This window comes from Neoroseomonas alkaliterrae (assembly GCF_014199195.1).
Lineage (GTDB): Bacteria > Pseudomonadota > Alphaproteobacteria > Acetobacterales > Acetobacteraceae > Neoroseomonas > Neoroseomonas alkaliterrae.
This window is the reverse complement of sequence record NZ_JACIJE010000009.1, coordinates 1-56216: the sequence shown is the minus strand read 5'-3', so window position 1 is coordinate 56216 and position 56216 is coordinate 1. Positions and strand designations below refer to the sequence as shown.

Genomic DNA, 56216 nt, shown 5'->3' with positions numbered 1-56216 from the left:
CGGTGGGATGCGCGACCTGCCAGCCCATGGCCGAAGCCACGCCGCGGGTGCGCGAGGCCTTCCTCGCCCGCGGCATGGATCCCGCGCGCTGGTGCTATTTCGGCGAGAGCGTGCTGCTGCGCGCCTATCGCGGGCGCGGGGCCGGCGTCCGCTTCTTCGAACTGCGCGAGGCGCATGCGCGCGCGCTCGGGCTCCAGGCCGCGGCCTTCTGCGCGGTGACGCGCAACGACAACGACCCGCGCCGGCCGGCGGACTATGTGCCGCTCGACGCCTTCTGGCGGCGGCGGGGCTATGTCCGGCGCGCCGACATCTCCGTCGTCTTCGACTGGAAGGAGGTCGGCGACGACCGCGAAACGCCGCACGCGCTCGCCTTCTGGGTGAAGGACCCGCTGTGAGCGCGCCCGAGGCGCGGCCGCTCAGGCTCGGCCTGCTGCAATACGGCGTCGGGCGGCCGGCTGGGGTCGCCGACTTCGCGCGCAGGCTCGAAGCGCGGCTGGAGGAAGGGCGCGCGCAGGCCGATCTGCTCGTGCTGCCGGAATATGCCTGCGTCGAGCTCGGCGCGGCGCTGGCCGGCGGCGAGGCGACGGACGAGGCGACGGAACTCGCCGCGATGGTGGCGGCGGCGCCCGAGATCCTCGAGGCCATGCGCGCCGCCGCGCGGCGCCTCGGCATCTGGCTTCTCCCCGGCACGCTGCCGATGCGCCGGGCGGATGGCGCGGTGGTGAACCGCGCGCCGCTCATTGCGCCCGATGGCAGGATGGCGGTGCAGGAGAAGCGCGCCATGACGCGCTTCGAGGCAGAGCGCTGGGGCGTGACGCGCGGCGCCGATCCGAAGGTCTTCGACACGCCCTGGGGGCGCATCGGCATCTCGGTCTGCTACGACGTGGAGTTCCCGAAGCATGTGCGCGTGCAGGTGCAGGCGGGCGCGTGGCTGGTGCTCGCGCCCTCCTGCACGGACACGATGCACGGGTTCAACCGCGTCCGCATCGGTGCGGCGGCGCGGGCGATGGAGAACCAGTGCTACGTCGCGATCACGCCGACGGTGGGCGAGGCGCCGTGGTCCGCAGCACTCGACGTGAACCGCGGCTGCGCGGCGGTGTTCGGGCCGGTGGACCGGGGCTTCCCGGAGGATGGCGTGCTGGCGCGCGGCGCGCTCGATGCCGAGCAGTGGGTGTTCGCGACGCTCGACCCGGCGCGGATCGAGACGGTGCGCGAGCATGGCCAGGTCCGCAACCACCGCGACTGGCCGGCCGCGCCTTTCGCACCGGCCGCACCGGCGGCGTTCGCATGACGCTGGTCTATGTGGTGGCCGGGGAGGCCTCGGGCGATGTGCTCGGCGCGCGGCTGGTCGCAGCCCTGCGTCGCCGCAGGCCGGATCTCGAGTTCCGCGGCATCGGCGGGCCGCGCATGGCCGAGCAGGGTGTGACGAGCCTGTTCGACTATCGCGAACTCGCGCTGATGGGGCTGCTCGAGGTTCTGCCGCGCATCTTCCGGCTGAAGCGGCTGCTCGCGGATGCGGCGGCGGATGTGGCGCGGCAGCGTCCCGCGGTGCTGGTGACGATCGACAGCCCGGGCTTCACGCTGCGCCTCGCTGAACTCGTGCGCCCCTTCGGGCAACGCATCGTGCATTACGTCGCGCCCCAGGTCTGGGCGTGGCGGCCCGGGCGCGTGGTCAAGCTGCGGCGCAAGGTGGACCGCATCCTGTGCCTGCTGCCCTTCGAGCCGGTGTTCTTCGAGCAGGCCGGCATTCCCGTGACCTTCGTCGGCCATCCCGTGCTGGAAAGCGGCGCGGACCGGGGCGATGCGGCGCGCTTCCGCGCCGGCCACGGGCTTGGCGAGGCGGAACGGCCGGTGATCGTGATGCCCGGCAGCCGGCGGATGGAGGCCTCGCGCCTGCTGCCGGTGTTCGGCGAGGCGCTGCGCATCGCGGGCGAGCGCCTGCCGGGGCTGCGGCCGGTGGTGCCGGTCGCCCCCATCGTGGCCGAGGCGGTGCGCGGCGCAGCGCCCGGATGGCCCGCCGCGCCCATCCTGGTCGAGGGCAACGACGCCAAGCACGATGCCTTCGCAGCGGTGGCGCAATCGGGTGGGGCGGGGCTGATCAAGTCCGGCACCTCGTCGCTGGAGATGGCGGTCGCCGGCATCCCCCATGTCGTCGCCTACAAGGTGAATGCGCTGACGGCGGCGATCGTGCGGCGGCTGGTCAAGGTGCCGCACGCCTCGCTGGTCAACCTGCTGGCCGAGCGCGAGGTGGTGCCCGAGCGCCTGCAGGAAAACTGCACGCCCGAGGCGCTGGCCGAGGCGCTGCTCCGGCCGATGCTCGACCCCGCCGTGGCTGCGGCGCAGCGCGCGGGTATGGCGGAATCGCTGGCGAAGCTGCGTGCCCCCGAAGGGCTGCCGAGCGAGGCCGCCGCCGAGGCCGTGTTGCGGGAGATGCGGTAGCCCGCCCCGCGCCTCGCTCGGCGCAGCGATGCCTTGCGCGGCAGGCGCCCCGCCTCGCGCGTCTCCATGGGTTGCGATCTGCCTGCCCTGGGAAAGGCGCGAGGCGGGGCGCTCAGGGCTGCATGTGGCTGCCGCCGTCCTCGAGCCAGTTCTGCCCGGTGATGAAGGACGCGGCCTCCGAGAGCAGGAAGCAGATCAGCGGCGCGACCTCCGCCGGCTGCGCGATGCGCCCGAGCGGGATGCGCGCCAGCGTCCGTTCGCGGAAGCGGTCGGAGCGGATGGTCTCGGTCATCGGCGTCTCGACCGTGCCGAAGCCGACGCTGTTAACGCGGATCCCGTAGCGCGCCCATTCCAGCGCCGCCGTCATGGTCATGCCGAAGAGGCCGGACTTCGCCGCCGAATAGTTCACCTGCCCGATCGAGCCGCGCTTGCCGGCTGTGGAGGAGATGTTGACGATCGCCCCCGGCCGCTGCTCGCCGGCCTTGGCGCGGGCGATCATGTGCCGCCCGACCGCCTGCTGCATCAGGTGGCAGGCGGTGAGGTTCACGTCGATCACCGCCTGCCATTGCGGCAGGGTCATCTTCTCGATCATCGCGGGCCGCGTGATGCCGGCATTGTTCACGAGGCCATGGACGGCGCCGAAGCGGTGCGCGGCTTCCTCGACGATGCGGGCGCAGAAGGCCTCGTCCGTCACGTCGCCCATCAGCGCCAGGGTGCGCTCGCCCGCGAGCGCCGCGGAGACGGCGGCGAAGGTCTCCGGATTGCGCTCGACCATGACCAGGTTGCCGCCGAGGTCGAGCACGAGTTCCGAGATGGCACGGCCTATGCCCTGGCCGGTGCCGGTGACGATGACGGTGCGGCCGGTCAGTTCCATCGGGTTGCGCATGGCGTTTCCTTCCCCTTGCCCGGCCGCCATGGAAGCGCAGGCAGGGGGGCGGTGCCAGCCCCCGGCGGGGTTCAGGGGCCGAAGGGCTCGATGCGCGGATTGGAGAAGACGCCCTCGGCCGGGTCGCCACCGTGCAGGCGCGCGGCCGCCTGGCTGGCGAACTCGCTGCGCACCATCACGGTGAAGAGGCGGTCCGCCGGATCGGTCGGCACGACGCCATAGGCGGCATCGAGGGCAGAAACGGGAAGTCCGAGACGCTCGGCCGCGGCGGCGAGCGTCTCGGGGCCGGGAGGCAGGCGGAACTGCACCATGACGGTATCGGACACGCCGGCCTCCTCGTTCCGCGGCGCGGTTCAGTCGCCGCCGCCGCAGGCGCAGCCGCCGGCCCTGCGTTGCGGGGCGGGCGCAGCCGCGGCGTCGCGCCGGGCATCCTCATAGCCCATCTGCCACATCGCCGCGAGAATCTGCTCGAGGCTCGCCTCGCCCGCTTCCGCATCGCCGAGGCCCGGCAAGGGACGCGGACCGGGGATCGGACCGGGGATCGGAGCGGGAACGGGCCCCGGGATGGGGCCGGGGATCGGACCGGGAACCGGACCCGGCACCGGATTGCAGAGCTGCGGGTAGCGCCGGCAGAAGTCGATCGGCACCGGCCTGCGGCACAGATCGGGGAAGCGACGGCAGATGTCGATCGGCGGAACGATGATCTGCGGCACCACACGATCCGCCACCGCGCAGCCATTCACGACGCCGTAGCCGGTGTCGTGGTCGAAGCCGGCCGCGCCGAGATCCTCGGCGGTCGAACGGATCAGTTCCCGCATCGCATGGGGCGAGGCCGAGGGGTTGCCCGGCAGGAAGGGCTTTTTCGTGCGCGCCGCGGCGACCACGCCGGCGACCACCGGGCAGGCGGCGGAGGTGCCGCCATCCGCCGCATAGACGCCGGATCCGGCGAAATGCGTGTAGCCGGCGATGTCGGGCTTGTTCACGGACAGCCGACCCGGGCCCTTGCTCGAATACCCGACGCGCTTCTTCGTCGTGTCCACGCCCGCGACCGTCAGCACCGAGGGATGGCCGTTCGCCCCGTAGATGGTACGGTTGGTCACGCCCTGGCACCGGCCATCCGGGCAGTCGGAGCCGCAATTCCCCGCGGCGAAGAGGATGTCGGCCCCGGCCGCCTCGAGCGCTGCCACCGCGCGGTTGAACGGATGGTTCGGGTTGTCGGAGTAGTTGCGCGGGTCACCGGGCGGGAAGTCCCAGCTCGGATGGAACATGCCCCAGGAATTGTTCACGACGAGCGAGCGCGTCTCGCCCGGGCGCCGCGGGGCCTCCATGATGCGGCGCAGGTGGTCGAAGGCGCGCACCGCGTCGGACAGGAAGGCGGTGAAGGCACCAGCCCCCGAACGCAGGAGCTGGATGTCAAGCAAAGTCGCCCGCGGCGCTCCGATCAGCGCGTCGAAGGCGCACATGGTGCCGTGGCCGACCGGTGCATCGAAGGGCGTCATGCCCGCCGCGGGAGTCCAGCTCCGCCCGACATCCATCGCCGGCGTGATCCCGAGCGACGCCAGATGGTTCTTGTTGATGCCGGTATCCACGATGGCCAGCAGCACGCCGAGGCCGTTCAGCCCGCGCTCCTGCATCACGCGGGTGCAGAGGAGGTTCGCGACGTCCGCGGCATTGCCGAGCGGGGGGCTGCCCGGACAGATCAGGCAGGGCTCGATGGGCAGGTCGGCGAAGACCTGGACGACCTCGGGGCGCTTCGCCAGCGCCTCGGCGGCGGCGGCATCGCCGTCGGCCACGAGCAGCATCGTCGCATCGCCCGGCGCGGCCGAGACATCGAAGCGCGTGCTGGTGTCGAAGCCGGGCTCCATCGGATCCTGGCCCGCCACCGCCGGGAGCAGGACCGGGGCGAAGCCCGTGTCGAGCGTCGCGCCGGCCTCCTTGACGATGGCGGCCAAGTCGCGCGGCACGGCCGCCGCGGGCGCCATGGCCATGGCCGCGACCTGGGCAGGCTTGCATTCGATGATCAGCCGGCGGGGAGCATGGTCGCCCAGGTCGGCAGCCACGCGCTTCGGTGTCCGTGCCATGTCGGGCCTCCGTTTCCTCATGTGGCCTCACGGGAGTGAGGGCGGCTTGCGGCCGCGAGGCCGGGCCACGGAGACAACCTTTGCGCGAAGGCGCACAGCTCACCGTGATTGCGGTTACACGGGATTATTCACGCATTTCGCGGAATGCGTGTGCGACCGCCGGTCAGTTCAGCCGCAGCGCTCGGATCAGGTCGGGCGATGGCTGCGCCTCGCCCCGCTCGACGCGCTTCACGATCTCCGTCAGCGCGGCATTGGCCGGCGCGGCGATCCCGACCTCCCGGCCCTTGGCGACGACGAAGCCGTTGAGGAACTCGATCTCGGTGCGGCGGCCCTTCACCATGTCCTGGCCCATGGAGGCGCGATGCGCGCCGCCGCCGGGCTTCTGCGTGTCGGCAAGCCGCTGCGCGTCATAGGCGGCGCGGGCCTCGGCATCGCCCTCCCCCGCGCGGGCGATGATCTCGGGGTCGAGGTGCAGGATCTCCTCGAGCTCGTAGCCGAGGGCCTGCCCGACGCGGATCGCCTCGCTGCCCAGGCGCGCGGCGAAGGCGCGGATGGCATCGTCGGCCGTCGCGTCCTTCGCCACCATCCCGGTTGCGGCGGCGATGCCGTTGCCCATGACGTTGGCCACGAGCTTGGACCATCGCTCGCCCCAGAGATTGGTCGTGGTCAGAGCCGAATCGGAAAGTGCGAGAAGCGATGTCACCATCTCCGCCCGCGGCGTGATGCGGCCATGCGGCTCGCCGACGCGATAGACGGTGTGCGCGGCCCCCGACTTCCCGGCGGCGCGCTTCACCAGCCCCGGCGCGGCGAGTTCCACCGTGATGAGCGAGGCGATGGCGCCGAGCACGCGGCCCCAGCCGACGACGCCGGCGATCACTTCCTCGTTGATGCAGTTCTGAAGCGAGACGACATAGCCCCCGGGCGCGAGATACTGCGCGACCATCGCCGTCGCCCAGGCGGTGTCGTAGGACTTCATGCAGATGAAGGCGATGTCCACCAGGCGCTGCTTCGCGAAGGACTGCAGTTCGGTGATGTGGATGGCCTTCACCGGCACGGTGAACTCGGGCACGTCCTTCAGGTGCTGGATGGTGAGGCCGCGCGCGCGCATCGCCTCGACGTGTTCGGGCCAGGGGTCCACGAAGGTCACGTCGTGGCCGGCCTGCGCCATGTAGGCGCCGGCATAGCCGCCGACCGCCCCGGCGCCGACGATCGCGATGCGTGGTGTGCTCATGCGCTTCCTCCGGCGATCGCCGCTTCCACCGCCAGCGCGACCTTGAGCGCGCGCCGGCCGGCCGCACCGTCCACCACAACCGGCGCCCCGTCCAGGCAGGCGGCGACGAAGGCGGCCTGCTCCGCCTCCAGGCTGTCGTGGTCGGTCCAGGTGGCGCGGTCCACGCCGGAGCCTGGCATCGTCGCGACCGGCTCGGCGCCGCCCTTCCGCAGCACGGCGAGGGACCGGTCGAGGAAGTTGACGCTCATCTCCCCCTCCGTGCCGAGAACCCGGAGCCGGCGTTCCATGGCGATCGAGACGCGCGAGGCGGTCAGCACCGCCGCGCGCCCGCCCGGGAAACGGAGCCGGGCCACCGCGAAATCCGGGCGCTCGGAGGCCACCGCGGCGCCGACCGCCTCCACCGCCTCGGGATCCGCACCGGCCAGGGTCAGGACGAGGTCGATGTCGTGGATCATCAGGTCCAGCACGACGGAGACATCAAGGCTGCGCGGCCGGAACGGCGCGGCGCGCACCGCATCCCAGGACAGTGCCCGGCCGCCCGCAGGCGCGCCGACCACGGCGCGGAAGGCCGCCGAGAAGCGCTCGATATGGCCGACCTGGAGCACACGGCCCCGCGCCGCGGCGGCGGCGACCAGCGCATCGGCCTCGGCCAGCGTCGCGGCGATCGGCTTCTCGACGAAGACATGCCGCCCGGCCTGAAGGGCCGCGAGGGCGAGGTCATGGTGGAAGCGGGTCGGCGCGGCGACGATGACGGCCTCGGCCTGCGCGATGGCCTCCTCCGCCGTCAGCACGGCGGTGCCGGCCTCGGCGGCCACGGCCGCAGCACGGGCGGGGTCCGCATCCGCAAGCCCCACCAGCCGCACACGCGGATTGGCCGCCGCCTTGAGGACATGGAAGCGGCCGAAATGGCCCGCGCCGATGACGGCAAGGGCGAGTCGATGGGTGCTGGCGCTCATGCGCGGCCTTTAGCAGAGGCGTCAGGCCTTTGGAGTCGCCTGAGGCTTGAGCATGAGGCGGCCGGCTCGCCTTCCCGCGCGGCGGGCCGCCCTCTGCCCCCACCGGGCGGGCGGCGCTGACGGTTCCGGGGTATGACCGCCACGGCGAAGATTTCATTCCCTGGCATCGTGGCTGCGGCGCGCGCTGCAGGAACCGCGGCGGCGGCGGGGCGGACATGCACCGGATCGTTCCGCCGCTGCCGCGCCTTTTCCCGCCCGCCGCGCGGCCACGCGCTTGCCGGGGTTGCATCCCCCCTCCCCCCTCGCCATTGTCCGCCCGCCTGAAACCCTGGGGTTCCCTTCGCCCATGCTTCATTTCGCGCGCTGGAAGATTGCCGCGATCCTCGCGGTGCTGATCCTCGGCACGCTGGTCAGCATCCCGAACCTGATCCCGCGCGCGGCCTTCCCGGACTGGTTCCCCGTCCGGCAGGTCAATCTCGGCCTCGATCTGCGCGGCGGGTCCTACCTGCTGCTCGAGGTGGACATGAACACCGTCGTGCGGGAGCGGCTCGACGGCCTTGTGGACGGGGCACGCACGCGGCTGCGCGCGGCGAACATCCGCTACGTCAACCTCGCGACGGACGCACCGAACCGCCGCATGGGCGTGCGCGTGACCGAGCCCGGGCAGGTCCAGGCCGCCATCGCGGCGCTGCGCGAACTGTCCAATCCGGTGCAGCTCGCGACCGGGCAGAGCGTGCCCGACATCGAGGTGACGGCCGGCCCCGACGGCCAGATCTGGGCGACGCTGACCGAGGTCGGGCTGCGCGCCAAGGCCACCTCGGCGGTGGAGCAGTCCATCGAGATCGTCCGCCGCCGCGTGGACGAGACGGGCGTGGCCGAGGCGCTGATCGCGCGCCAGGGTTCGCAGCGCATCCTGGTGACGCTGCCCGGCGTCGAGGACCCGAACCGCATCAAGGAACTGCTCGGCCGCACGGCGCGCATGACCTTCCACCTTGTGGACGAGGCCGCCTCCATGGCGGCGACCCCGCCGCCGGGCGTGATGTTCCTGCCCGGCGAACGCGGCCAGGAGCGTTACGCCGTGCGCCGGCGCGTCGAGGTGGACGGCGCGAACCTTACGAATGCCCGCGCCGGGCAGGACAGCCGAACCGGCGAATGGGTGGTGAACTTCACCTTCGATTCCGTCGGCACGCGCCGCTTCGCGCAGATCACGCGCGAGAATGTCGGCCGGCCCTTCGCCGTGGTGCTGGACGAGAAGGTAATCACCGCCCCGGTGATCCGCGAACCGATCCTCGGCGGCCAAGGCCAGATCAGCGGCAACTTCACCGCGCGCAGCGCGAATGACCTCGCGGTGCTGCTGCGCGCCGGCGCCCTGCCAGCGCCGCTGACGGTGGTCGAGGAACGCACGGTCGGACCCGAACTCGGGGCGGATGCGATCCGGGCGGGCATGATCTCGCTCGCGGTCGGGACGGTCTTCGTCTTCCTTTACATGGGCCTCGCCTACGGCCTGTTCGGCTGGTTCGCCAACATCGCGCTGGTGTTCAACATCGTGCTGATGGTCGCGGTGTTGTCGCTGATGGAGGGCACGCTGACCCTGCCCGGCATCGCCGGCATCGTGCTCACGCTCGGCACCGCGCTCGACGCCAACATCCTGATCAATGAGCGCATCCGCGAGGAGGTGAAGAACGGGCGAAGTCCGATCAACGCGCTCGAGGCCGGCTACACCAAGGCCTCCGGCACGATCATGGACTCCAACCTGACCAACCTGATCGCCATGGCCTGCCTCTACGGCTTCGGGTCCGGGCCGGTGAAGGGCTTCGCCGTGACGGTGGCGATCGGCACCGTGGTCCAGATGTGGACCGCGACCGTGCTGACCCGCCTGATGGTCTCCTGGTGGTACAAGCGCACCCGGCCGAAGGAACTGCCGGTTGTGGAGCGCCCGGGGCTCACCTTCCTCCAGCGCCTTGGCCGCCCCCTGTTCCGCATCGTCCCCGACGTGACGAGGATCCCGTTCATGCGCGGCGCGCGCGCGGGGCTGATCGTCTCGGCGATCCTCTCGACGACCTCCGTCGTCATCGCCTTCCATCCGGGGCTCGAGAAGGGCATCGACTTCAAGGGCGGGATCGAGATGGAGATCCGCACGCCGGGGCCAGGAGACATCTCGGTGCTGCGCGCGGCGGCCGGCGGGCTCGGCCTCGGCGACGTGACCATCCTGCAGTTCGGCGATCCCTCGACCTTCGCCGTGCGCCTGCCGGCCCAGGGCGACGAGGGCGCGGTGCAGGTCGCGGTGAACCGCGTGCGCGGCGCGCTGGAACAGGCCGCCCCAGGCACCAGGATCCTGCGCGTGGAGGCGGTGGGCAACCGCGTTTCGGACGAGCTCTTCATGGGCGGGATGATCGCCCTCGGACTCTCCTTCGCAGCGATGCTGCTCTACATCTGGTTCCGCTTCGAATGGCAGTTCGGCATCGCCGGCGTAGCCACGCTGCTGCTCGACACCACCAAGGTCGTCGGCGTGATGGTGGTGACGGGGATCGAGTTCAACCTCACCACCGTGGCGGCCATCCTGACCATCATCGGCTTCAACGCCAACGACAAGGTCGTGGTGTTCGACCGGATGCGGGAGAACCTGCGCAAGTTCAAGACCATGCCGCTCGAGCAGCTCGTGGATCTCTCGATCAACGAGACGCTGAACCGCACCCTCGGCACCTCGATGACGCTGCTGCTCTCGGCCGTGCCGCTGGCGCTGTTCGGCGGCGATACGCTGTCCGGGTTCGCCTGGCTGATGATCGCGGGCATCATTATCGGCACCTCCTCCTCGACCTTCATCGCGGCGCCGATCGTGCTCTTCACCGGCCGAAACAGGCTGCGCCGCGGAGAGGCTGAGGCGGACGCGCCGAAAGGCGGCAAGACCGCGTAGCCGGAAAGCCCCGCGCGCATCGCATTGCGCGCGGGGCGACGCGTGCGCTGATGCCTGTCAGCCCGTCCAGGCGCGGCGATAGAGCGCGACGATCTCCTCCGCCGTGGGCACGGCCGGATTGTTGGCCGGCGAGCCGCTGGCCAATGCCTGCTCGGCCATGGTGGGCAGCAGTGCCTCCCACTTCGCCGGGTCGATGCCATAGGCCGCGGGGGTCGGCACCGCGAGGTCGCGATTGAGGTCCCGCAGTTCCTGCAGCAGCTTCGCGCCGGCGGCCTGGTCACCCTCGGCCGGGGTCGCCACACCCATTGCGCGTGCGGCCTCGGCATAGCGCGGAAGCGCGGCGTTCAGGCTGAACTCGGTCACCGCCGGCAGCAGCATGGCGTTGGAAAGCCCGTGCGGGACGTGGAAATGCGCGCCGATCGGGCGCGACATGCCATGGACCAGGGCGACGCTGCTGTTCGAGAAGGCGAGCCCCGCGAGCGTCGCCCCCTTCATCATCGCCGCGCGGGCGATGGCGTTGGCGGGCTCCCGATAGACGGTGCGCAGATTGGGCGCGATCAGGCGCATCGCGCGCAGGGCGTATTCGTCGGCCTCGTCGTTCGCGCGCTTCGACACGAAGGCCTCGAGCGCATGGGTCAGGCTGTCGATCCCGGTATCGGCGGTTGTGCGCGGCGGCACGCTGAACGTCAGTTCGAAATCCACGACGGCGGCGAGCGGCAACGCGCCGAGGCCCGCGATGAGCATCTTCTCGTCGCGCTCGGTATCGGTGATGACGGTGAAGCGCGTCGCCTCGCTGCCCGTGCCAGCGGTGGTCGGCACGCAGATGACAGGCAGGGCCGCGCGGTTGGCCTGCGCGGGCACCTTGAAGTCGCGCATCCTCGCACCCGGCGGCGCGGCGGCCAGGATCGCCATGGCCTTGGCGGTGTCCATCGGGCTGCCGCCGCCGAAACCGACCAGGCAGTCGAAGTCGCCCGCCTTCATGGCCGCCACCCCCGCCTCGACCACGGTATCGGTCGGGTCGGGCACGGTGTCGCTGAATACCGCGGGCGAGAGTCCCGCCGCACGGAGCGGCGCGAGCGCCTTCTCGACCGTGCCGGAGGAGACCATCCAGGGGTCCGTCACCACCAGCGGCTTCGACAGGCCGAACTGGCCGAGCACCTCCGCCAGCTTGCCGACGGCGCCGCCGCCGATCATCAGCAGGCGCGGCGAGACGAAACTCGTGGTCATCAGGCTTTCCCTTCGCGGATCATGGCGATGATGCCGGAGAAATCGGTGCCGCCGCCGCCCTCCTTCTCCACGAAACGCCGGTAGAGGTCGAGCGCATGGGCGCCGAAGGGCGTCACCGCGCCGGCTTCCTTCGCCGATTGCTGCGCAAGGCCGAGATCCTTCACCATCAGGGCCGCGGAGAAGCCGGGCCGGTAGCCGCGATTGGCAGGGCTTGCGGGCACCGGGCCGGGCACCGGGCAATAGGTGGTCAGCGCCCAGGACTGGGCGGAGGATTTCGAGGCCACGTCGAACAGCGCCTGGTGGCTCAGGCCGAGCTTCTCGGCGAGCACGAAGGCCTCGCAGGTCACCGCCATGGTGACCGCCAGCATCATGTTGTTGCACAGCTTCGCCGCCTGCCCGGCCCCGGCCGCGCCGCAATGGACGACGCTGCGCCCCATCGCCTCCAGCACCGGCCGCGCGCGGGCGAAGCCGGCCTCGCTGCCGCCGACCATGAAGGTCAGTGTGCCCGCCTCGGCACCCATCACGCCGCCGGAGACCGGTGCGTCCAGGAAGTCGCGCTCCCCGGCGGCCGCGGCGACCTCGCGCGCCGTGCCGACGTCGATGGTCGAGCAGTCCATCAGCAGCGCATCCGGGCGGGCGGCGGCCATCAATCCGCCCGTGCCGAGCCAGGCATCGCGGACATGGGCGCTTGCAGGCAGCATGGTCAGGACGACATCCGCATCCGCCGCGGCCTCGGCAGCGCTGGCGGCGCGGCGGGCGCCGGGCACGGCATCGAGCGCGGCCGCCATGACGTCGAACCCCGCGACCTCATGCCCGGCCTTGAGAAGATTGCGCGCCATCGGCGCGCCCATGTTGCCGAGCCCGATGAAGCCGATGCGCGCCATGCCGGTCCCTCCCCTGCGCTTGCCGTCAGCCTAGAACAGCGAGGGGCGGGGCGGAACCGCGGCCGGTGCCTATGCCGCGCGCCGGCGCGCCCCGGCATAGAGCGCGAGGCGCTTCGCCGCAGCCTCCGAGAGGCCGCCGCTGAAGTCGAGGCCGGCGGGCGGCAGCGTCTCGGCGAAATGGCAGGCGGCCTGGTGGCCATCCGCGAGCGTCCGCAGTTCGGGCGCCTCCTGCCGGCAACGCTCCTGCGCGAAGGGACAGCGGGTATGGAACCGGCAGCCGGGCGGCGGGTTCATCGGCGAGGGCACGTCGCCCCCGAGCGGCTTCACCCTTCCCCTGCGCTGCGGATCGGGGTGCGGGATCGCCGCCAGCAGCGCCCGCGTATAGGGATGGCGCGGCGCGGCGAAGAGGTCGCGCTTGCTCGCCGTCTCGACGATCTGGCCGAGATACATCACCGCGATCCGGTCGGCGACGTGCTTCACCACCGCGAGGTCGTGCGCGATGAAGAGGTAGGCGAGACCAAGCCGGCGCTGCAGATCCTTGAGCAGGTTCACGACCTGCGCCTGGATGGAGACGTCGAGCGCCGAGACCGGCTCGTCGCAGACCACGAGGTCCGGCTCCACCGCCAGGGCGCGCGCGATGCCGATGCGCTGGCGCTGGCCGCCGCTGAACTCGTGCGGGAAGCGTTCGGCGTGGAAGGCGCGCAGCCCGACCAGGGAAAGCAGCTCCTCGACGCGCCGGCGGCGGGAGGCGGCATCGCCGATGCCATGCACCAGCATCGGCTCGGCGATGGTCTCGGCCACGTTCAGCCGCGGGTTGAGGCTCGCATACGGATCCTGGAAGACGATCTGCATGCGCCGGCGCATCGCGCGCATGGCCGCGCCCGAGAGGCCGGTCACGTCCTGGCCGTCGAAGCGGATGGTGCCAGCCGATGGCTCGATCAGGCGCAGCACGAGGCGCGCCGTGGTGGATTTGCCGCAGCCGGATTCGCCGACCAGCGCGAGGGTCTCGCCGCGGGCCAGCGCGAAGGAGACGCCATCCACGGCACGCACCGTGCCGACCTGCTTCGCGAGAATCAGACCTTTGCGCACCGGGTAGTGCTTGGCGAGGCCCGTCACCTCGAGCAGCGGCGCGCTCATGCGGCGAGCCTCTCGACGGGCGCGCGCAGGCAGGCGGCCTCGTGCCCAGGCGCGATGGCGCGCAGCGGCGGTGGTTCGGCCTTGCAGTCCTCGACGGCGAAGGGGCAGCGCGGATGGAAACGGCAGCCGCGCGGCAGCGCGAAGGGCGGCGGGACGCTGCCCTCGATGGCGAGCAGCGTCTCGCGCTCCTCATCGAGGCGCGGGACGGAGCCGAGCAGGCCGAGCGTGTAGGGATGCATCGGGTCGTCGAAGACGGCGCCGGCGGCGGCACGCTCGACGACGCGGCCCGCATACATGACGGCCACCTCGTCCGCCATCTCCGCCACGACGCCGAGGTCGTGGGTGATGAGGATGATGGACATCCCCGTCTCCTGCTGGAGGTCGCGCAGCAGGTCGAGGATCTGCGCCTGGACCGTCACGTCGAGCGCGGTGGTCGGCTCGTCCGCGATCAGAAGTTTCGGCCGGCAGGCCAGCGCCATGGCGATCATGACCCGCTGGCGCATGCCGCCGGAGAGGAGGTGTGGATACTCCTCGAAGCGCCGCTCGGGAGCGGGGATGCGGACACGCTTCAGCGCCTCGATGGCGCGGTCGCGCAATTCGGCGCGGGAGGCGCGGGGGTCGTGTGCGCGCATCGCCTCGGTGATCTGGAAGCCGACCGTATGCACCGGGTTGAGGCTCGTCATCGGCTCCTGGAAGATCATCGCGACCTGGCTGCCGCGCACGTCGCGCATCTCGGCGGCGGAGAGCTGCAGCAGATCCCGCCCCTCGAGCAGCACCCGCCCCGCCGCGACGCGGCCGGGATGCGCGACGAGGCGCATCACCGAAAGCGACAGCACCGACTTGCCGCAGCCCGACTCGCCTACGATGCCGAGGGTCCGGCCGCGCGGGACGGAGAGGTCAACCCCATCCACGGCGGCGATCTCCCCACCATGGGTGCGGAAGACGGTGCGCAGGCCCTCGATGCGCAGCAGGGGCTCGGCGGTGCCGGTCATCACGACCAGTGGAAGGTCGGCGGGGCGATCTTCTCCGCGCTGCGATGCGCCCAGTCCTGCTGCGGCACGCGGGAGACGATGCGCTTCTGCGCCTCGTGCAGGTGTTCGGCGGCCTGGCGGTAGTCCATGGTCAGCACCTCGCCGTCCTCGACCACCTTGTTGCCGTCCACGTAGAGCGCCTTCAGCGCCCGGTCCCCGGCCGAGTAGATCAGGCTGCGGATCGGGTCATAGGCCGGGCGGATCATCGGATGGGTGATGTCCACCAGGGAGAAGTCCGCCTTGCAGCCCACCGCGAGGCGACCGATGTCGTCGCGCCCAAGCGCCTTCGCGCCGCCTATCGTCGCCGCGTTGAAGAGGTCCGTCGTGCGCAGCGTGCGCGGATGGCCGGCCTGGGTGCGGGCGATATGCGCGGCGAGGCGCATCTCGTCCAGCATGTTGTGCGGGTAGGTGTCGGTACCGATGCCCATGTTCACGCCGGCACGCATGTAGCGGCCGAGATCCTTCATCGCGATGCCGCGGCGCGCGAAGACGGTCGGGCAATGCGCGACGGTGGTGCCGGTCTCGGCGAGGCGCTTGAGGTCCGTCTCGGTGTGCCAGCGCGTCGAGGGATGGTCGTCGAGGAAGATGCCGTGGCCGATGATGGTGCGCTCGTCGAGCAGGCCCATCGCATCGAGCCAGCCGATCGGCGTCATGCCGTGCCGGCGCGTGATCTCGTGGAACTCGACCACCGACTGGGCGGCGTGGATCTGCCAGGAGAGGCCGCGCGCCTTCGCCTCGGCGAAACTGTCCTTGAGCAGCCCGGCCGAGCAGGTGTCGATCTGCGCCGGCACCACCATGCCGAAGAGGCGCCCGCATTCGTGCTGCTCGGCGCGCTCGATCAGGCGCAGGGCTTCCTCCATCGCCTTCTCGCCGGCCTTCTCGTCCCATTCGTACTCGACGACATGGCCGTTCTTCGTGAACCAGCGCGCCGAGCGGAACATCGGCGCGACGCAGACGCGCATGCCCGCCTCGGCAAGCAGGTCGAGCCAGCCGGGATGCGCCATCGAGAGATCGGCGAGCGTCGTCACGCCCGACAGCAGCAGTTCCGAAAGCGCGACGCGCACGCAATGCGGCACGGCTTCCGCATCGGCACGGAAGATGGGCATGAACTCGTAGAGCGAGGAGTTGTAGAGCCCCGGCGAGCCGATCTCGTCGAGGAAGCCCTTGTTGAGCGGCTCGCTCGACGGGTGCGAATGGATGTTCACGAGGCCCGGCATGACCATCAGCCCGCGCCCGTCGATCACCGTGTCCGCCTGGCCTTCATAGCCGCGGCCAAGGAAGGTGATGGTGCCGCCCTGGAAGGCCAGATCGGTGTCGGGCATGTAGCTGTGCGACTTCGCCGCGGCATCCCAGCCGACGACGAGTTCGGCGTTCCTGATCAGCGTGATGGTCATGCGGTGCTTCCTTGGGGGTCCGGGCCGGCCGGCGGGTTCGCCCCCGCCGGCCGCGAGGTGAGTCAGCGGATGCGCAGATCGAGCCCCTTGTAGATCGAGATCCCGTAGAGGCCGTGCGCGCGCGCACCCTCGACACGCCGATTGGCGAAGAGGTTCAGGTTGTTGTGCGCGATGTTCATCCAGGCCGAGGCCTCGTTCAGCTGGCGCTGGAGGTTGGCCATGGCCTGCGCCCGAACCGCGGGGTCGGTCGCCGCCCGGCCGTCTTCCAGCCAGCGATCGGTCTGCGGGTTGTTCCAGTTCATGCGGTTCGGCGTGGGCCTGCTGCGGCTGTGCCAGTAGAGATTCAGGGCGTCGCTGGCCGAGATGTAGGGATAGCTCAGGAAGAGGACGTCGAAGTCCTGGCTGGCGAGCCGCCCCCAGGCCACGGTGGCGTCGAAGAGCTGCACGCGCAGCTCGATCCCCACCTGGCGGACCGCCTGCTGGATGATCTCGCCGAGCCGCTGGTTCACGAGGTTGTTGATGGCGAAGAGCGTGAGCGTGGCGCGCTGCCCGTCCTTGACGCGGATGCCGTCGGGGCCCACGCGCCAGCCGGCCTCGTCGAGCATCCGGCGCGCGGCGGCGGGGTCGTAGGCGGGCACCAGCTCGTCGGCCGGCGCGTAGTAGTCGAGCGCGGTCGGGTTGATGATGCCGCGCGCGGGCGTCGCGTTGCCCGACCAGACTGCGCGCACCATCGCCGGCCGGTCCACGGCCATGTGGAAGGCGCGGCGGATGGCGATGTCGTTCGCCACAGGCCGATCCACCTTGAAGCCCAGATAGGTGTCCCAGAGATAGTTCGGCTGGTTGGAGATGACGATGTTCGGCGAGCGGCGCAGCGTCTCGATGAAGGCGTCCGGGATGAACTGGGTCAGGTCGGCCTGCCCGGCCTGAAGCGCCGCGACGCGCGAGGCCGCTTCGGGGATCACGCGCCAGACGATGCGCTCCACATGCGCCGGGCCCTGGTTCTGCAGCACGGGCGGCCCCCAGCGGTAGTTGGGGTGGCGCGTCAGCACCAGCTCATTGCGTGGGGTCCAGCTCTGCCAGCAGAAGGGGCCGGTCCCGTTGAAGCCCTGCACGCCGAAATTGTCGCCCAGCCTTTCGACCGTCGCGGGATCCACGGCGGAGCCGAAGAACAGGGCGAGATTGGGCAGAAGCTCGGAGAAGGGCCGGTTCAGCTCATAGACCAGGGTGTGCGGCCCGCTCGCGCGGATCTCCTTCACGTCCCCCGCGCGCCAGGCCACCGGCGAGGTCACGCGCGGCGTGGTCCGGCCGATCCAGCGATTGAGGCTGAAGGCCATGTCCTCGGCGGTGAAGGGCTTGCCGTCGCAGAAGGTCACGCCTTGGCGCAGATGGAAGGTGTAGGTCAGCCCGTCCGGGGATACCTCCCAGCGTTCCGCGAGGCCGGGGCGGATGGTCCGCATGTCGTAGTCCATGCTGACCAGCGTGTCGGAAAGCATGGTGATGACCTCGCCCGCCGCAAGCGCGGTGGAGCGGTGCGGATCGTAGCGATCGGCGTCGATCTCGCGCATGATCGTGATCTGGTTGCGCGGCTGCGCCTGCGCCTGCCCGGCCACGAGGGCGAGGCCCATCGCGGCCAGCCCCCCCAGCGTCGCGCGGTGCCAGAAGCGTGTCATTGTTGCTCTCCCTGTTTGCGGATCAGAGACGCAGCCGGGGGTCGAGCGCGTCGCGCAGCGCATCCCCCAGCAGATTGAAGGCCAGCACGATCACGAAGATGCCGAGCGAAGGGATCACGCTGATATGCGGCGCGATGAAGAGGAAATTGCGCCCCTGTGCGGCCATGGCCCCGAGTTCGGCCGTGGGCGGCTGCGCGCCGAGGCCGAGGAAGGACAGCGCCGAACCCAGCAGGATCACCTGCCCAAGCCGCAACGTCGAAAAGACGAAGACGGAGGAGAGGCAGTTCGGCGCGAGGTGCCGGAAGATCAGGCGCCGGTCGTTCATGCCGATGGCCCGGGCCGCCTCGATGTAGTCGAGCCCCATCACGACAAGCGCGGCGCTGCGCACGATGCGCGCCATCAGCGGGACGGTCGCGATGGACAGCGCGATGATGACCGAGGTGAGGCCGGGCCCGAAGATCGCCGCGAGCGCGAGGCCGAACAGGATCGCCGGGAAGCTCAGCAGCATGTCCATCAGGCGCATCAGGAGGCCGTCGAGCCGCCGGTAATAGGCCGCGCAGAACCCCACCACCGCGCCGATCAGCCCGCCTGCCACCAGCGAGGCGAGCCCCATCCCCAGCGTCACCCGCAGCCCGAACAGCATGCGCGAGAAGATGTCCCGACCCTGCCCGTCGGTGCCGAACCAGTAGCGCGCCGAGGGCGGCTCCATCACGGCCATGAGGTCGGTGGCGAAGGGATCATGCGGCGCCAGCCAGGGGGCGAGCACCGCCAGCAGCACGATCAGGATGACGAGGATGAGGCTGAACGCGCCGCCGATATCCCGCAGCAGCATCCGCAGCGCCGAAGGTCTGGCCGGCGCGGCGGGGGCGCTTGCGTCGTCGAGTGTCGTCCCGCTCATGGCCCGCCCTCAGCCTTGCCGCACACGCGGGTCGAGCACCGCGTAGAGCAGATCCACGATCAGGTTCACCAGGATGAAGCCGGCCGAAAGCACGATGATCGTGCCCTGCGCCAAGGGGAAATCCGCGGACAGGATCGCCCCGACGGCGAGGCGGCCGACGCCGGGCCAGGAGAAGATCGTCTCGGTCACCACGGCTCCGCCGAGCAGGAAGCCGATCTGCAGGCCGATCAGCGTCACCACCGGGATCAGCGCGTTGCGCAGCGCGTGCCGCAGCACGACGAGCCGCTCGTTCAGCCCCTTCGCACGGGCGGTGCGGACGTGATCGGCGGACAGCGTATCCACCACCGCCGTGCGGGTCATGCGCGCCACCGGGCCGACCAGGACACCGCCCAGCGTCAGCGCCGGCAGGATGATGGCGCGGATGCCCTCCCAGGTCCAAAGCGGCCCCTCGCGCCCCGTGAAGGGCAGCAACTGCCACTGGAAGCCGACGAACCAGATCAGGACGAGGCCGAGGAAGAAGACGGGAACGGACACGCCCGCCACGCTCACCGCCATGATCGCGCGGTCGAGCAGCGAGCCGCGCCAATAGGCCGCCACGGTGCCGAGGAAGATGCCGAGCGGGATGGACCACAGCAGCGAGGCGAACATCAGCTCGACCGTCGGCCCGATGGTGGTCGCGAGTTCCTGCGTCACCGGCATGTTGTTGATGATCGAGACGCCGAGATCCCCCTGCGCGAGCCGCCCGAGATACAGGCCGAACTGCACCCATATGGGCTTGTCGAGGCCGAGCTCGGCGCGGATCGCGGCCACCACCTCCTGCGTGGCGGTCGGGCCGGCGCGCACCGTGGCGGGGTCGGTCGGGACGATCTGCATCAGCATGAAGCCGATGAGCAGGACGCCGAACATCACCGGAACGGCGAGCGCGACGCGATGGAGGGCGTGGCGCAGCATCGGCTATTGCGCGGCGAGCGCGGCGAGCGCGCCGTGGCGGTCGAAGATCGGGCGGCCGTCGCGCAGCGTGAGGTCTGCCTCGGTGCCGCGCAGCGCCTCCGGCTCGATGGTGAACACATCGCGCGACAGCACGGCGATGTCGGCCTGCATGCCGGGTTTGAGCGTGCCGCGGCGATCCTCTGCGAACTGGGTGTAGGCGCCGCACCAGGTGTAGCAATGCACGGCTTCCTCGGCGGTCAGCCGCTCCTCGGGGCCCATCACCGTGCCGCGGTTGGTCTGCCGGGTCAGCATGGTGAAGAGGTTGATGAAGGGATCCACGGTCGAGACCGGGCAGTCCGAGGAGGCTGCGGGATGCGCGCCCTCGTCGAGCCAGGTCTTCATCGGATAGGCGCGCTCCGAACGCTCGCGCCCAAGGTTGCGGATGTAGAGGTCGCCGAACTCGTACATGAACACAGGCTGCGGCACGGGCAGGATGCCGCGCGCCTTCATCCGCCGGCGCTGGTCGCGGGTGACGAAGCCGCAATGCTCGATGCGGTGGCGGCGGCCTGCGAAGGGATGCGCCTCGCTGTCCGCGGCCTCCATGCCCAGCAGCACCTGCTCGATCGCCGCATCGCCGATGGCGTGGATGTCGAGCTGCCAGCCCTGCTCGTGATACAGTTTCAGCAGCGCGTGGATGGTCTCGTCGGGGAAGGTGAAGACGCCGGTGCCGCCGCCCGCGGAGGCGAGGTAGGGCTCGAAGAAGGCCGCGGTCAGCCCGCCGGCGCTGCCGTCGGCGAAGACCTTCACCGCGCCCCAGCGCAGACCGTCGTCGCCATCCATCGGGCGCATCCCGCGCGCCCAGGCCTCCTGCGCGATGCCTTCCGGGTTGCCGGCCAGCACCTGCCACATCCGCAGCGGCAACCGCCCCTGCGCCTGCGCCGCGCGATAGGCGTCCACCTCCGCGATGCCGGCCGTCATGCCGACATTCATGTCGGTGGCCGAGGCGAAGCCGAGCGAGGCGAGATGCTCGCAGGCCGCCTCGATCGCATCCACCATCGCCGCCTCATCCGGCGGTGGGATCACGTCGCGCACGAGCCGCATGGCGCGTTCCTGGAACAGGCCGGTGAGCTGCCCACCCTTGCGCTCGATGATGCCGCCCTCGGGATCGGGCGTGTTGTGCCCGACACCGGCGAGTTTCATGGCCATGCTGTTCGCCACCGCCATGTGCCCGCAGGTCCGCACGATCGCCACGGGATTGTCCGGTGCGGCGCGGTCGAGCTCGGTCGCGAGCGGGTGGCGGCCGACATCGAGCTCGCCATGATCGTAGCCGCGACCGAGGATCCAGGCCCCTTTCGGCGCCGCCTGCGCCGCCGCGCCGATGCGGCGCAGCAGCTCGTCCAGCGTCCGCACCTCCTCTGCCCGCAGGTTCACCTGCGCAAGCCCGAGGCCATAGGGCAGCAGGTGCATATGCGCTTCGTTGAAGGCGGGGATGGCCACACGGCCGCCGAGATCAAGGCGGCGCGTCTCCGGCCCTGCGGCATCGCGCGCATCCTCGCCGAGCGCGAGGACGCACCCGTCCTTCACCGCGAGCGCATCGGTGAAACCCTGGGCCAGCCCACGGAAGATCCGGCCGCCCGAAAGGAGAAGATCGGCAGACATGGCGAAACTGTCATGGGGCGCGTTCCGTGCGTCAACCCGGCTTCTGGCGAAAGATCGTTCTCCGCGGCCGTTAGTGCCGAGCAATGCGGCATCACGGCGCCGTCAGGCAGGCACCGGGCCTTCGGCTTCCTCGAGGTCCACACCCACCCAGAGACCGTGCTCGCCGCCGCCGAGGATCACGCCGCGCAGCGGGCTGACATCGGCGAAGTCCCGCCCCCAGGCGAGCACAACATGTTCGTCCTTCACGACGATGTCGTTGGTCGGGTCGAGCCCCACCCAGCCATGCTCCGGGCCCAGCCACGCCTCGACCCAGGCATGGGACTGGTCCGAGCCGCGCCGCGCGATGCCGCCCGGCGGCGGGCGCGTGCGGACATAGCCCGAGACGTAGCGCGCCGGGATGCCGAGGCCGCGCAAGCCGCTGATCATCACATGCGCGTAGTCCTGGCAGACGCCGGTGCGGCTCTCCAGCACGTCCGCGACCTGGGTGTGCGGCCCGGTGACGCCGGGCCGGTAGGTGAAGTCGCGGCGGATGCGCCCCATCAGTTCGAGCAGCCCCGCGAGCACCGGGCGACGCGCCGGAAAGGAGGCGGCGGCATAGCCCGCTGCTGCGGGGACGAGCGGCGCGAGCGCGCTGCCGAAGAGGAACTCCGCGGCCTCGGCAGCGCGGGCGCCGGCGGCGACATCCTCCCAGGCCGGCGTCGCCGCAGGCGCGGGAGGATCGGGGAAGCGCACCTCGACCACCGCCTCGGCCACCACCTCGAAGCGCGCATGCGGCACGTCGAGGAAGACGCGCATCGCCGCATTGCCGAAGTGGTCGGTGGCCAGCGTGGTGTGGGAGGGCGTGGGCGTCACGCGCAGGCTCGCCCGCGCGACGGACTGGTGCGGCAGGCGCCGCGGCGTCAGCAGCAGCAGGTGGGCGGCGAGGTCCACCGGATGCGCGTAGGCATAGGTGGTGACGTGACGCAGCCGGTAGATCACGCGGCACCGCGCATGGCGGGCTCGGCGCCTTCGAGGCCGAGCGTCTGCGCCGCCGGCAGCAGCGCGAAATAGCGCCGGGTCACCGCATCCGACAACGCGGCGATGCGCGCGGCGACCTGCTCGAGGCGCGGCGGCAGCGAGGCCGCGGCGATCGCCTGGTCCGGCGCGGCGATGACGCTCGCGACCATCGCCTCGGCTTCGGCGAGCAGCGCGGCCGCCTCGTCCGGCAGCGCGCGGTCCGCCTCCCCCGCCACCTCGGAGAGGTTGCGGCTGATCGCCTCGAGCTGGAAGGCGAGCGCGCGCGGGTTCGACGGATCCGCGAGCACGAGATCGAGCGCGGGCCCGGGCTGCAGGATGCTCAGATAGCGGCTGCGATAGGTGATGACGCTGTCGCAGAGTTCGAGCACGAGGCGCAGGCCGCCCTCGATCCGCGCCGGCGGCTGGTCCAGCGCGAAGCCGACCTCGGAGGCGATCGCCTGGGCGCGCTCGACCCGCCGGCCGAGATCGAGGAACAGCCAGGCGCCGCCGCGCACCATGCTCTCGGCGGCGACGCCGGCCACCGCGGTCGCGAAGCGCAGCACGGCGATCATGGCGCGGCTGATCGCCTCCAGGCTGTCGCCGGCCGCGCGCATTTCCTCCCGCGCCGTGCGGAGGGTCAGCGTGAAGGTGGCGTGCATGTCGGCGGTCAGGCGATCACGCACCATTGCCGTCAGCGTCGCGATGCGCGCAGCGAGCGCGGGCAGCGTGCCGCCCTCGCGCATCTCGGCGGCGATGATCCCGGGCAGCGCCTGGGCGGCGGCGGAACCCACCACCTCCTCGGCCCCGGCGAAGCCTGCCTGCGCGAGGCAGCGCGCGAGCGCGGCGACCTCCGCCGCCTCGCGCGGCAGCACCACGCCGCGCGAGATGCGCGCATGGGTGGCGCGGACGAGCCGCGCGCCGCGCTCGAGCCGCTCCGTGTAGCGCCCGAGCCAGAACAGGTTGTCCGCCACGCGCGAAGGCAGCGCCCCGGGCTGGCGGCGGATCGGCAGCGGCGGCAGGTGCAGCGCCGCGGGGCCGATGATGTCATCGCCTTCCTCGGCGAGAACCCACACATCCTTGGCCACGCCGCGCGCCGGCAGCGCGCCGCCGAGCGCGCCGCCCTCCGCGACGCGCGCAAGGCCGCCAGGCATCACGCGCCAGCCGCTGCCATCGAAGATCGCGAACATCCTGAGGGCGAGCGAGCGCGGCGCGAGGCCGTCGCCATCCACGCAGGGCACGACGGAGGCGACCGGCAGACGGGTCGCGACATGCGCCCCGCCAGGGGCCTCGGGCGGTTCGGCGCCCGGCTGCGGGGCGGGCATGGTGCCGTCTGTAGCGGAGCGGATGGACCAGCCTGGCTCGGACGCGATGCGCGCACGGGCCGCCGCATCGCCGAGCCAGAGCGTCTCGACCGATGGCAGGGCGAGACTCTCGCCGAGCATCCGTTGCGCGAGACCGGACAGGAAGGCGGCGAAGGCGGGCGCCTCGACCAGCGCCGCACCCGGCGCGTTCAGGATGCGCAGGCCGCCGTGCCGCGCGGCGTCGAGCAGGCCGGGCACGCCGCCGGTGCCGGCCTCCGCGCATTCGAGCGGATCGAGCATCGCCCCGCCGATGCGCGAGAGCAGCACGTCCACCTTCTGCAGCCCCTGCAGCGTCTTCAGGTGGAGCACGCCGCCGCGCACCGTCAGGTCGCCGCATTCGACGAGCGCGCAGGACAATTCGCGCGAGAGCAGCATGTCCTCGAACCAGCGCGGATCGCCGGTGCCGCGCGTGAGCAGCGCCACGGCGGGATCACCGCGATCCGCGGGCGCGAGGCGCTGCAGCGCATCCTGCCAGAGTTCGAAGAAGGGCCGCATCGAGCGCACCTGCGCGCCGCGGAAGGCCTCGGGCATGACGCGCCCGAGCATGCGGCGGTTCTCCCGCGCGAGGCCCGGCCCGGCGGGCGCCGAGGTGCGGTCGGCCAGCACCCGCCAGGCGCCGTCCGGCCCGCGCACCAGGTCCACGGCATAGAGATGGAGTTGCGGCGCTGCCGGCGGCACCCCGGCGCTGCGGCAGGCGCGCAGGAAACCCGGATTGGCGAAGACGATCTCGGGTGGGATCGCACCCTCCGCGATCAGCCGCTGCGGGCCGTAGAGATCCTGCAGGATGGCTTCGAGCAGCCGCGCGCGCTGCGCGATGCCGGCCTCGAGGGCCGCGAACTCCGCCGCGGGCAGCACCAGCGGCAGCGGGTCGCACCTCCAGGAGACCTCGCGCGCCATGCCGGGCAGCACGCCGGCCATGCCCTCATCCTCGAAGGCTCGGTCCAGGCGGCGCGCGCGCTCGGCCAGCGCCCCCTCCCCCATGCCGCCGAGGATGCCGAGCAGACGGCGCCAATGCGACCGGACGCCGCCGCGGCCGTCCACCATCTCGTCGAGCGGTGTCGCCTCCGGCGCGTCAGCCATGTCGCCGCAGGTCGAGGGTGAAGGGCAGTTCGAGACCCGCCGGCGGCTCGGGCGGGGTGATCGCGCCGGGAGTATGGCCGAAGGGGAAGAAGCGGGCGCGGCGGCGCGCCTCGGCCTCGTTCGCGTTGACCGGGTAGCGTTCGTAGTTCCGCCCGCCCGGATGCGCGACATGGTAGGTCAGGCCGCCGAGGCTGCGCCCGGTCCAGCGGTCGAAGACGTCGAGGATGAGCGGCGTCTGCGGCCGGATGGTCGGATGCAGGGAGGAAGGCGGGTTCCACGCCTTGAAGCGGATGCCCGCGATGTATTCGCCCGCGCGCTCGGTCGCGCGCAACGGCACGGCCACGCCGTTCACCGCAAGCAGGTGGCGGTCCTCGACCCAGTTCGTCACGCGCGCCTGCACGCGCTCGGCGCTGCTGTCCACGTAGCGGACAGTGCCGCCCATCGCCGCCTCCTCCCCCAGCACATGCCAGGGTTCGAGGGCGTGGCGCAGTTCCAGATGCACGTCGCGCACCGCGACCTCGCCGATCAGCGGAAAGCGGAAGGCGAGGTGCGGCGCGAACCACCCGGCATCGAGCGGCGCGCCGAGGTTGCGAAGCTCGTCGATCGCGTCGCGGAAATCCTGTTCGCAGAAGTGCGGCAGCATGAACTGGTCGTGCAGGCGCGTGCCCCAGCGCACCAGCCGCCGCTCGTAGGGACGTTCCCAGAAGGCGGCGACGGCGGCGCGCATCAGCAGCATCTGCGCTGCCGACATCTCGGCATGCGGCGGCATCTCGAAGGCGCGGAACTCGACCAGGCCGCGGCGCCCCGACACGCCGGCCGGATCGTACATCTTGTCGATGCAGAACTCGGTGCGGTGCGTGTTGCCCGTCATGTCCGCGAAGATGTTGCGGAACAGCCGGTCGGTCAGCCATGGCGGCACCTCCTGCCCCGCCCGCACCTTGGAGAAGGCGATCTCGAGCTCGTGGATCGCATCCATCCGCGCCTCGTCGATGCGCGGGTGCTGGCTGGTCGGGCCGATGAACAGCCCGCTGAACAGGTACGAAAGCGACGGATGGTTATGCCAGAAGCCGACCAGCGACTTCAGCAGGTCCGGCCGCTTCAGGAACGGGCTTTCCGCGACCGTCTCCCCGCCCATCACCACATGGTTGCCGCCGCCGGTGCCGACATGGCGGCCATCCAGCATGAACTTCTCGGCCGCGAGGCCCACCTGCCGCGCCTCCGCATAGAGCTGCCGCGTCCGTTCCACCACCTCCTGCCAGGTGCGCGCGGGATGGATGTTCACCTCGATCACGCCGGGGTCGGGTGTCACGGAGAAATGCAGCAGCCGCGGATCGGACGGCGGCAGATAGCCCTCCAGCACCACCTTGCGGCCCGTCTCGGCCGCCGTCGCCTCGATCGCGGCGGTGAGGTCGAGCCAGTCCTCGGCGGCGTAGAGCGGCGGGTAGAAGACGTGGATCTTTCCCTCCCGCGCCTCGACCGTCAGCGCGGTGCGCACCACCCCCGGGTCGGACTGCCCGACCACCGGCAGGTCCTGCGGCTGGGGGCGGAAATCCTCGATGCCGCTGCTGGTGCGCTCCCCGGCCCGTGGCGGCGCCATGGCGCGCTGTGGCGGGCTCTCGGGCAGCATCTGCGCGCGCATCGCCCGCTGGGCCATCAGCGCGGCATGGGGCGGCAGGTCGTCGCGCCAGGCGAAGGGGTCGGCCTCGCTCTCCAGGACGCGCCGCGCATCCTCCGGGCTCATCCAGGGCAGGCTCGCCAGCGGCAGGCGGAAGCCGATCGGGCTGTCGCCGGGGATCAGGAACAGGTGCTCGCCGCGGAAGAACCAGCGCCCGGACTGCCAGCGCCGCACGCCATCCTGCATCACGCGGCGCAGCGGCAGCACCGAGCCGACCTCTGCCGCGAGCCCCTGGCCGAAGACCCGCGCAAGCCGCGCCCGCTCCAGCGGATCGGCGAGCCGGCTGTCCTCGGCCACGACATTGGCCGGCAGTCGCTGTTCCTTCCACAGGTAGTAGTGGATGTCCTCGTGCGCGCCCTGCACCAGCGCCGGGTCCACCTGCAGCCGCTCGGCCAGCAGGCGGGCGAAGCGGGCGGCGTCGGCGGCGGTGGCGTCGTCGCGGTCGTCGTCGGAGGCGAGCAGCGCGGCATCGCGCCAGACCGGCTCGCCATCCGCCCGCCAATGGGCGTAGAGCGCCCAGCGCGGGAGCTGCTCGCCCGGGTAGTGCTTGCCCATGGCGTATTGCAGGGCGGCGCCGGGCGACCAGAGCGGGGCGAGGCGGCGCAGCAGCCGGCCGGCGAAGGCGCGCTTGGTCGGGCCCAGCGCGTCGGTGTTCCATTCCGGCGCGTCGCGGTCGGTTTCGGCGACGAAGGTCGGCTCCCCGCCCATGGTCAGGCGCAGGCCGAGCGCGCTGAGCTTCGCGTCCACCGCCTCCCCGGCGGCGCGGATCGCGGCCCATTGCGCCTCGGTGTAGGGCTTCGTGACGCGCGGCGTCTCGCGGATGCGCGAGACCTTCATCTCGAAGGCGAAGTCGGTCTCGACCTTCTCTAGCCCGCCCGAGATCGGCGCGGCCGATTGCGGCTCGGGTGTCGCGGCGAGCGGGATGTGCCCCTCCCCGGTCAGCAGGCCGGAGGTCGCATCGAGGCCGATCCAGCCCGCGCCGGGCAGATACACCTCGGCCCAGGCGTGGAGGTCGGTGAAGTCCGCGCTCGGCCCCTCGGGCCCTTCCAGCGGCTTCTGGTCGGCCACGAGCTGGATCAGGTAGCCCGAGACGAAGCGCGCCGCGTAGCCGAGCCGGCGCAGGAGCTGCACGAGAAGCCAGGCCGAATCGCGGCAGGAGCCCCTGCCTTCCGCCAACGTCCGGTCGGGTGACCAGACACCGGGCTCCATGCGCACGACATAGGCGATCCGCTGCTGGATCAGCCGGTTCAGCCCGACCAGCATGTCCACGGTGCGCTGCTCGCCGCGCGGCACTTCGGCCAGCAGCGCCTCGAGCAGCGGGCCCGAATGGTCGATGCGGCGGAACGGCGCGAGTTCCTGCTCGAGCCCCGGATCATAGGTGAAGGGCCAGGTCTCGGCATCGGGTTCAAGGAAGAAGTCGAAGGGATTGATCGTGGCCATGTCCGCCACGAGGTCCACGGTCACGTCGAAATGCGCGACCCGCTCGGGGAACACCACGCGGGCCAGGAAATTGCCCTGCGGATCCTGCTGCCAGTTCAGGAAATGCGGCTGCGGCTCGACCTTCAGCGCATAGGAGAGCACCGGCGTCCGGCTGTGCGGCGCCGGACGCAGCCGGATCGTCTGCGGGCCAAGGCTCGCGGGGCGCGCATAGCGGTAGGTCGTGCGATGCGTCAGGGCGACGTGGATGGACATGGGCGGGCCTGGCTGCGGTGGATGTTCTTTTCCATGGATGCAAGCGCCGGTCCACTGCCACGCGCCGGCGCCGGGCCTTGACCTGGGTCAAGCCCATGCGCTCAAGCGCCCCTAGGATCGGCGCACCCGGCCCCGCCCGCCGGGATGGATGCCGGGAGGTCCGCCGCATGACGGCACCGCAGCTCATCGCCGCCTATGTCGCCCTGGTCCTGCTGCCGGTCGCGCTGGGCTGGCTGCTGGTCGGGCCCGCGCGGCCCTGGCAGGACGAGCTCGCCACGGTGCTCGCGCTCGCCGGATTCGCGGCGCTGCTGCTGGAGTTCCTGCTCTCGGGGCGGTTCCGGCTGATCAGCGGGCGCATCGGCATAGACCGGACCATGCGCTGGCATCAGGCCTTCGCACGGGTGCTCACCCTCGCCCTGCTGGTCCACCCCTTCCTCTACGACTACCCGGCCTATCGCAGGACCGGCTCGCTGCCGGCGGGCACGCTGTCGCCGGCCGACCCGGCGCGGGCGGCGGTCCTCGGCCTCGACGGCTGGTCGGCGACGACGGGCTGGGTGGCCTGGATGATGCTGCTCTGCCTGACGGGCCTCGCCATGTTCCGCCGGCACACCCCCTACACCTACGAGGGCTGGCGAGTGATGCACGGGCTCACCGCGGTCGCCGTGGCCCTGACCGGGCTGCACCATGCGCTGGCCGCGGGGCGCTACAGCGGCGCTGGCCCGCTTGCCGCCTATTGGGCGGTGCTGGTGGGCCTCGCGCTGTTCACCCTCGTCGAGGTGTACGTCCTGCGGCCGCGCCGGCTCGCCCGGCAGCCGTGGCGCATCGCCGCGGTGACGCCTGCCGCCGAGCGGAGCTGGGAGGTGACGCTGACGCCCGAGGGCCATGCCGGGCTCGGCTTCCAGGCCGGGCAGTTCGCCTGGGTGCGCCTCGACTGCTCGCCGCGCTCGGTGCGGGAGCACCCCTTCTCCATCGCCTCGGCGCCCGGCGAGCCCGGAGGCCGGCTGCGTTTCCTGATCAAGGAGGCCGGCGACTTCACCCGCGGCATCGGCCGGCTTCCCGTGGGCGCGCCGGCCTATGTGGATGGGCCGCATGGCGTGCTGGTCACGGAGGGCTGGCAGGGCCCCGGCATCGCCTTCATCGCCGGCGGGATCGGCATCGCCCCGATCCTGTCCATGCTCCGCACCGCGCGGGCGGCGGGCGAGCGGCGGCCGATGCTGCTCCTCTACGGCAACCGGCATGAAGGCCAGATCATCGCGCGCGAGGAACTCGGCGCCATGGCCGGGGCCATGCCGCTCGAGGTCGTGCATGTGCTGGGCGAGCCGCCCGCCGGCTTCGACGGCGCGACCGGCGTGCTGGACAGGAACCTCGTGCGCGAGCGCTGCGCGGGGGCGGCGCGGGATGGCTGGCTCTTCGTCCTCTGCGGCCCGCCGGGGATGCTGCGCGAGGTGCGGGCCGGACTGGGCGCGCTCGGCGTCCCGGCCGCGCGCATCCGGGAGGAGCGCTTCGTCTACGACTGAACGCCCGGCAGGGGCCCGCCCGGTTCCCCTGCGCCGGCCGCTGCTCTAGGCTGCGCCGCGTCCGGGAAAGGGAAATCAAGACCATGGCCGATCTGGTGATCCGCGGCGGAACGGTGGTGGACGGCACGGGAGCCGCACCCGTCGAGGCCGATGTCGCCATCGAGGGCGGGCGCATCACGGAAATCGGGCGCGTCGCGGCGCGCGGGCGGGAGGAGATCGACGCCCGCGGCCGCATCGTCTCGCCCGGCTTCGTGGACATCCATACCCATTACGACGGGCAGGCGGTGTGGGATTCCCATCTCGCGCCCTCGGCCTGGCATGGCGTGACAACGGCGGTGATGGGCAATTGCGGCGTCGGCTTCGCGCCCTGCCGCGCGGCGGACCGCGAGAAGCTCATCGAACTGATGGAAGGCGTGGAGGACATCCCCGGCCCCATCCTGCACGAAGGCCTCGACTGGCGCTGGGAGACCTTCCCCGAATACCTCGACGCGCTGGATGCGAAGCCGCGCGACATCGACATCTGCACGCTCCTGCCCCATGGCGCGCTGCGCGTGCATGTGATGGGCAGCCGCGGCCTGGCGCTCGAGAACGCGAACCAGGCCGACATCGCGCGGATGCGCGAGATCACGGCGGAGGCGGTGCGCGCCGGCGCCTTCGGCGTCTCGACCTCCCGCACCATCAGCCACCGGACGCTGAAGGGCGACCCGACCCCGACCCTGCGCGCGCAGGAGGAGGAGCTGCGCGGCCTCGCCGAAGGGCTGCGCGATGCGGGCGGCGGCCTGCTCGAACTGGTCAGCGACTGGAACACGCCCGATCCGGCCACCGAGTTCGGCATGGTCCGCCGCGTCGTGGAGGCCACCGGCCAGCGCGTGCTGTTCTCGCTGACCGCCCGGCACGACCGCACCGAGGCATGGAAGGAATTGCTCGCCATGTCGGACGCGGCCGCCGCCGAGGGGCTGCCCATCCGTCCCGTCTTCCCGCCGCGGCCGATCGGCATCCTGCTCGGGCTCAATGGCAGCCAGAACCCGTTCTCGGGCTGCCCGTCCTACAAGGCCATCGCCCATCTGCCCGCCGCGCAGCGGGCGGCGGCGATGCGCGAGCCGGCCCTGCGCGCGCGCATCCTCTCCGAGGACCGCGTGAGCGGCTCGACCTTCCCGCTCATCACGCGCCTGTCCTTCGAGCGCATGTTCCCCTTCGGCGACCCGCCCGACTACGCGCCGCCGCGCGAGGCCTCCATCGCCGCCATCGCCGCGCGCGAGGGGCGCCGCGCCGAGGAGGTCGCCTACGACATCCTCACCGCCCATGACGGCCAGGACTTCATCTTCGCGCCGCTGACCAACTTCCACGACTACACGCTCTCGGCGAGCGCCGAATGCCTGCGGCACCCGAACGCCATCGCCGGGCTGTCGGACGGCGGGGCGCATGTCGGCTTCATCTCCGACGGCTCCTTCCCCACCTTCCTGCTCGCCTACTGGGCGCGCGACGCGAAGGAACAGGTCTTCGCCCTGCCCGAGATCGTCCGGCGGCTGACCTCCGACACCGCCCGCGCGGCGGGGCTTGCCGATCGCGGCGTGCTGAGGCCCGGCATGAAGGCCGATGTGAATGTCTTCGACATGGCGGCGCTCGGCCTCGATGCGCCGCGCATGGTCAACGACCTGCCGGCCGGCGGGCGGCGGCTGCTGCAGCGCGCGCGCGGCTATGTCGCAACCGTGGTCGCGGGCCAGGTCACCTATCGCGACGGCGAGGCGACCGGCGCGCTGCCCGGGCGCCTCGTGCGCAAGGCGGCCTGACGGCGCGACTCAAGGGTGCTGCCGCCGAGCCTCTACGCCGAGACCGCGGCACCGGCCGCACCGACGCCGCCGCTCGAGGGCGAGCATCGCGCCGATGTCTGCATCGTCGGCGGCGGCTTCACCGGCCTGTCCGCGGCGTTGCATCTCGCCGAGGCGGGCGCGTCGGTGCTGCTGCTCGAAGCCCATGAGCCGGGCTGGGGCGCCTCGGGCCGCAATGGCGGCCAGGTGAATCCGGGCCTCAAGCCCGACCCGGACGAGGTGGAGCGCGATTTCGGCCCCGACCTCGGCGGGCGGATGCTCGCGCTGTCCTACGGCGCGCCGGATGCGCTTTTTGCGCTGGTGCGGCGCCACCAGATCGCCTGCGAGGCGCGGCAGGAAGGCACCATCCGCGCCGCCATCGACGCGCGCAGCGCGGCCGCCGCGCGCCGCAGCGCCGAGCAATCCGCGCGCCGCGGCTGGCCGGTGCGCTATGCCTCCGCGGAAGAGGTCGCGGCCATGACCGGCACCGCGCGCTATGCCGGGGCCATGGTGGATGCGCGCGGCGGCGACGTGCATCCGCTCTCCTTCGCGCGCGGCCTCGCCCGCGCCGCGCTGGCGCAGGGCGCGCGCATCCATGGCGGAAGCCCGGCGCAGCGCATCGCGCGCGAGGCCGCGGGATGGCGCGTCACGACCCCGGGCGGTGCGGTGCGCGCGACGCATATCGTCCTCGCCACCAATGGCTATACGGACGACCTCTGGCCCGGGCTGCGGCGCAGCGTGGTGCCGGTGTTCAGCTCCATCGCGGCGAGCGCGCCGCTGGCCGATGAGGTGGCGCGCGCGATCATGCCGCGGCGCGCCTCGCTCTACGAGGCCGGGCGCATCACCGTCTACTACCGGATGGACCGTGCGAACCGGCTGCTGATCGGCGGTCGCGGCCCGCAGCGGCCGATCGGCGACACCGGCCCGATCCGCTATCTCACCGATTATGCGGCACGCCTCTGGCCCGCCCTCGCCGGCGTGCGCTGGACGCATGGCTGGAACGGGCAGCTCGCCATGACGCCCGACCACTATCCGCATCTGCACGAGCCCGCGCCGGGCGTCATCGCCGCGCTGGGCTACAATGGCCGCGGCGTGGCCATGGCGACGGCGATGGGCGGGCAGATCGCGCGGCGTCTGCTCGGCACGCCGGCCGAGGCGCTCGACATGCCCGTCACCTCGATCCGGCCGATCCCCCTCCACGGCTTCTGGCGCCTCGCCGTGACGGCAAAGCTGTGGGAGGGGCGGATCCGCGACCGGCTCGGCCTCTAGCCCCCGCCGCGCGCTTCCAGCAGCCGCACCAGGGCGGCGTCCCGGCGGCGCGCGAGCTCGGCGGTGCTGGCCCCGCCCGTCGCCTCGGCCACGCCCTCGGCCAGCATCGCCTGCACGCGCTCGTCCACGCGCGGGTTGCCGAGGTCGTCCCACCACGACGTCACGGCGGGCATCAGGTGGTGCAGGAAATGCGCGATGCCCCCTTCCCCGCCGGCGAGGTGGAAGGTGGTGTGCGGGCCCATCAGCGCCCAGCGCAGGCCCGGGCCCTCGCTGATCGCGGCGTCCACATCGGCGACGCTGGCGACACCTTCGGCCACGAGATGCACCGCCTCCCGCCACAGCGCCGCCTGGAGCCGGTTCGCGAGATGACCCGGGACCTCCTTGCGGATCTCGATCGGGTGCTTGCCGATGGCGCGGTAGAACGCCATCGCGGCACGGACCGCTTCAGGGCTCGCCTTCGCGCCGCCCACCACCTCCACCAGCGGGATCAGGTGCGGCGGGTTGAAGGGATGGCCGATCACCACGCGCTCGGGATGGCCACATTGCGCCGAGATCTGCGAGGCGAGCAGGCCGGAGGTGGAGGAGGCGATCACCACATCCGGCGGCAGGGCGGCATCGAGTTGCGCGAGCAGGGCCTGCTTGATCGGCAGGCGTTCGGGCGCGCTCTCCTGCACGAAGTCGGCGCCCGCGACGGCGGCGGCCGGATCCTCGGCGAAGGACCACGCCTCGGGATCGGCATCCGGCCTGCCGCCGAGCCGCATCAGGACCGGCCACGCGCCTTCGATCATCCGGCGCATCAGCGCGGGCGCCTCCGGCGACGGATCCCAGGCGCGGACCTTGAGGCCGCGGCTGAGGAAGAAGGCCGCCCAGGACGCCCCGATGGTTCCAGCGCCGATCACCGCGACCTGCCCGATCTCCGTCCGCATGCATTCCCCCTTGGCGTTCCAAAGTCCAGGATACCGCGCGCGGCCCGCCCTGGCCACGCGCGGCAGGCGGGTCTAGCGTGCGGCGCGAGCGGGAAGGAGGAGCGCCATGCAGGATCTCGTCGCGCGGCTGAACGCCATCTGCAACCCGCAGCCCTTCGACACGACCTGGTATGTGAAGGATCTCGCGACGGGCTGGGAGGCGGATCGCGGCGGCGACGTGGTGGTGCCCTCGGCCAGCACGCGCAAGACCTCGATCCTGATGCACGCGCTGTCGAAGGTGCATGAAGGGAAACTGCGCCTCGACGAACCCTGCACCATCGAGAAGCACCTGCAGGAAGGCGTGGACAGCGGCACCTACCAGTTCATGACGCCGGGCTGCGTCATCCCTCTGCGCGACGCCTTGGTGAACATGATCATCACCAGCGACAATGTCTGCACGCAGATCGTGCTGGAACGGCTGGACCGCGATGAGCTCAACGCCTGGTGCCGGCGCATCGGCATGACCGGCACCACGCATCGCGTGAATTTTCCGCCCCCCGGCCTGCCCTGGGACCACCCGATCGAGGCCGTGGCGAGCACCACGGCGCGCGACCAGGGCGTGCTGCTGGACCGCATGGTGAAGGGCGCCGCCGACGCGGCGGAAGCCGCGGCCCTCGGCGCGACACCGGAACTGTGCGGCCTCGCGCTCGACATCCTCTCCTGGCAGCGGCTGCGCAACCTGATCCCGTCCCTGCTGCCGGCCAAGGCCAAGGTCGCCAACAAGACTGGCCGAGGGCCGCGCGGGCGCATGGATGCCGGCATCGTCTACAGGAACGACAGGCCGCGCTTCATCATCAGCGTCTTCACCGACAAGGTGCCCGACACGCTGCCGGACGGGCTGCCCGGCTACACCGCAGCCTATGCCACCGCCGGGCGACTGGCCCGCGCCTGCTGGGACGTGATGGACTGACATGACGACGGATGCCGAATTCGAGGCCGCGATCGCGGCCCTGCAGCACTGGGTGGGCCGCGAGCGCATCGTGGAGGACGAGATCGGCCTCTCCTCCGCCCGCCGTATCGCGGGCATGCTGGATATGGACCCGGCATCGCTGAAGCAGGGCGACGCATTGCCGCCGCACTGGTTCACCATGTTCTTCCCCGACATCGCGAGGCAGTCCGACATCGGGCCGGATGGCCACCCGGAAAAGGGCGTGTTCTTGCCGCCCATCCCGCTGCCGCGGCGCATGGGCGCGGGGCGGCGCGTGACGATCAGCGGTGCGCTGCGCATCGGCGAGCCGGCGATCAAGCGCGCCATCGTCGCGCAGGTGGCGCCGAAGATCGGCCGCACGGGGCGCATGGCCGTGCTGACGATGCGCCATGTGATCGAGACGCGCGGCGAGGTGATCGCCGTGGACGAGTTCGACGCGCTCTACCGCGAGGCCCCGCCGCCCGGGCAGGCGAGCGCCGTCTCGCCGCCGCAGCCTGCTCCGGCCAACGGCATCTATGCCGACCGGGTGCTGCTCTCCTCGGCGCTCGTGTTCCGCTACTCGGCGGTGACCTGGAACGCGCACCGCATCCATTACGACGCGGATTATGCGCGGCAGGAGGAAGGCTATCCGGCCGCGGTCCAGAATGGCGGGCTGACGATGCAGCTCGTCCTCGATGCCGCGCTGAAGCGCGCGCCGGGGCGCCTGACGGGATTCACGGCGCGTCTGACGCGGCCGCTCTGGGTGGGCGACACGGTCACGCTGTGCGGCGCGGCACCCTCCGGTGGCCGCATGGCCTGCTGGGCGGCGGACAAGGACGGGCATCTCTGCGCGGCGATGGAACTGGAGTTCGCGGCATGACCCGCGCATCGCCCGCGAGCTGGCGGTCCCTGATGTTCGTCCCCGTGACGGGCGAGAGGTTCGTCGCCAAGGCGCGTACGCGCGGCGCGGATGTGATCATCCTCGACCTCGAGGATTCCATCGCGCCGGCGGAGAAGCAGGCGGCGCGCGACGCGCTGCCGCGCGCCGCGGCAACCGTCGGCCAGGCGGGGGCGGAGGTGGCGGTGCGCATCAACCGCCCGCTTGACCTCGCCGTGCCCGACATCGCGGCGGCAGTGATGCCCGCTGTGGGCACGCTGATGCTGCCCAAGGTGATGGGGCCCGAGCATGTGCGCCTGCTCTCGGAGGTCGTTGCGGCGCGCGAAGCGGCCCAGGGCATGGCAATCGGGCACACGCGCTTCATAGCCGTGGTCGAGACGCCGGAGGCGCTGCCGCTGCTGCCCGCCATAGCCACCGCCGATCCCCGCGTGGTCGCGCTCGGCATCGGTGCGGAGGATCTCTCGACCGAGATGGAAGCGGTTCCGGGCGCGGACCTCCTCTACCATTTCGGCATGATGGTGGTGGCCGCGGCGCGGGCCGCGCGCATCCAGCCCATGGGTTCGGTCGGGCCCTTCGCGGATTTCTCCGACCTCGAGGCGTATCGTCTGTCGTTGCGGCGTTCGCGGGCGCTGGGCTTCGCATGCCAGGCTTGCATCCATCCCGCGCAGGTGCCGGTGATCAACGAGGAATACGGCCCCTCCCCCGCCGAGGTGGAGCGCGCGCGACGCCTGATCGCGGCCTTCGAGGCGGCGCTCGCCGAAGGACGCGGCGCGGTGGCCTTCGAGGGCCAGATGATCGACCTGCCGGTGGTCGAGCGCGCGCGAAGGCTCCTCGCACGGGCGCGCTGAGACGGCTGCTGGCAGGCCGCCGGCGAGGAAGGCGCCGGGCCTTGCATCCCGTGGCCGTCCCCTGGCTGGTGATCGGGGCGACGCGCTACGGGCCATACCGCGCCGGATCCCCCGGATGGCCGCTTGGGAGGTTCCAGCGCATGCCTCGGGCCGCGTCGGCCGCCGCGATTCTACCGGCTGCTCGTGCTAGAGGGCGCAGGAAAGAGGCTTGGATGCGATACACGCGCCTTCTGCACGCATGCTTGGCAGTTGCGGTCTGCATGGTCGCGGCGTGTTCCGGCCCGCCGCCGCGCGGCGCGCTGCCAGGGCTTCATGGCCTGCCATCGGACGAGCGCCCGCCCTGGCTGCCCGACTTGCCCGAACGGATCGAGCGCTATCCCGCGCCTCAGGGCTGGGGCGGTGACCATATGGCCGCGGCACGGGTTGGCAGTCGCGCGGTGTGAAGTCGCCAGGGGGGGGCGGCAACGGAGACTGAAGGCCGCAACCCGTGAAAACTTGAGGAAAAGCCGACCCAACCACACCAGGGCCTCGGAGGGCATGTCTGGAGGTCTATTGGGAACATGGCGGAGGGGATGGGATTCGAACCCACGAGACGGGTTGACCCCGTCTAACGGTTTAGCAAACCGCCGCCTTCGGCCACTCGGCCACCCCTCCGCAGGAGTGGAAAGTCACACGGCGTTGCAGGGCCGGGGTTCTACCGGCCGGGACGCGCAGCGTCAAACGCCACGCGCCCCGGGACGGCGTCAGGACAGAGCGACCTCCATCCCCCGCTTCGTCGCCGGCCGCGCCAGCATGGCATCGTACCAGCGGGCGACGTTCGGATAGTCGGCGAGCGTCTTGCCCTGCGTGGGCAGATGCCGCTCCGCCCGCCATGCCCAGCCCAGGATGGCGAAGTCGGCGATGGAAGGCTCTCCCTCCGTCGCCACGAACTCCCGCCCGGCAAGACGCTTGTCGAGCACGCCATAGAGCCGCAGCGTCTCCTTGCCGTAGCGCTCCAGCCCGTACTCCTTCGCCGGCCCGTCCGGGCGCATCATGAAGTGGTGCACCTGGCCCGGCATCGGCCCGAAGCCGCCCATCTGCCACATCAGCCATTCATAGACGGGCACGCGCGCGCGAAGATCGCGCGGGAGGAACCTGCCCGTCTTCTCGGCCAGGTAGAGCAGGATCGCCCCGCTCTCGAACACCGTGATCGGCGCCCCGCCGGGCCCGTCCGGATCCTTGATCGCGGGGATCCGGTTGTTGGGGCTGAAGGCGAGGAATTCCGGGTTGAACTGCTCGTCCTTCGAGATGTTCACGGGCACGACCGTGTAGGCCAGCCCCATCTCCTCCAGCGCCACGCTGATCTTGCGCCCGTTGGGCGTGTTCCAGGTCCAGAGCTCGATCGCCATGCGCAACCCTTCCATCACCGAGGTTGCCGCAGGCTTCGCATGGCCGCGCCGGCGCGTCCATTCCGCGGGTCAGGCCGGCCGGGCCTCCTTCCACGCGCGCAGCAGCCCGTGCGCCACCGCGAGCAGCGCCGGCCCGATGAACAGGCCGAGGAACCCGAAGGCGATCAGCCCGCCGAAGACGCCAAGGATGATCAACCCGAGCGGCATCGCGCTCCCGCGCTGGATCAGCAGCGGCCGCACGATGTTGTCGCTGCCCGAGACGGCGATCGCCCCCCAGGCCAGCATGAAGATCGCCCAGCCGGTCTGCCCCTCGCTGTAGAGCCAGGCCGCCGCCCCGCCCCAGGTGACCACCACCAGCGGGCCGAGAACCTGGCTGATCGAGAACACCATCGTCAGGAAGCCGAGCACCGCCGCCCCGGGCACGCCCGCCAGCGCGAGGCCGATGCCCATCAGCACCGCCTGCAGGATGCCCGTGCCGACGACGCCCCAGGCCACGCCGCGCACCGCGCCACCCGCCGCCGCCACCGCCGCGACACCCGTCGCCCCGCCCAGCCGCGCGGCGATGTCGCGCAGCTCGGTCACCATCCGGTCGCCGCTCACCCAGAACATCGAGGCGACGATAAGCGCGAGCAGCACCTGCGCCACGCTGCCCGCAGCCGCCTGCGCAAGGTCCACCACCAGCCGCGCGAGCTGCCCGCCATAGGGCGCGAGCAGCGCGCCGATATCGCCCTGCATGCCGTGGACCCAGCTCCAGAACCGTGCCGCCTGCCCGCCCAGCAGCGGCATCCCGGCCAGCCAGGAAGGCGGCGTCTCGGGCAGGTTCGCGAGCGCGGCGCGCGCGGCGCCGACCACGGCACTCACCTGGCGCACGAGATCCGGCGCCATCAGCAGCACCGGCAGCGCCACCAGCAGCACCAGAAGCAGCAGCAGCACCACCGCCGCCACGCCCCGCCTGAGCCCGGCCCGCACCAGCGCATCGCGCGCGGGCCAGGTGCCGATGGCGATGAAGGCGCCGAAGGCGATCGCCATGCCGAAGGGCGCGAGGACGCTGAGCACGCCGTAGAGCAGCAGCGCGAGCAGCATCAGCACCGCGATCTTCTCGGCAAGGCGCACCGTCTCCGCATGGGACGGGTTACCCCCCGGCCCGGGATCGCGCGATTCGTCCGGCATGACACCCCCCGTGCTGCCGGCGCGCAGCCAAGCACGCCGCCGGCCGCGGGGGGAAGGCGCGGCTCAGCCGAGCTTCTTCTTGAGCACCTCGTTGACCAGGGCCGGGTTCCCCTTGCCCTGCATGGCCTTCATGGCCTGGCCGACGAAGAAGCCGAACAGCTTCTCCTTGCCCGAGCGGTACTCGGCCACCTTGTCGGCGTTCTTCGCGAGCACCTCCTCGATCACCGCCTCGATCGCGCCGGTGTCGGTCACCTGCCTGAGGCCGCGTTCCTCGACGATCACGCCGGGCGCGCGCCCGGTCTCGGCCATCACCTCGAAGACCTCCTTGGCGAGCTTGCCCGAGAGCGTGCCGTCGGCCATGAGGTCCAGCAGCGCGCCGAGGTCGGCCGCCGAGACCGGCGGCTCGGCGATCGAGGTCTTGGTCCGGTTGATGGCGGCGAAGAGGTCGCCCATCACCCAGTTCGCCGCCTGCTTGGCGTCGCGCCCTTTGGCCACCGCCTCGAAATAGGCGGCCGTCTCCTTCTCGAGCGTCAGGACATGCGCGTCATAGGCGGGCAGGCCGTAGTCGCGCATGTAGCGGGCGCGGCGCTGGTCCGGCAGTTCCGGCAGCGCGGCCTTGAGCTGGTCCACCCAGGACTGCTCGATGACCAGCGGCGGCAGGTCCGGGTCGGGGAAGTAGCGGTAGTCGTGCGCGTCCTCCTTGGAGCGCATGGAGCGCGTCACGCCCCGCGCGGTGTCGAACAGGCGCGTCTCCTGCTCGACCGTTCCGCCCGATTCCCAGACCTCGATCTGCCTGCGCGCCTCGGCCTCCACCGCCTGCATCACGAAGCGGATGGAATTGACGTTCTTCACCTCGCAGCGCGTCCGATACCCCTCACCCGGCTTGCGGACCGAGACGTTCACGTCGGCGCGCATGGAGCCTTCCTCCATGTTGCCGTCGCAGGTGCCGAGGTAGCGCAGGATCTGCCTGAGTTTCGCGAGGTAGGCGCCGGCCTCCTCGGGCGAGCGCATGTCGGGCTCGCTCACGATCTCCATCAGCGCGACACCCGAGCGGTTCAGGTCGATGAAGGACTTGGTCGGGTGCTGGTCGTGCAGCGACTTCCCCGCATCCTGCTCAAGGTGCAGGCGCGTGATGCCGATGGTCTTGGTGGTGCCGTCCGAGAGCGCGATCTCGACCTCGCCCTCGCCGATGATCGGATGCGCGTACTGGCTGATCTGATAACCCTGCGGCAGGTCCGCGTAGAAATAGTTCTTGCGGTCGAAGCGCGACCACAGATTGACCTTCGCGTTCAGCCCGAGCCCGGTGCGCACCGCCTGCGCCACGCATTCGCGGTTGATGACGGGCAACATCCCGGGGAAGCCCGCATCCACGAAGGAGACCTGGCTGTTCGGCTCGGCGCCGAAGGCCGTCGCCGCCCCGCTGAACAGCTTGGCGTTGGATACGACCTGGGCATGGACCTCGAGCCCGATCACCAACTCCCAGGGGCCGGTGGAACCTTCGATCGTGTAGGGCATGAATGGGCGTTCCGATGGCAGCGTCAGTCGCGCTGCATATGCCGCGGCTGACCGGGTTGCGCCAGAGCGCCGCTGCCCTGCCTCCGTCCGATCGCGAGTGTCGGAAACTCTTACACCTGACGCTGGCGCGGCGCGGCGCGCGCGCGATTTTCCCGCATTTTCCGATATTTGGAGATGTGGCCCAAAAGTTGCAAAAAGGGAGCCATATCGTCCAATTTTCCTGACGATGCACACAAAAGGGGATCTCGATGCTCTCTCGCGCTCTCACCTCGCTCGCCGGGGCCGCGGCCCTCGCCGTCGCGGCCCTGCTCGCCCAGCCTGCCCAGGCGGCCGTGACCTTCTACAGCAATCTCGGCCAGTTCCAGGCGGCCACGCCGCCGACAACGCTCGAGAACTTCAGCGCGCCCCTCAACCCGGGCCTGACCATCACGGGCAGCCATGTGAACATCTCCGGCGGCGTGATGAACGACCAGATCAACGACAACGCGGCGACTTCGACGACCTTCGCCTTCACCGCCCCGATGATCGCCTTCGGCGGCAATTTCGACCTCGCCGGCCCGGGCGGCCGCGGCACCGGCATCCTGGTGACCCTCGACCTCGTCGGCGGCGGCGTGCAGGTGCTGGCGCAGCAGATCCCGTCCAGCCTCGCGGGCGGCTTCTGGGGCTTCGTCAGCACCGTCGCCTTCACCGCGGTGCGCTTCTCCGAAGGCACGCAGGCGAGCGGCGTCGAGACCTACCGGCTCGACAATCTGCGTTATGCGGCCGCCCCGGTGCCCGCCCCGGCGGCGCTCGGCCTGTTCGGCCTGGGCCTGCTGGCGCTAGGCGCCACCCGCCGCCGCGCGGCCTGACGGCCAAGGGCACCGCCCGGCCAGGGCGGATAACCCAGGGGAGGTCCGCCGGTCAGGGGGACGGCGGCCTCCCTCCCCGCCTCGGCGGCGGGGCGTGTCGGATTTCCTTACACCGCCTGCGGGGTGGTCAGCCCGGCACGCCGGCGCGGATCGCGGGCAGCGCCTTGAACCCGGCGGCACGCTCGATCGCCGCCCCCACCGCGAAGACCGTCTCCTCGTCGAAGGGCCGGCCGATCACCTGCAGCCCGAGCGGCAGCCCCTGCGGGTCCAGCCCCGCCGGCACCGCCAGCCCCGGCAGCCCGGCGAGGTTCGCGGTCACGGTGAAGACGTCGTTCAGATACATCTTGATCGGGTCGTCGGTGTTCTCGCCCTCGGCGAAGGCGGCGGAGGGCGTCGCCGGGGTGAGGATGGCGTCCACCTTCGCCCAGGCCTCGCGGAAATCGCGCGCGATCAGCGCCCGCACCTTCTGCGCCTTCAGGTAGTAGGCATCGTAGTAGCCCGCGCTCAGCACATAGGTGCCGATCATGATGCGCCGGCGCACCTCGGCGCCGAAGCCCGCCGCGCGCGTGCGCTCATAGAGGTCGCGCAGGTCGGAGCCCTTCTCCGCCACCCGCAGGCCGAAGCGCACCCCGTCATAGCGCGCGAGGTTGGACGACGCCTCGGCGGGCGCGACGATGTAGTAGGTCGGCAGCGCGTATTTCGTGTGCGGCAGGGAGATGTCCACGATCTCCGCCCCCGCCTCGCGCAGCCACTCGAGCCCCTGGCGCCACAGCCGCTCGATCTCAGGCGGCGTGCCGTCGAGCCGGTATTCCTTCGGCACGCCGATCCTGAGCCCCTTCACCGACCGTCCGCAGGCCGCCGCGAAGTCGGGCACCGGCCGGTCGGCGCTGGTCGAATCCTTCGGGTCGTGCCCCGCCATGGAGCGCAGCAGGATCGCGCAATCCTCGACCGTGCGCGCGAAGGGCCCCGCCTGGTCGAGCGAGGAGGCGAAGGCCACGATGCCGTAGCGCGAGCATCGCCCGTAGGTCGGCTTGATGCCCGCGATGCCGCAGAAGGCCGCCGGCTGGCGGATCGAGCCGCCGGTGTCCGTCCCCGTCGCGCCGAGCGCCATGCGCGCCGCCACCGCCGCCGCCGAGCCGCCGGAGGAGCCGCCCGGCACCAGCCGCGCCTCGGGGTCGTTGCGCCGGCTCCAGGGGTTCAGCACCCCGCCATAGGCCGAGGTCAGGTTCGACGAGCCCATGGCGAACTCGTCGAGATTCGCCTTGCCCAGGAACACCGCCCCGTCGCGCCTGAGGTTCGCCGTGACCGTGCTCTCATAGGGCGGGATGAAGCCGCCGAGGATCCTCGACCCGGCCGTGGTCTGCACCCCCTCGGTGCAGAAGAGGTCCTTGATGGCGAGCGGGATGCCCTCGAGCGGCCCGGCCTCGCCCCGCCGCCGCCGCGCATCCGAGGCGCGCGCGGCCTCCAGCGCCTGTTCGGGCGTGCGGGTGATGAAGGCGTTGATCCGCCCGTCGAGCGCCTCGATCGCCTCGACATGGGCGCGCGTCAGTTCCTCGGCCGAGATGGCGCCCTCGGCCAGGGCGGCGGCCGCGCCGGCGATGGTGAACTCGGTCGGGTGCATCACTCGACCACCTTCGGCACGCCGAAATACGCGCCCTCGCGGTCGGGGGCATTGGCGAGGATCTTCTCCGCGATGCCGCCATCCGTCACCAAATCCTCCCGCATCGGCATGGCCGCGATCCCCTCGGGCGTGCCGCCCGCCATGGGCTCGACGCCCTCGGTATCCACCGCCTGCAACTGCTCGATCCAGCCGAGGATGCCGTTCAGCTCGGCCTGCACGCGGGCAACCTCCTCCTCGGGCAGGCGGATGCGGGCAAGGGCGGCGACGCGCCGCACGGTGGCGGTATCGAGGGACATCGTCAGGTCTTCCAGGGAAACGGGCGGCGGACCATAAGGCCGGCCATGCCCGTCATCAACCTGAAGGAGTTGCGCGCCGCCCTGCCCCGCCACGCCCGGCTGATCGGCCTCGATCCGGGGGCGAAGGCGATCGGCGTCGCGCTCTCCGACGTCACGCTGATGCTGGCGAGCCCCTATGGCAGCCTGAAGCGCGGGAAACTCGCCGCCAATGCCGCCGAGATCGCGGCCATCGCCCGCAAGGAGGGCGCCGGCGGCCTCGTGGTCGGCCTGCCGCTCTCGATGGACGGCACCATGGGCCCGGCGGCGCAGGCCGCCCGGGACTGGGCGCGGGCGATCTCGGACGCCACCGGCCTGCCCTGCGCGATGTTCGACGAGCGCATGTCCTCGGCCGCGGTGAACCGCATGCTGATCGAGGAGGCGGACCTGACACGGGCCAGGCGCGCCGGCGCGGTGGACCGGGCAGCGGCGGCCTGGATGCTGCAGGCCGCGCTCGATGCCTCGCGCCCGGCGTGACCCTTCCATCCCGTTCCGAACCGAGGAAACCGGACCGATGCGGCAGGGCATGCGCGACCTGACTGGAGGCCGCCCGGCCTCGGCGGGCGACGAGGTGGTGCGATCCCGCTTCGTGCCCGTGCTCTTCTGGGCCGTCGGCCTCGCGGCGGTGGGCTTCGCCGCGCTGGTGAGCATCGGGATCGCCCGGCCCGACCCCGGCGCGCCGGCCATGGCCTGGGGCGACTGGCTCGCCCTTGCGGTGATCTGGGCGGTGGCGGCGTTCTTCGCCTCCGCCTTGGTCCTCAGGCCGATCACGCGGCTGGTGCTCGGCGCCGATGGCAGCGTGCGGCTCGAGACCCGGACGCCCTTCGCGGCAACCGAACGGCGGCTCGAGCCCGGCTCGCTGAGCCGGGTGGAGCTGCGGCGCAACCATTTCGGCCCCCTCTTCGGATGGCAGGTGATCCTGCGATGGGCGGATGGCGGGTCGCTGGTCCTGAACGAGCGCGCGGACGCCGCCGCGCAGGCCGAGCTCGCCGGCGAGATCGCGCGACGCCTCGGGATCGGCGAGCCGCGCTGAGCGCCCCGGCCCCTGCTGGCCGAATCCCGCGGGCGGCGGTAACCTCCGCCCGTGCCCCATCCGTCCAGACACCTGCTCGCCATCGAGGGCCTGGAGCCGCCGCACATCGCGGACCTGCTCGACCTCGCGGAATCCTACGTGCTGCTGAACCGCAGCGGGAAGACGCAGCGCGACCTGCTGAAGGGCCGCACGCTGATCAACCTGTTCTTCGAGGACAGCACGCGCACCCGCACCAGTTTCGAACTCGCCGGCAAGCGGCTGGGCGCGGACGTGATCAACATGTCCGTCAGCACCAGCAGCGTGAACAAGGGCGAGACGCTGCTCGACACCGCCTCGACGCTCAACGCCATGCAATGCGACCTGCTGGTGGTCCGCCACGGGCAGTCAGGCGCCCCCGCCCTGCTGAGCCAGAAGGTGGATGCGGCGGTCATCAATGCCGGCGACGGCACGCATGAGCACCCGACCCAGGCCCTGCTCGACGCGCTGACCATCCGCCGCCACAAGGGACGGCTCGAGGGGCTGGTCGTCGCGATCTGCGGCGACATCGCCCATTCGCGCGTGGCGCGGTCCAACATCCACCTGCTGACCACCATGGGCAGCCGCGTGCGGATCGTCGGCCCGCCCACGCTGATCCCGGCCGATGCCGCTCGGCTCGGCGTCGAGGTGTTCCACGACATGAAGGCGGGGCTGAAGGACGCCGACGTGGTGATGATGCTGCGCCTGCAGCGCGAACGCATGTCCGGCGGCCTCGTTCCCTCCGCGCGGGAGTTCTTCCGCTTCTACGGGCTGGATGCGGAGAAGCTCGCCCATGCGAAGCCGGACAGCATCGTGATGCATCCCGGCCCGATGAACCGCGGCGTGGAGATCGACAGCGCCATCGCCGACCACCCGACGCGCAGCGTGATCGGGGAGCAGGTGGAGATGGGTGTCGCCTGCCGCATGGCGGTGCTCGACGTGCTGGCGCGGCGGCTGCCGCGGAACCGGTGAACGAGCCCCGGCGTGCAAGGCCCGGGGAGGCGGAGGCCCTTCGCGCCCTCGTCCGCGCCGCCTATGCCAAGTACATCCCGCGCCTGGGGCGCGAGCCGGCGCCGATGCTCGACGACTACGCCGCGCGCATCGCGGCCGGCGAGGCCTGGGTGCTGGAGGAGGATGGCGCGCTCCTCGGCGCGCTGATCCTCGAGGACGAGCCCGGGGCGCTGCTGCTCTACAACATCGCCATCGCCCCCGAGGCGCAGGGCAAGGGCATCGGCCGCCGGCTGATCACCTTCACCGAGGCCGAGGCTCGGCGCCGCGGCTATGCGCGGCTGCGCCTCTACACCAACGAGAAGATGGTCGAGAACGTCGCGATGTATCCGCGGCTCGGCTTCACCGAGACGCATCGCGGCAGCGAGGCCGGCCACCGGCGCGTGTATTTCGAGAAGAGGGTGTAGGCTCGACGTCGCCGGCCCTCAGAGGCCGGCGCGCTGCCGGTAGAAGGCGGCGAGGCGGTTGTACAACCGGGCCGGCTTGAGCCCCACGAAATGCGGGAAGGTCGGTGACAGACGGTCGATCCTCATCGGCAGGAAGGGCAGGCCAAAGAGATGGTTCGCCCCCTTCCAGATGATGCAGCGCTTCGTCTCGGGCTCGATGTCGCACCAGACCGCACACCAGGTGGAAACCATCCAGGAGTTCTCCCCGACATTGGGCACGTTCTCGCAGTTCATGCGTTGCAGGCCCATGTAGAGGCCGAGGACGAGCTCGAAGGAATGGCTTCGCGGACCGCGGTAGTTGGTGATGCGAAGCGCGTCCATGCGGTCTAGGTAGTAGCGCTCGAGCCCCGCGAAGAAGGCGCGGCTTCCTTCCGAACGATCGAAATGGAAGACGCCGGCATTCATCTGGATCAGGTAGTCCGCGCCTTCGGCGGCGAGGACCCTGGCGATGTCCACACCCTTCCACTCGCCGCTGCGGCGCGGAAAACCGGTGATCGAGAAGGGCCGCGCTTCGCATGCCCTCCACCAGTGGTCCACGTCGTCCTTGGCGAGCAGGCAGTCGGCGTCCACGAACATCGTGGAATCGTAGGGTGAGCGCGCGAAGACGCGGATCTTCTCCATGACATGCGGGTAGCGGCGGTCCTGCTCCATCCGCACGACATCGTCGAAGACCTGGTCCGCCCCGCGAGGAAGCGCGGCGACCCTGTCGCAGACGAGGCAGGTCTTGCGCCGCGGATCGTTCACACGGATCGAGGCGGCGAGATTCACCGCCATGTCCAGGTACTTCGGATCGCCGGTCGCGAGTACGATGTAGCCCTGTGTCATGCGGCCTATTCCGACGCCGCACCAGCTCGCTGCTCCACGCGCGATAGCGTCATAATGCTTCCTTTCGCCGTTGACCAAGCGAACCTGGCCGCTTCGCTGAAGCGTGTCAGTCGATGGTCCAGACCGGTGCTGAACTCGACCGCCGTCCCCGTGCTTTCCGGCGGGTGCCTGCCGATGCTGTGGACGATCCCGTTCCTGAGGGATCCCTGAAGCTCGGCATGACCTGATAACCTCCCTCTCACAACATTCAGGCCATGCCGACAAGGTGCTACGGCAGCCGCGCCGATCGAGCCGACGCGCTGCATCGGAATCCGCGCTGACAACGAGCACGGCGACGAGAGCACACCGCGGCGGCAGCACGACGTGTGCCGCCTCACAGGTCGGTTTGCAAGCACGCGTAGCCAGCTGCCGATACGTCGCGGCGGACAGGATCCGGTGCGGCTGTCCTGCCTCTCGCCGCGTGCCATGAGGCCTTGCGCGTCAGCTGCGCCGCGATCGCCGTGGCTCATGGATCGAACCGGCGATTCGCAAGCCTCGCGACCCGCGCTGCGCAATCGAGTGCCACCTCGACACGATGATTGGGAAAGGGCCAGCGCTCGGCACCGCGGGTTGAGCGGAAACAGTGGCAAGGGGTAGCGTCCGCGGAGGTGGAAGCCGCGCAGGCGCGCACCACGCAGCCGCTCACCCGCATCGAGGTGAACGGCCACACCGACACCTCCGGCCCGGCCCGCTACAACCAGGGCCTGTCCGAGCGCCGCGCCGCCGCCGTCGCCGCCGAACTGGTCCGCCTCGGCGTGCCGCGCCACGAGATCGTCACCCGCGGCCTCGGCCAGACCCAGCCGATGGTCCCGACACCGGACAACACTCGCGAGCCGCAGAACAGACGCGTGGAGATCGTCCTGCGGTAAGCGGATGGGCGGCGCCGCGGCAGTAGCCGTGCAGCGCCCGCGAATGCCCTTGAGGGTTTCTCACGCCACGGTTTCGTAGCAGGTGTCAGAGTTCCTGACACGCCCGCGTGATCGTTGTCACGCCGCAAGTAACACGCCTGCCTAATCCATTGTTTTCGCGGTTGTTTTTGCTCCTGCCTTCTCCTGGCATGGTTCCTGCTTCGCTTGATCCGCTAACCCCCAGCCGACTGCCTCGCCCCCATCGAGCCAGCGGCCAGTAAAGGAGCCGGACATGACCAACTGGATGAAGGCGGTGTTCCTCTCAGCGCCCTTGGCCCTCGGCAGCGCATTCGCGCCGACCGGGGCGCAGGCTGCGTTCATCGTTCAGACTGGCATCGTCGGCGGCAGCGGCGACGTTGACAACGTCGTCTCCAATCCCTGCAGCGGGACCACCACTGGCCCCGCCTCCACGGTGCAGGGCTGCCTCCAGTCCAGCCAGAGCACGATCGTCAACTTCTCCAGCACGACCGACCAGCTGGTGATCAGTGGTGGCCAGGCGACGCTCGAGGCGGTCGACAAGATCATCAACCAGCTCACCGTCTCGCTCGCCGCCGCGGGCGCCACCTTCTCGAAGATGATCATCGACATCCAGAACACCAACAACGCGACGGCGTCGATCACCTTCAGCGCCGATCCCAACAGCGGGCTGGGGCCCTACACTTTCGCGCTCGGGAACGGTTCGAACTTCTTCACCATTACGGGAGAGGCCTTCAACTCGGTGAGCTTCACCGCCCCGGATCCGACCGATCCGAAGCAAGCCAACGCCGCACTCTTCATCGAAGTGAAGCAGGTGCGCCTGGGCGGCCAGGGCATTCCCGTCCCCGTGCCCGCCTCGCTCGCCCTGTTCGGCGTCGCCCTCGCCGGCCTCGGCCTCGCCCTGCGGCGCCGCGCGGCGTAGCACGCTCAGGGGCGCGCCGGCCGCGCGCCTGACGAGACCGTGCCAGGAATCCTGACGGCGCCTCCGGGCGCCGTCATCGTTTCGGCAGGCCTGCCCCGCGCCGAAGGAACTGGCGCCGCCGCCCGCACCGCGCCACAAACGCTCCATGCCCACCCCGATCCGGGTCGCGCGCGCCCCGGACGGGGCGCTGACCTACGCCATCCCCTGCCCGCCCGAGGCCCTGCCCCCGGTCGCCCCGCGCGACCTCGAAGCCGCCTGGGAGGCCGCGCGCGCCGCCGCCACCGCCGAGCGCTGGGGCCCGCCCCGCCGCCTGCTGTTCCGCCGGGCGGACGGGCAGGCGCAGGAACTCCTGCTCGCCGACGCGGATGCCGCCTGTTGGGCGGAGGCGGTGGATGCCGGGCACGACCTTGGCACCCTCTCGGGCCTCGCCACCTGCCTGCGCCTGCTCGCCCTCATCGAGGTGATGACGCGCGCGCGCTGGCTCGCGGGGCTCTACCGCCTCACGCCCACGGGCATGGATCTCGATCCCGCCCTGCTGCGCGCGGCCGCCGCCATGCCCCTGGACGCGGCCGCGCGGTTCGACGAAACGGCCCTGAGACGCCTATTGTCGCGCCCGATTCCCTCCGGAGTATCCCCATGATCCGCCTGGCGCCCCTTATCGTCCTGCTCGCCGCCTGCGCCGGCGCCGATCCCGCCCCCGCGCCCCGCCCCGCCCCCGGGGCCGGCGCCGAGGCCGCGCTGCGCAGCGCCTGCGAGGCCGAGGCCGAGCGCGCCGTGAACTTCCGCGAGCGCGGCCAGGATGCGCGCCTGGACCGCGAACTCGGCCAGACCGACCAGACCAACACCATCCCCTCCCTGCGCGTGCAGTCCGACGCCTTCCAGCGCCGCCAGTTGCGCGAGGAGCTGATCCGCGACTGCATCCGCGCCAACACGGCGGGCCCGCGCCCGCAGGACCGCCGCGCGCCGGCGCGCCGGAGCGGGGCCTGAGCGCGGCGCAGCCCGCGCGATGGCTGCCTTCTCCACCCTCGGCCGCGCCCTTTCCCACCGCAATGCGAGGATCTTCTTCGGCGCCTCCCTGACCGCCTGGACCGGGCTCTGGATGCACCGCATCGCGGTCTCCTGGCTCGCCTGGGAACTGACGGGCAGCGCCTTCTGGGTCGGCGTCGTGGCCTTCTGCGACCTCGCCCCGGCCGTCGTGTTCAGCCCGCTCGCCGGGGCGGTCGCGGACCGGGCCGACCGGCTGCGCATGACCATGCTCGCGCAGGCCGCCATCGGGCTGAACGCGGCCGCCATCGCCCTGCTGGTCGCGGCCGGGTGGATGACGATCGGCATCCTGCTGGTGCTCGAGGTGCTCGGCGGCATCGCCGCCTCCTTCGCGCAGCCGGCGCGGCAGTCGCTCATGCCGGGCCTCGTGCCGCGCGCCGACCTGCCGGCGGCGGTGGCGCTGAACTCGCTGACCTTCAACGTCGCGCGCTTCATCGGCCCGGCGCTGGCCGGACCGCTGATCGCGGTCGCCGGCGTCTGGCCGCCCATCGCCGTGAACGCGCTGGCCTATGCCTTCGCCACGCTGACCACGCCGATGCTGCGCGTGGACGAGGCGCAGCGGCGCGGCCATGCCGCGACCGCGAGCCTCTTCGGCGAGATGGTGGACGGGCTGCGCTATGCCGCGCGCCATCCCGGCCTCGGGCCGATCCTCGGCTTCGCCGCCGTCGCCGCCATCCTGCTGCGCGGGGTGCAGGAGATCCTGCCGCCCTTCGTCGAGCGCGTCTTCGGCCTCGGCGCGGAGGCGCTCGCGCTGCTCACCGCGGCCTTCGGCGTCGGCGCGCTGGTCTCGGGGCTCGTCGTCGCGGCGCGCGGGCGGCTCGCGGGCACGACGCGGCTCGCGGTGCTGGGCGTGCTCGCGCTCGGGCTCGCCACGGCAGGCTTCGTGGCGACGGGCTGGTTCGCCTTCGGCGTGCTCTGCGCGGCGCTGATGGGCGCGGCGGGCTCGGTGCACGGCATCAGCGTGCAGACGCTGGCGCAGAGCGCCTCCGATCCGGCCATGCGCGGGCGCGTGCTCAGCCTCTGGGGGCTGATCACGCGGGCCTGCCCGGCGCTCGGCGCGCTCATCCTCGGCGCGGCGGGGGAGGTGTTCGGGCTGCGCTGGCCGGTCCTCGTCGCCGTGGCGCTCTCGCTGCTCGCCGTGGCCTGGGGCCTCGCGCGCCTGCCGCGCATAGCCGAGGCGCTGGAAGGCCCGCCGCAGGACGGGCACGCCAACCGCTGACCTTGCAGGAGATTCGAATGCTCGACACCGCCATCATCGGCATGGGCCGCTGGGGCCAGACCCTCGTCAACAGCGTGCAGGGGAACAACGAGGCCGGCATCCGCTTCGTCGCGGGCTGCACCGGGCGGCCCGAGCGCGCCGCCGAATGGGCCGCGCGCCAGGGCATCCGCATCCTGCCGGATTTCGAGGCCGTGCTGGCCGATCCGGCGGTCAAGGCGGTCGCCATCGCCTCCCCGCACGGGATGCATGCCGCGCAGGTGATCGCCGCGGCGCGCGCGGGCAAGCATGTCTTCGTCGAGAAGCCCTTCACGCTGAGCAAGGCGAGCGCCGAGGCCGCGGTCGCCGCCTGCCGGGAGGCGGGCGTGGTGATGGCCCTCGGCCACAACCGCCGCTTCCTGCCGGCGGTGGCGGAGATGAAGGCGATGCTCGCCGATGGGCGCCTCGGCACGCTGCTGCATGTGGAGGGGCAGTTCAGCGGGCCGGGCGCGCTCGCCTACACGCCGGGGATGTGGCGCGCGGACCGCGCCGAGAGCCCGCTCGGGGGCATGGGCGGCATGGGCATCCACATGGTGGACATGTTCATCAACCTCGCCGGCCGCATCGCGGAAGTCACGGTGCAGTCGCATGCGCGGGTGATCACGAACGGGCTCGACGACACCACCGCGGCGCTGATGCGCTTCGAGAGCGGCGCCACCGCGACCTTCGCGACCCTCGCCGTCGCCCCGCGCTACTGGCGCGTGGCGCTGTTCGGCACAGACGGCATCGCCGAGCTGCACGGCCATGAGCACCTCGCCTTCGCACCGCGCGAGGGCGAGGGCTGGGTGCGCGACTATCCGAGGACGGACATCGAGCGCGCGGAACTCGCGGCCTTCGCCCGCGCGGTGGCCGGCGGCCCGGCCTATCCGCTGCCGGCGGAGGAGGCGATCCATGGCGTCGCGGTGTTCGAGGCCATGATCGGCGCGGCGGCCTCGGGCAGCACCTATCGCGTCGCCTGATACCCGGCGGACAGAGGATCGGCCTTTGTCCGCAGGGTCGCAGGATGTGATTCCGCGCGCGGCCGCCCCACCAGGCCCGCGCGCCATGCCCGCGGGCGCAGCGGCGCGCGGCGCCCCGCGATGCCGCGCCGGCTGCCGGCGCCGCTTCCCTTCCACGCGGCCCGGTTTGAGGAGAGTGCCGTTCTCCTCTAGAACCGCCGCGCGCCCGGTGCGCGGCGATGCGGCGCGCGGCAGGCGCGCGGTTGCCGCGCGGCGGAGGCGCGGCACCATCGCAGCGCGCCACGGGCGCGGGATCGCAAAGGAACGGCCGGCATGAGCAAGATCACCCGCCAGGGGACCAACCAGATCCTCTCGAGCTCCGTCGAGTACCACAACTTCGTCTTCCTCGCGGGCATGACCGCCGACGACCTCTCGAAGGACGTCAAGGGCCAGACCGCCGAGGTGCTGGCGAAGATCGACGCGGCGCTGGAGGCCAACGGCACCGACAAGACGCGGCTGCTCTCCGCCCAGATCTGGCTCAAGGACATCCGCGACCGCGGCGCGATGAACGAGCTCTGGACCGCCTGGTTGCCGGCCGGCATGGCCCCGGCGCGCGCCTGCGTGGAGGCCAACATGGCCGACCCGCGCCACCTGGTGGAGATCATGGTCACCGCCTGCCGCTGAGTGGGCCTTCCCGGCGCTGCCGGGCAGGAAAATAATCAGCGACTCTTGGCGCAGCGCCCGGCCGGTTTCGGCCGGGCGCTGTTGCTTTTCGGCCGCAACACTGTGGTCGCGCCCCATTCTCGCCCCAATGCAAGGATGGTTGTCCTGTTCCGCACCCTTCGGTTGTGGCCTCCACGACGAATCACAGCGGATTTCGCCATGTAACAGCGGAGCGGGTTGTCAGCCGCCGCGAGGCTTCGCTACCCGGTTCGTGAAGAGCGAGGTGTGAGCCTCGTCACAGGCTTCCAGGGGGCACGGGGGCACATGAAGGCACTCAGCGCGGTTGTCGCGGCCGTGATTCTGGCCGGGGGTTTGGGCATCACGGCATCCGATGCGCAGGCGCGCCAGCCGGGCGCGCGGGAGTCGAAGCCGGCGGCGCGGACAGCCGCCCCGGCCCGCCAACCCGCCAATGCGACCCAGCGCAGCGCCGCGCAACGCAACCAGACCGTGCAACGGAATGCTCAGCGCAACCAGACTGCGGCGCGAGGCACGGCCGCGCAGCGCCAGACATCGGCGACGGCGCGGCGCGGCGGCGGCCGCGTGGCGCAGTCCGGTGGCGGCGGGATTTCCTGCGTCCCCTACGCGCGCCAGGCCACCGGCATGGCGATCAGCGGCAATGGCCGCGACTGGTGGCACAACGCCGCCGGCCTCTATGCCCGCGGCAACCGGCCCGAGGTCGGCTCCGTGATGGCCTTCCCGGGTTCCGGCGGGATGCGGTCCGGGCATGTCGCTGTGGTCGAGCGCGTGGTCGGCCCGCGCGAGGTTCTGGTCCACCACGCCAACTGGGGCGGGCCGGGCATCCGGCGCGGCAGCATCATGCGCGGCGTCTCGGTGATCGACGTCTCGCCCAACAACGACTGGACGCAGGTGCGCGTGCAGGTCGGCCACAGCGCCGAGAACTACGGCCGCGTCTATCCGGTCTACGGCTTCATCCACAACCGGCCCGACACGAGCGGCGGCGGGATGTTCGCCGGCACCTCGCCGCGCGGCGGCGTGGCGCGGGCCTCGGCGCGCGGCCTCGAGGAAGTGGCGCAGGCGCCGGCCCCGCGCGGGCGCTGAGGCGCCGCACAGCTGGGGATCGAAGGGCCGCCCGCCCCGGGGCGGCCCTTTCGCGTTTCAGGCCGCCGCCATTTCCCGGCTGCGGTCCCAGAGGTTCGGCACCGCGGCGTTGTCATAGCCGGAGACGAAGCGCTTCTGCGCGCCGGTTTCGGGGTCGAAGACGCTGCGGGCGATGGCGCCGATGTTGCCGCCATAGACATGGATGCTGATCGAGGCGCGGTCGGGCAGCGCATTCTCGACCACATGGATGTCGTAGGTGTCGGCGCTGACCGCGACGACCTCGCCGGCGCGCAGCCGGTCCACCTGCCCCGGCGTCATCGGCGCGCCGGGCTTCATCTCGGTCGAGATCTCCTCCCCGCGCAGCATGCCGACAAGGCCCCAGACGGTGTGGTTGTGCACCGGCGTCCGCTGCCCCGGCCCCCAGACGAAGGAGACGACGGAGAAGCGTTCGAGCGGGTCGCAATGCAGGAGGTACTGGCGATAGCGCGGCCCGGGCACCGCGCAATCCTCGGGCAGCCAGTCGTCGGTCGCGATCAGGCGGCGCAGCAGCGCGGCACCTTCGGTCAGGAAGCGCTGCTCGCCCGCCCCCTCGTCGGCGAGGCGCGTCATGTCGCGGATGAAATCGCGCAGCGGCTTGATGTCGGTCATGGTGGCGGTCCTTCCCTTCATCGCCATCATGGGGAAGGCGTTTTCCACCGGCAAGGAAGGCAGGCGATGCACGAGCACAGGAAGGACGGCGCGGAGCTTCTGTTTCTCCCCGACGGCGGCGCCATCCCGAACAATCCGCGCCTGCCCGTGCTGCTGCACCGCGCCGCCCTTGCGGTCGGCGACGCAGAGGGGGCGGAGGCCCTGTTCCGCGCCCATGGCTGGCGGCCGGCCTGGCGGAACGGCATCCATGGCTGGCACCACTACCATTCCAACGCGCATGAGGCGCTGGCCGTGGTCTCGGGCCATGTGCGCGTGCAGCTCGGCGGCGAGGGCGGCGTGCAGCTCGACCTCGCCGCGGGGGACGTGGTCGTGCTGCCCGCCGGAACAGGCCATCGCAACCTCGGGGCCGAAGGGCTGCTGGTGGTCGGTGCCTACCCCGAGGGTTCGGCCCCGCCGGACCAGTTGCACGGCGCGCCGGAGGAACGCCAGCGCGCCTTGCGCGCCATCGCCGCCACGCCGGACCCGGGGCGCGACCCTGTGACGGGCGCCCCCTACCCGGTGCGCTGACGCGCGGCACCGCGCGCGCGAGGCCCCGCAGCAACGAGGGCGGGGCCCATGCCCCGCCCCGGCATCACGCCGCCTGGGCCGTCAGCACGATGCGGCCGACCACCTTGCCGTCCTTCAGCCGGTTCAGCGCGGCATCGGCCTGGTTCAGCGGCATGTTGGTGATCGGGATGGCCGGCAGCCGGCCGGATTGTGCGATGGCCACGAGTTCGCGCAGATCCTTGACGTTGCCGACATAGGAGCCCTGGATCGTCAGCGCGCGGATCGGCACCAGCGGCAGCGGGATGTTCATCTCCCCGCCGAACAGGCCGACCTGGATCAGCTTGCCGCCCTTGCGCAGCGCATCGAAGCTGAAGCGCGAGGTGTCGGTGCCGTTCACGAGGTCCACGATGGCCCCGACCGGCCCACCCGCCGCGGCGATGATCTTCTTCGCCGTGTCGGGGCCATCGGCGAGCACGGTGTCGGTCGCCCCCTCGGCCCGGGCGGCATCGAGCTTCGCCTGCGCCACGTCCACCACCAGGATGCGCCGGTGCCCCTTGGCCTTGAGCACCGCGATGGCGTTCAGCCCGAGGCCGCCCGCGCCGACCAGCACGATCGGGTCGTCCGGCGCCATGGGCATCACCTTGTTGATGGCGCTGAAGACGGTGATGCCCGAGCAGGCATAGGTGGCGGCGAGCGAGGGGTCGAGGCTGCCGACCGGCACCAGGTGCCGCGGCTCGGGCGCCAGCACATGCGTCGCGTAGCCGCCATTCTGGTAGACGCCGAGGCTGCGCGGGGTGAGGCACATGTTGTCCTCGTCGGCGCGGCACTTCTCGCAGGTGCCGCAGCCGACCCAGGGGAAGACGATCATGTGGTCGCCGACCTTGAGCCCGGCGCCGTTCGCCTCCGGCCCCCATTTCACCACCTTGCCGACGATCTCGTGGCCCATGGCGAGCGGCAGCGTCACGCCGCGGTCCTGCAGGCGCATCTTGCCGCGGCTGCCGAGGTCGTACTCGCCTTCCCAGATGTGCAGGTCGGAATGGCAGACGCCGGCATGGGTGACCTCGAGCAGCACCTGCTTGCCGGTCGGCTCGGGCGTCGGGAGTTCGAGTTCCTGAAGCGGCTTGCCGGTTTCGACGACGGCCCAGGCTCGCATGGCGGTTCCTCCGGTTCACGGTGACGGAACCGGATGGCAGCAAGCACAGGGCGCGAGGTCAACATTCGGCCCGCCGCCGCGCGGCCCGGGCGGCGGGCCGGTCGCGCCTCAGGCGCGCGCTGGCGCAGCGGAGCCCCGTCGGACGAGGCCGAGCCCCAGCAGGCCGACGCCCATCAGCAGGAGCGCGCCCGGCGCCGGCACCGCGGTCCCGGGCGTGAAGGTCACGACGAAATTGTCGAAATACATGGAGTTGGGGAAGCCGGTGCTCCCGCCGATGAAGACCACCGAGCGGAACGTGCCGGACAGCACCGGATTCAGGATGTCGCCCGGGAAGCCGAAGCTGATAGGATAGTTGAGGCTTGTAACTGGTGTCCCTGCCGGTGCGCCCTCTTTGGCTAGGGTGGCGCGGCGGTCGCTGGGAGAGGGTCGCCGCACATGGTTTGGGGTCTCT

At 71.5% G+C, this 56216-nt stretch carries 50 protein-coding genes, 1 tRNA gene and 1 pseudogene (1 of these 52 running past the window's edge); 24 read left to right on the top strand and 28 right to left on the bottom strand.

What is annotated here, in order from left to right; genetic code table 11:
* The 3 genes in view from FHS88_RS15415 to lpxB are tightly spaced (each overlapping or abutting the next) and all read left to right on the top strand, a layout consistent with a single transcriptional unit that may run on beyond the window.
* Nucleotides 1–395, top strand: the 3' portion of a protein-coding gene (locus FHS88_RS15415) for a GNAT family N-acetyltransferase (RefSeq protein ID WP_184486362.1). 202 nt of this gene lie to the left of the window's left edge; the window shows 395 of its 597 coding nt (coding positions 203–597); its start codon lies off the left edge, out of view; its stop codon occupies nucleotides 393–395.
* Nucleotides 392–1291 (top strand): nitrilase-related carbon-nitrogen hydrolase, encoded by a 900-nt coding sequence (locus FHS88_RS15410; RefSeq protein ID WP_184486361.1) that lies wholly within the window; start codon nucleotides 392–394, stop codon nucleotides 1289–1291. The genes FHS88_RS15415 and FHS88_RS15410 overlap by 4 nt, the downstream gene beginning before the upstream one ends.
* Complete coding sequence (gene lpxB, locus FHS88_RS15405) at nucleotides 1288–2439, top strand: lipid-A-disaccharide synthase (protein WP_184486360.1); 1152 nt, start codon at nucleotides 1288–1290, stop codon at nucleotides 2437–2439. The genes FHS88_RS15410 and lpxB overlap by 4 nt, the downstream gene beginning before the upstream one ends.
* A gap of 112 nt (nucleotides 2440–2551) precedes the next feature.
* On the opposite strand, the gene FHS88_RS15400 is transcribed toward lpxB, so the two are convergent.
* The 5 genes from FHS88_RS15400 to FHS88_RS15380 all read right to left on the bottom strand — a co-directional run bounded on the left by FHS88_RS15400 (nucleotide 2552) and on the right by FHS88_RS15380 (nucleotide 7593).
* A complete protein-coding gene (locus FHS88_RS15400) occupies nucleotides 2552–3325 on the bottom strand; it encodes an SDR family NAD(P)-dependent oxidoreductase (RefSeq protein WP_184486359.1) in 774 nt (257 codons plus the stop codon).
* 71 nt (nucleotides 3326–3396) lie between these two features.
* Nucleotides 3397–3651: a hypothetical protein gene (locus FHS88_RS15395; RefSeq protein WP_184486358.1), complete on the bottom strand. Its 255-nt coding sequence runs from the start codon at nucleotides 3649–3651 to the stop codon at nucleotides 3397–3399.
* A 27-nt stretch (nucleotides 3652–3678) separates the two neighbouring features.
* The gene (locus FHS88_RS15390) at nucleotides 3679–5406 is read right to left on the bottom strand and encodes a S8 family serine peptidase (protein ID WP_184486357.1); all 1728 of its coding nucleotides are present in this window, start codon (nucleotides 5404–5406) and stop codon (nucleotides 3679–3681) included.
* A gap of 163 nt (nucleotides 5407–5569) precedes the next feature.
* Nucleotides 5570–6637, bottom strand: a complete 1068-nt coding sequence (locus FHS88_RS15385) for a ketopantoate reductase family protein (RefSeq protein WP_184486356.1) — start codon at nucleotides 6635–6637, stop codon at nucleotides 5570–5572.
* Nucleotides 6634–7593 (bottom strand): Gfo/Idh/MocA family protein, encoded by a 960-nt coding sequence (locus FHS88_RS15380; RefSeq protein ID WP_184486355.1) that lies wholly within the window; start codon nucleotides 7591–7593, stop codon nucleotides 6634–6636. Before FHS88_RS15380 ends, FHS88_RS15385 begins: the two co-directional genes overlap by 4 nt.
* Nucleotides 7594–7939: 346 nt before the next feature.
* Between FHS88_RS15380 and secD the strand changes: the two genes are divergently transcribed.
* Entirely contained in the window at nucleotides 7940–10507 is a 2568-nt protein-coding gene (gene secD / locus FHS88_RS15375) for a protein translocase subunit SecD (protein WP_184486354.1), read from the top strand.
* 57 nt (nucleotides 10508–10564) lie between these two features.
* Here the strand turns inward: secD and FHS88_RS15370 are convergent, their stop codons facing one another.
* From FHS88_RS15370 to FHS88_RS15315, 12 genes are all read right to left on the bottom strand, one after another.
* The gene (locus tag FHS88_RS15370; protein WP_184486353.1) at nucleotides 10565–11734 is read right to left on the bottom strand and encodes an iron-containing alcohol dehydrogenase; all 1170 of its coding nucleotides are present in this window, start codon (nucleotides 11732–11734) and stop codon (nucleotides 10565–10567) included.
* Nucleotides 11734–12618 carry a 3-hydroxyisobutyrate dehydrogenase gene (mmsB, locus tag FHS88_RS15365; RefSeq protein ID WP_184486352.1) on the bottom strand — a complete coding sequence of 295 codons (885 nt, stop codon included), beginning with the start codon at nucleotides 12616–12618 and terminating at the stop codon, nucleotides 11734–11736. The genes FHS88_RS15370 and mmsB overlap by 1 nt, the downstream gene beginning before the upstream one ends.
* 69 nt (nucleotides 12619–12687) lie before the next feature.
* On the bottom strand, nucleotides 12688–13755 hold the full coding sequence (locus tag FHS88_RS15360; RefSeq protein ID WP_184486351.1) for an ABC transporter ATP-binding protein: 1068 nt from the start codon (nucleotides 13753–13755) through the stop codon (nucleotides 12688–12690).
* On the bottom strand, nucleotides 13752–14747 hold the full coding sequence (locus FHS88_RS15355; protein ID WP_184486350.1) for an ABC transporter ATP-binding protein: 996 nt from the start codon (nucleotides 14745–14747) through the stop codon (nucleotides 13752–13754). Before FHS88_RS15355 ends, FHS88_RS15360 begins: the two co-directional genes overlap by 4 nt.
* Nucleotides 14747–16180, bottom strand: a complete 1434-nt coding sequence (locus FHS88_RS15350; RefSeq protein WP_184486349.1) for an amidohydrolase family protein — start codon at nucleotides 16178–16180, stop codon at nucleotides 14747–14749. The genes FHS88_RS15355 and FHS88_RS15350 overlap by 1 nt, the downstream gene beginning before the upstream one ends.
* Before the next feature lie 62 nt (nucleotides 16181–16242).
* Entirely contained in the window at nucleotides 16243–17850 is a 1608-nt protein-coding gene (locus tag FHS88_RS15345) for an ABC transporter substrate-binding protein (protein ID WP_246420056.1), read from the bottom strand.
* 22 nt (nucleotides 17851–17872) lie between these two features.
* Nucleotides 17873–18748, bottom strand: a complete 876-nt coding sequence (locus FHS88_RS15340; protein WP_184486348.1) for an ABC transporter permease — start codon at nucleotides 18746–18748, stop codon at nucleotides 17873–17875.
* 9 nt (nucleotides 18749–18757) lie between these two features.
* Nucleotides 18758–19699, bottom strand: coding sequence for an ABC transporter permease (locus FHS88_RS15335; protein ID WP_184486347.1), 942 nt, complete (start codon nucleotides 19697–19699; stop codon nucleotides 18758–18760).
* Between the two features lie 3 nt (nucleotides 19700–19702).
* Nucleotides 19703–21337: an amidohydrolase gene (locus FHS88_RS15330; protein WP_184486346.1), complete on the bottom strand. Its 1635-nt coding sequence runs from the start codon at nucleotides 21335–21337 to the stop codon at nucleotides 19703–19705.
* 102 nt (nucleotides 21338–21439) lie between these two features.
* Nucleotides 21440–22315, bottom strand: coding sequence for a transglutaminase N-terminal domain-containing protein (locus FHS88_RS15325; protein ID WP_184486345.1), 876 nt, complete (start codon nucleotides 22313–22315; stop codon nucleotides 21440–21442).
* Nucleotides 22312–24774 (bottom strand): circularly permuted type 2 ATP-grasp protein, encoded by a 2463-nt coding sequence (locus FHS88_RS15320; protein ID WP_184486344.1) that lies wholly within the window; start codon nucleotides 24772–24774, stop codon nucleotides 22312–22314. The genes FHS88_RS15325 and FHS88_RS15320 overlap by 4 nt, the downstream gene beginning before the upstream one ends.
* Nucleotides 24767–28141, bottom strand: a complete 3375-nt coding sequence (locus tag FHS88_RS15315) for a transglutaminase family protein (RefSeq protein ID WP_184486343.1) — start codon at nucleotides 28139–28141, stop codon at nucleotides 24767–24769. The genes FHS88_RS15320 and FHS88_RS15315 overlap by 8 nt, the downstream gene beginning before the upstream one ends.
* 167 nt (nucleotides 28142–28308) lie before the next feature.
* On the opposite strand from FHS88_RS15315, the gene FHS88_RS15310 reads away from it, so the two are divergent.
* The 3 genes from FHS88_RS15310 (at nucleotide 28309) to FHS88_RS15300 (ending at nucleotide 32735) form a co-directional block, all read left to right on the top strand.
* Nucleotides 28309–29658, top strand: coding sequence for a ferredoxin reductase family protein (locus FHS88_RS15310; protein ID WP_184486342.1), 1350 nt, complete (start codon nucleotides 28309–28311; stop codon nucleotides 29656–29658).
* 83 nt (nucleotides 29659–29741) lie between these two features.
* Nucleotides 29742–31448: an N-acyl-D-amino-acid deacylase family protein gene (locus FHS88_RS15305; RefSeq protein WP_184486341.1), complete on the top strand. Its 1707-nt coding sequence runs from the start codon at nucleotides 29742–29744 to the stop codon at nucleotides 31446–31448.
* Nucleotides 31449–31463: 15 nt separating this feature from the next.
* Nucleotides 31464–32735, top strand: a complete 1272-nt coding sequence (locus tag FHS88_RS15300; RefSeq protein WP_184486340.1) for an FAD-dependent oxidoreductase — start codon at nucleotides 31464–31466, stop codon at nucleotides 32733–32735.
* Here FHS88_RS15300 and FHS88_RS15295 read toward each other — a convergent pair.
* Nucleotides 32732–33661: a 3-hydroxyacyl-CoA dehydrogenase NAD-binding domain-containing protein gene (locus FHS88_RS15295; protein WP_184486339.1), complete on the bottom strand. Its 930-nt coding sequence runs from the start codon at nucleotides 33659–33661 to the stop codon at nucleotides 32732–32734. The two genes, FHS88_RS15300 and FHS88_RS15295, sit on opposite strands and share 4 nt — an antisense overlap.
* Nucleotides 33662–33767: 106 nt before the next feature.
* Here FHS88_RS15295 and FHS88_RS15290 point away from each other — a divergent pair, with 106 nt between their 5' ends.
* The 3 genes from FHS88_RS15290 to FHS88_RS15280 are packed head-to-tail and all read left to right on the top strand — an operon-like array spanning nucleotide 33768 to nucleotide 36353.
* On the top strand, nucleotides 33768–34610 hold the full coding sequence (locus FHS88_RS15290; RefSeq protein ID WP_184486338.1) for a serine hydrolase: 843 nt from the start codon (nucleotides 33768–33770) through the stop codon (nucleotides 34608–34610).
* Nucleotide 34611: 1 nt separating this feature from the next.
* Complete coding sequence (locus FHS88_RS15285; protein WP_184486337.1) at nucleotides 34612–35487, top strand: hypothetical protein; 876 nt, start codon at nucleotides 34612–34614, stop codon at nucleotides 35485–35487.
* The gene (locus FHS88_RS15280; RefSeq protein WP_184486336.1) at nucleotides 35484–36353 is read left to right on the top strand and encodes an HpcH/HpaI aldolase/citrate lyase family protein; all 870 of its coding nucleotides are present in this window, start codon (nucleotides 35484–35486) and stop codon (nucleotides 36351–36353) included. The genes FHS88_RS15285 and FHS88_RS15280 overlap by 4 nt, the downstream gene beginning before the upstream one ends.
* Before the next feature lie 561 nt (nucleotides 36354–36914).
* Here FHS88_RS15280 and FHS88_RS15275 read toward each other — a convergent pair.
* The 4 genes from FHS88_RS15275 to gatB form a co-directional block, all read right to left on the bottom strand.
* Nucleotides 36915–37007 (bottom strand) — tRNA-Ser (locus FHS88_RS15275).
* An 89-nt stretch (nucleotides 37008–37096) separates the two neighbouring features.
* Nucleotides 37097–37741, bottom strand: a complete 645-nt coding sequence (locus tag FHS88_RS15270) for a glutathione S-transferase family protein (RefSeq protein WP_184486335.1) — start codon at nucleotides 37739–37741, stop codon at nucleotides 37097–37099.
* A 69-nt stretch (nucleotides 37742–37810) separates the two neighbouring features.
* Nucleotides 37811–38911 (bottom strand): AI-2E family transporter, encoded by a 1101-nt coding sequence (locus FHS88_RS15265; RefSeq protein WP_184486334.1) that lies wholly within the window; start codon nucleotides 38909–38911, stop codon nucleotides 37811–37813.
* Between the two features lie 63 nt (nucleotides 38912–38974).
* Nucleotides 38975–40426 (bottom strand): Asp-tRNA(Asn)/Glu-tRNA(Gln) amidotransferase subunit GatB, encoded by a 1452-nt coding sequence (gene gatB / locus FHS88_RS15260; RefSeq protein ID WP_184486333.1) that lies wholly within the window; start codon nucleotides 40424–40426, stop codon nucleotides 38975–38977.
* 248 nt (nucleotides 40427–40674) lie between these two features.
* Between gatB and FHS88_RS15255 the strand changes: the two genes are divergently transcribed.
* Nucleotides 40675–41274 (top strand): PEP-CTERM sorting domain-containing protein, encoded by a 600-nt coding sequence (locus FHS88_RS15255; protein ID WP_184486332.1) that lies wholly within the window; start codon nucleotides 40675–40677, stop codon nucleotides 41272–41274.
* 127 nt (nucleotides 41275–41401) lie between these two features.
* Here the strand turns inward: FHS88_RS15255 and gatA are convergent, their stop codons facing one another.
* Together gatA and gatC are read right to left on the bottom strand one after the other, a co-directional pair.
* Nucleotides 41402–42895 carry an Asp-tRNA(Asn)/Glu-tRNA(Gln) amidotransferase subunit GatA gene (gene gatA / locus FHS88_RS15250; RefSeq protein WP_184486331.1) on the bottom strand — a complete coding sequence of 498 codons (1494 nt, stop codon included), beginning with the start codon at nucleotides 42893–42895 and terminating at the stop codon, nucleotides 41402–41404.
* Complete coding sequence (gene gatC, locus FHS88_RS15245) at nucleotides 42895–43191, bottom strand: Asp-tRNA(Asn)/Glu-tRNA(Gln) amidotransferase subunit GatC (protein WP_184486330.1); 297 nt, start codon at nucleotides 43189–43191, stop codon at nucleotides 42895–42897. The genes gatA and gatC overlap by 1 nt, the downstream gene beginning before the upstream one ends.
* Nucleotides 43192–43236: 45 nt before the next feature.
* Between gatC and ruvX the strand changes: the two genes are divergently transcribed.
* From ruvX to FHS88_RS15225, 4 genes are read left to right on the top strand one after another with little or no spacing between them, the layout of a single operon-like run.
* Complete coding sequence (ruvX, locus tag FHS88_RS15240; protein WP_184486329.1) at nucleotides 43237–43704, top strand: Holliday junction resolvase RuvX; 468 nt, start codon at nucleotides 43237–43239, stop codon at nucleotides 43702–43704.
* 49 nt (nucleotides 43705–43753) lie between these two features.
* The gene (locus FHS88_RS15235; protein ID WP_184486328.1) at nucleotides 43754–44260 is read left to right on the top strand and encodes a hypothetical protein; all 507 of its coding nucleotides are present in this window, start codon (nucleotides 43754–43756) and stop codon (nucleotides 44258–44260) included.
* A 51-nt stretch (nucleotides 44261–44311) separates the two neighbouring features.
* A complete protein-coding gene (locus FHS88_RS15230) occupies nucleotides 44312–45247 on the top strand; it encodes an aspartate carbamoyltransferase catalytic subunit (RefSeq protein WP_184486327.1) in 936 nt (311 codons plus the stop codon).
* Complete coding sequence (locus tag FHS88_RS15225; RefSeq protein ID WP_184486326.1) at nucleotides 45244–45690, top strand: GNAT family N-acetyltransferase; 447 nt, start codon at nucleotides 45244–45246, stop codon at nucleotides 45688–45690. Before FHS88_RS15230 ends, FHS88_RS15225 begins: the two co-directional genes overlap by 4 nt.
* An 18-nt stretch (nucleotides 45691–45708) precedes the next feature.
* Here FHS88_RS15225 and FHS88_RS15220 read toward each other — a convergent pair whose 3' ends face one another.
* A complete protein-coding gene (locus FHS88_RS15220; RefSeq protein WP_184486325.1) occupies nucleotides 45709–46554 on the bottom strand; it encodes a glycosyltransferase family protein in 846 nt (281 codons plus the stop codon).
* Nucleotides 46555–47204: 650 nt separating this feature from the next.
* Here FHS88_RS15220 and FHS88_RS15215 point away from each other — a divergent pair.
* The 8 genes and pseudogenes from FHS88_RS15215 to FHS88_RS21110 form a co-directional block, all read left to right on the top strand.
* Nucleotides 47205–47462: pseudogene (locus FHS88_RS15215) on the top strand (OmpA family protein); the annotation flags it as partial.
* 271 nt (nucleotides 47463–47733) lie between these two features.
* Nucleotides 47734–48399, top strand: coding sequence for a PEP-CTERM sorting domain-containing protein (locus tag FHS88_RS15210; protein WP_184486323.1), 666 nt, complete (start codon nucleotides 47734–47736; stop codon nucleotides 48397–48399).
* A gap of 145 nt (nucleotides 48400–48544) precedes the next feature.
* The gene (locus FHS88_RS15205; RefSeq protein ID WP_246420054.1) at nucleotides 48545–49039 is read left to right on the top strand and encodes a hypothetical protein; all 495 of its coding nucleotides are present in this window, start codon (nucleotides 48545–48547) and stop codon (nucleotides 49037–49039) included.
* Nucleotides 49036–49386, top strand: coding sequence for a hypothetical protein (locus FHS88_RS15200; RefSeq protein WP_184486322.1), 351 nt, complete (start codon nucleotides 49036–49038; stop codon nucleotides 49384–49386). The genes FHS88_RS15205 and FHS88_RS15200 overlap by 4 nt, the downstream gene beginning before the upstream one ends.
* Nucleotides 49387–49405: 19 nt before the next feature.
* A complete protein-coding gene (locus tag FHS88_RS15195) occupies nucleotides 49406–50662 on the top strand; it encodes an MFS transporter (protein ID WP_184486321.1) in 1257 nt (418 codons plus the stop codon).
* 17 nt (nucleotides 50663–50679) lie between these two features.
* The gene (locus FHS88_RS15190; RefSeq protein ID WP_184486320.1) at nucleotides 50680–51657 is read left to right on the top strand and encodes a Gfo/Idh/MocA family protein; all 978 of its coding nucleotides are present in this window, start codon (nucleotides 50680–50682) and stop codon (nucleotides 51655–51657) included.
* A gap of 312 nt (nucleotides 51658–51969) precedes the next feature.
* Nucleotides 51970–52320, top strand: coding sequence for a RidA family protein (locus FHS88_RS15185; RefSeq protein ID WP_184486319.1), 351 nt, complete (start codon nucleotides 51970–51972; stop codon nucleotides 52318–52320).
* Nucleotides 52321–52623: 303 nt separating this feature from the next.
* Nucleotides 52624–53418 (top strand): CHAP domain-containing protein, encoded by a 795-nt coding sequence (locus tag FHS88_RS21110; protein WP_184486318.1) that lies wholly within the window; start codon nucleotides 52624–52626, stop codon nucleotides 53416–53418.
* A 57-nt stretch (nucleotides 53419–53475) separates the two neighbouring features.
* Here the strand turns inward: FHS88_RS21110 and FHS88_RS15175 are convergent, their stop codons facing one another.
* A complete protein-coding gene (locus tag FHS88_RS15175; RefSeq protein ID WP_272872836.1) occupies nucleotides 53476–54087 on the bottom strand; it encodes a cysteine dioxygenase family protein in 612 nt (203 codons plus the stop codon).
* A gap of 45 nt (nucleotides 54088–54132) precedes the next feature.
* Here FHS88_RS15175 and FHS88_RS15170 point away from each other — a divergent pair, with 45 nt between their 5' ends.
* On the top strand, nucleotides 54133–54633 hold the full coding sequence (locus FHS88_RS15170; protein WP_184486317.1) for a cupin domain-containing protein: 501 nt from the start codon (nucleotides 54133–54135) through the stop codon (nucleotides 54631–54633).
* 64 nt (nucleotides 54634–54697) lie between these two features.
* Here FHS88_RS15170 and FHS88_RS15165 read toward each other — a convergent pair whose 3' ends face one another.
* Nucleotides 54698–55765 carry an alcohol dehydrogenase gene (locus FHS88_RS15165; protein WP_184486316.1) on the bottom strand — a complete coding sequence of 356 codons (1068 nt, stop codon included), beginning with the start codon at nucleotides 55763–55765 and terminating at the stop codon, nucleotides 54698–54700.
* Nucleotides 55766–55873: 108 nt separating this feature from the next.
* A complete protein-coding gene (locus FHS88_RS20890; protein WP_338146598.1) occupies nucleotides 55874–56074 on the bottom strand; it encodes a PEP-CTERM sorting domain-containing protein in 201 nt (66 codons plus the stop codon).
* Nucleotides 56075–56216: the final 142 nt, after the last annotated feature.

Coding starts and splice junctions, on each gene's coding strand:
- FHS88_RS15330 (WP_184486346.1), bottom strand. CDS start 21,337: ATGTCTGCCGATCTTCTCCTTTCGGGCGGCCGGATCTTCCGTGGGCTG.
- FHS88_RS15285 (WP_184486337.1), top strand. CDS start 34,612: ATGACGACGGATGCCGAATTCGAGGCCGCGATCGCGGCCCTGCAGCAC.
- gatA (WP_184486331.1), bottom strand. CDS start 42,895: ATGCACCCGACCGAGTTCACCATCGCCGGCGCGGCCGCCGCCCTGGCC.
- FHS88_RS15210 (WP_184486323.1), top strand. CDS start 47,734: ATGACCAACTGGATGAAGGCGGTGTTCCTCTCAGCGCCCTTGGCCCTC.
- secD (WP_184486354.1), top strand. CDS start 7,940: ATGCTTCATTTCGCGCGCTGGAAGATTGCCGCGATCCTCGCGGTGCTG.
- FHS88_RS15320 (WP_184486344.1), bottom strand. CDS start 24,774: ATGGCTGACGCGCCGGAGGCGACACCGCTCGACGAGATGGTGGACGGC.
- FHS88_RS15355 (WP_184486350.1), bottom strand. CDS start 14,747: ATGACCGGCACCGCCGAGCCCCTGCTGCGCATCGAGGGCCTGCGCACC.
- FHS88_RS15235 (WP_184486328.1), top strand. CDS start 43,754: ATGCGCGACCTGACTGGAGGCCGCCCGGCCTCGGCGGGCGACGAGGTG.
- FHS88_RS21110 (WP_184486318.1), top strand. CDS start 52,624: ATGAAGGCACTCAGCGCGGTTGTCGCGGCCGTGATTCTGGCCGGGGGT.
- mmsB (WP_184486352.1), bottom strand. CDS start 12,618: ATGGCGCGCATCGGCTTCATCGGGCTCGGCAACATGGGCGCGCCGATG.
- FHS88_RS15335 (WP_184486347.1), bottom strand. CDS start 19,699: ATGCTGCGCCACGCCCTCCATCGCGTCGCGCTCGCCGTTCCGGTGATG.
- FHS88_RS15345 (WP_246420056.1), bottom strand. CDS start 17,850: ATGACACGCTTCTGGCACCGCGCGACGCTGGGGGGGCTGGCCGCGATG.
- lpxB (WP_184486360.1), top strand. CDS start 1,288: ATGACGCTGGTCTATGTGGTGGCCGGGGAGGCCTCGGGCGATGTGCTC.
- FHS88_RS15315 (WP_184486343.1), bottom strand. CDS start 28,141: ATGTCCATCCACGTCGCCCTGACGCATCGCACGACCTACCGCTATGCG.
- FHS88_RS15175 (WP_272872836.1), bottom strand. CDS start 54,087: ATGAAGGGAAGGACCGCCACCATGACCGACATCAAGCCGCTGCGCGAT.
- FHS88_RS15195 (WP_184486321.1), top strand. CDS start 49,406: ATGGCTGCCTTCTCCACCCTCGGCCGCGCCCTTTCCCACCGCAATGCG.
- FHS88_RS15400 (WP_184486359.1), bottom strand. CDS start 3,325: ATGCGCAACCCGATGGAACTGACCGGCCGCACCGTCATCGTCACCGGC.
- FHS88_RS15370 (WP_184486353.1), bottom strand. CDS start 11,734: ATGACCACGAGTTTCGTCTCGCCGCGCCTGCTGATGATCGGCGGCGGC.
- FHS88_RS15165 (WP_184486316.1), bottom strand. CDS start 55,765: ATGCGAGCCTGGGCCGTCGTCGAAACCGGCAAGCCGCTTCAGGAACTC.
- FHS88_RS15270 (WP_184486335.1), bottom strand. CDS start 37,741: ATGGCGATCGAGCTCTGGACCTGGAACACGCCCAACGGGCGCAAGATC.
- FHS88_RS15385 (WP_184486356.1), bottom strand. CDS start 6,637: ATGAGCACACCACGCATCGCGATCGTCGGCGCCGGGGCGGTCGGCGGC.
- FHS88_RS15265 (WP_184486334.1), bottom strand. CDS start 38,911: ATGCCGGACGAATCGCGCGATCCCGGGCCGGGGGGTAACCCGTCCCAT.
- FHS88_RS15255 (WP_184486332.1), top strand. CDS start 40,675: ATGCTCTCTCGCGCTCTCACCTCGCTCGCCGGGGCCGCGGCCCTCGCC.
- FHS88_RS15360 (WP_184486351.1), bottom strand. CDS start 13,755: ATGAGCGCGCCGCTGCTCGAGGTGACGGGCCTCGCCAAGCACTACCCG.
- FHS88_RS15390 (WP_184486357.1), bottom strand. CDS start 5,406: ATGGCACGGACACCGAAGCGCGTGGCTGCCGACCTGGGCGACCATGCT.
- gatC (WP_184486330.1), bottom strand. CDS start 43,191: ATGTCCCTCGATACCGCCACCGTGCGGCGCGTCGCCGCCCTTGCCCGC.
- FHS88_RS15305 (WP_184486341.1), top strand. CDS start 29,742: ATGGCCGATCTGGTGATCCGCGGCGGAACGGTGGTGGACGGCACGGGA.
- FHS88_RS15205 (WP_246420054.1), top strand. CDS start 48,545: ATGCCCACCCCGATCCGGGTCGCGCGCGCCCCGGACGGGGCGCTGACC.
- FHS88_RS15380 (WP_184486355.1), bottom strand. CDS start 7,593: ATGAGCGCCAGCACCCATCGACTCGCCCTTGCCGTCATCGGCGCGGGC.
- ruvX (WP_184486329.1), top strand. CDS start 43,237: ATGCCCGTCATCAACCTGAAGGAGTTGCGCGCCGCCCTGCCCCGCCAC.
- FHS88_RS15340 (WP_184486348.1), bottom strand. CDS start 18,748: ATGAGCGGGACGACACTCGACGACGCAAGCGCCCCCGCCGCGCCGGCC.
- FHS88_RS15170 (WP_184486317.1), top strand. CDS start 54,133: ATGCACGAGCACAGGAAGGACGGCGCGGAGCTTCTGTTTCTCCCCGAC.
- FHS88_RS15290 (WP_184486338.1), top strand. CDS start 33,768: ATGCAGGATCTCGTCGCGCGGCTGAACGCCATCTGCAACCCGCAGCCC.
- FHS88_RS15310 (WP_184486342.1), top strand. CDS start 28,309: ATGACGGCACCGCAGCTCATCGCCGCCTATGTCGCCCTGGTCCTGCTG.
- gatB (WP_184486333.1), bottom strand. CDS start 40,426: ATGCCCTACACGATCGAAGGTTCCACCGGCCCCTGGGAGTTGGTGATC.
- FHS88_RS15280 (WP_184486336.1), top strand. CDS start 35,484: ATGACCCGCGCATCGCCCGCGAGCTGGCGGTCCCTGATGTTCGTCCCC.
- FHS88_RS15220 (WP_184486325.1), bottom strand. CDS start 46,554: ATGACACAGGGCTACATCGTACTCGCGACCGGCGATCCGAAGTACCTG.
- FHS88_RS15200 (WP_184486322.1), top strand. CDS start 49,036: ATGATCCGCCTGGCGCCCCTTATCGTCCTGCTCGCCGCCTGCGCCGGC.
- FHS88_RS15185 (WP_184486319.1), top strand. CDS start 51,970: ATGAGCAAGATCACCCGCCAGGGGACCAACCAGATCCTCTCGAGCTCC.
- FHS88_RS15350 (WP_184486349.1), bottom strand. CDS start 16,180: ATGACCATCACGCTGATCAGGAACGCCGAACTCGTCGTCGGCTGGGAT.
- FHS88_RS15190 (WP_184486320.1), top strand. CDS start 50,680: ATGCTCGACACCGCCATCATCGGCATGGGCCGCTGGGGCCAGACCCTC.
- FHS88_RS15295 (WP_184486339.1), bottom strand. CDS start 33,661: ATGCGGACGGAGATCGGGCAGGTCGCGGTGATCGGCGCTGGAACCATC.